Origin of the sequence: Lebetimonas sp. JS138 (genome assembly GCF_000523335.1) — a bacterium.
Classification (GTDB): Bacteria; Campylobacterota; Campylobacteria; order Campylobacterales; family Nautiliaceae; genus Lebetimonas.
Genome location: NZ_ATHT01000001.1, coordinates 665,001 through 720,910 on the forward strand (window position 1 = coordinate 665,001; position 55,910 = coordinate 720,910).

Sequence of the window (55,910 nt, forward strand, 5' to 3'; positions counted from 1 at the left end):
AAAGCAAAAGAGTTTGCAGAAAAAGCAAAAATCGCTATTAGAAACGTAAGACGCGAAGCCAATGATAAAATCAAAAAAATGTTTAAAGACAAAGAAATAACAGAAGATGAAGAAAGAAAAGGACTCGATAAAGTTCAGGAAATAACCGATAGTTTTGTTAATAAAGTTGATGAAACAGTAAATAAAAAAATTGATGAAGTAATGAAAGTATAATTTAATGGAAAATGGGAAATAAAAAAATGAATGTAAAAGATATTTATGAAAAACACGCCGCTTTATTAAAAGGCCATTTTCTTTTAAGCAGCGGAAAACACAGCGAATATTACCTTCAAAGCGCGAGAGTTTTGGAATATCCAGAAGTTGCCGAGACTTTGGCAAAAGAACTTGCAAAAAAAATAATTGAAGCCGGAGTTAAAGTAGATACTGTATGTTCTCCGGCTATCGGGGGGCTGCTTGCCGGATACGAACTGGCAAGGGCTCTTGATGTCAGATTTATTTTTACCGAAAGAGTTAACGGTAAAATGACTTTAAGAAGAGGATTTGAAGTAAAGGAAAATGAGAAAGTATTAATCTGTGAAGACATTATTACAACCGGCGGATCCGCAATGGAAGCGGCAAGAGAAATTGAAAAAAGAGGCGGCAGGGTAGTAGGATTTGGGGCAATTGCCAACAGAGGCGTTTGTAAAAGGGTTAATGGAAAAACCGAGAGAAAACCGGAATGTAAATTACCCCAAAACAAACCTTTTTTTGCTTTAGAAGACTTTGATTTTGAAGTTTATGAACCGGAAAACTGCCCAATGTGCAAAACAGGAAGCAAACCGGTTAAACCCGGCAGCAGAGGAAATTAGTGAACTGCCCTTTGTGTAATCCGGAAAATGAAAATATAATTTTTCAGAATACCCTTTTTAGGGTTATTTTGATTAATGAAATTCCTGGCTACATTAGAATCATTACACAAAAACATATAAAAGAATTCAGCGATTTGGAAGATAAAGAAATAATACAAATAATGCAGTCTGTCAAAAATATTGAAAAAACAATGATAAAACTGCTTAATCCTGATAAAATAAATATTGCTGAATTCGGAAATATGGTTCCCCACCTCCATTTTCACATAATGCCGAGATATATAAATGACCCATGGTGGCCGGCAAGCACTTTTTGTAAAAAAGTAAGAAATTTTACATATCCAGAGTTTGATAAAAACAGATATAAAAAAGCAATAAAAGCGTGCTTAGAGAATTTATAGCCCTTAGTTTATATTATTTCCTCTTTTTTGCATTAATCGGTGATTATGTAATTTTTATGCCAAAAATGTATTCAGCTTATTTTACACCGGCTCAAATAGGAATTCTTTTTTCCATGCTTCCAATTGCCAGATTTTTAACTCCTTTTTTGTTTTTTAAACTTACAATAAATAAAAAAATATTTTTATCGGCGCTTACATTTTCAATATTTGCTTCATTTTTACTTATCAATAAAAATTTTTATTTAATTTCTTTCGCTTTTTTTCTGATAGGGGCATGCTTTAGTATAATATTTCCTTATATTGAAACAATTGCAGTTGAAAAATTAAAAGAAAATTACGGCAGAGCGAGAGTGTATGGAAGTCTGGGATTTATGCTGTTTGGGATTATATTTTCATATTTTAAAATAAATTTCATTTATATTTTTATTATTTTGATGATATTTACCAATATTACAGCTTTATATTTTTTGGAAGACAAATATGTAAAAAAAGAAAACAAACCGATAAATTTTTTTATTGCATGGAAATTCTGGTTTGCTTTAATATTAATGCAGATTAGTTTCGGGGGATTTTATAACTTTTTTACAATTTATAATTTAAATCATAACATTTCAAAAGAGATAAACGGGTGGCTTTGGGCTATAGGGGTAATTGCTGAAATTTTAATTTTTCTAATTCAACATAAATTTATCAAAAAACACTCCCCTCTCTTTTGGATTAAAATTTCAATATTTTTAACATCAATTAGATGGCTGATGCTATATTTGTTTGCCGGCAATATAATGTTAATAGCTCTTTCGCAGCTGCTTCATGCTTTTTCTTTTGCTATATTCCATACATCTGCCATGTTGTATCTTTTTGGAATTTATAAAAACAAAACACTTGCCCAGCAGTTTTATGCAGGAATCGGTTACGGGTTTGCCGCATTTTTAGGAAGTGTCATATCAGGAATTTTATACGGGGAAAATCTTTATTTATACGAAAGCCTGATAGCAATGGCTGGATTTTTAATTATGCTATAATTAAGCAAAAAGGTTTTTATGTTTCCCAAAAAAATATATGACAGAAAAATAAAATTAAATTATGAAAATACATTAATTACCGGCCCTAAAGGGGTGGGAAAAACATTTTTAATTTTTAATTTTTTAAAAAAATTTAAAGGCAGCTGGGAATATTATGATTTTTCTGATTACAGGGAAAAAAACTTTGAATTAACATCTGATTTAATTATTTTTGAAAATTTCGATTTTTCTGTGAAAATCCCTGCTAATAAAACAGTTTTTATAACAAGCTCTGAAAATATTGAAATTGAAAATTTTAAAAAAATAGAATTAAAACCGCTTGATTTTGAAGAATTTTTCGCTTTCGAAAAATCAAATTCCCCAACAAACACATTTGATAAATTTTTAAAACACGGAAATTTTGCAAAAAACGCTTTTGTGGAAGATTATTTTAAAGAAGAATATTTAAAAGATGTGTTTGACCTACTGCCTTTTAATAAAGAAATTTTAAAATTCTTTTTTGCCCATATCGGAGAAAAACTGACTCTTTATCAAATATTTCAGATTTTAAAAAAAAGAATAAAAATAAGTAAAGACAGTTTTTATAAAACAACAAACGAATTAATTAAAAACAGGGTTATTTATGAAGTTGAAAAATATAAGGCACCGAAATCTCCTAAAAAATTTTTTGCTTATAATTTTGCCTTCAGAAATATTTTAACTAATAAAAAAAATTTTTTTCATAAATTTGAAAATATGGTTTTTCTTGAATTAAATGAAAAAGAAATTTATTATAAAGATACCCTTAATTTTTATTTGCCTCAAAAAGAGATGGGAATACTTGTAATGCCGTTTGCAGATGAAAACACAATTTTGGAAAAACTCAATAAAGTAAATGATGTAAAAAAAATTGAAATCATTACAATTTCAAACGAACTTGAAATAAAACATAAAAATTTTGAAGTGGAGGTAAAGCCGTTTTGGCAATGGAGATTTGCGGAATAGACGAGGCTGGACGCGGACCTATTGCAGGGCCTTTAGTTGTGGCTGGATGCTTAATAAGTGAAAAATGTAAAGTAAAAAGTGAAAAATGGTATAAAGAGTTAACAGATTCAAAAAAATTAACCTCTAAAAAAAGAGATGAACTATTTGAAATAATAAAAGAAACCAGTATCTATCATATTGTATGGATTGACAATAAAACAATAGATAAAAAAGGGCTTTCTTTTGCCATCAATTTTGCATTAAAAGTAATAAAAGAAAAAATTAAAGCGGACAAATACCTGTTTGACGGAAACAGTAATTTTGGTGTTAAACAAATAGAAACTATAATAAAAGGGGATTTGAAAATTAAAGAAATAGGCGCAGCAAGTATTTTGGCAAAAGTAAGCAGAGACAGATATATGATAAAAATTGCCGGTAAATATCCCGAATATAATTTCGCCAAACATAAAGGATATATAACGAAGGAGCATATTGAAGAAATTAAAAAATTCGGATTTAGCGATATTCACAGAATCAGCTATAAATTAAAAGCATTAGAACCAACACTTTTTTAGGAGTACAATGAAAAAAATTATTTCACTTTTAATTTTTAATTTTTCACTTTTCACTGTTTTAAACGCAGCTTTCCCGGACTGGTATTATAATATCAGAAATATTAACGAACAAAAAAAAGCATTTGTGGAAATAATGCTGCCTTTAATTCAAACAGAAAACAAAAATATATTAAATTTAAGAAAAAAAATTATAAAAATATTTAACGACCCGGCCTTTTTATTAAAACCGGAAAAAATTGCTTTTTTGGCTAAAAAGGCCAAAAAATACAAAATAAAAAATATACTGAACAGAGATGAATTTTTAAAAAAAATAGACACAATACCCCCTTCACTCGCCCTGGCCCAGGCTGCAATAGAAAGCGGATGGGGAAAAAGCAGATTTGTTAAGTTAGCTAACAACCTCTTTGGACACTGGGAATATTCTAATAATGGCCTTTCTCCAAAAGACAGATATAGTAGCATTGATATAAACTATTCATTAAAAATTTTTCCAAGCATCGAAGATTCCATAAAAGCCTATATGCTGAATCTAAACAGAAACCCGGCTTATAAAGAATTTAGAAATGTAAGATATTTTTATAAATTAAAAAATAAAAAATTTACCGGTCTCATAGCTGCAACTACAATGGAATTATATTCCCAAAAAAGAGATGAATATGTGAAACTTCTTCAAAAAATGATAATCCAAAATCACTGGGAAAAATTTGACAAATAAATTTTGTCATTTAAATATCATTTAAATTTGTTAAAATGCTATTAAATCCTAAAAAGGAGATAAAATGGATAAATATATTAATTTGACAATGCAGTGGGGAATCAAAATCATCGGAGCCATTGCCATTTATATCATCGGTAAATGGATTGCGAAAATTATTACAAATATTGTGAAAAAACTTCTGGAAAAATCAAAAGTAGATATTACACTGGTAAAATTTTTAGGAAATTTAACATATATCGGTCTGCTTATTTTAGTAATTATTACGGCTCTTGGAACATTAGGGGTTGATACCACCTCGTTTGCAGCAATAATTGCGGGTGCAGGTTTAGCTGTAGGTATGGCACTTAAAGATAATATATCAAATTTCGGTGCGGGAGTATTGATTTTATTCCTTAGGCCGTTTAAAATCGGGGATTTTGTTGAAGCGGCCGGAACTTCTGGCGTTGTTGATGAAATAGGTATTTTCAACACTATTATGAAAACAGGGGATAACAGAGTAATTATAATTCCTAACAACAATATAATCGGAAATAATATAATAAATTATTCAAGAGAAAAAATCAGAAGAATTGATTTGGTGATAGGCGTGGGATATGAAGATGATTTAAAACTGACTAAATCTACACTAGAAGAAATTTTAAATTCTAATCCTAAAATATTAAAAGAACCGAAACCGACAGTGGCTCTTGCAGAATTGGCTGATAGCAGTGTTAACTTTAATGTAAGACCTTGGGTTAAGAGTGACGATTATTGGGGGGTAAGAAGCGAACTGCTCGAAACGATAAAACAAACATTTGATGAAAAAGGCATTAATATCCCGTATCCTCAAATGGATGTACACATAGAAAAAACGGCTTAATCCCCGCTTTTTATAAATTTTTCTATATTTTTATAAATTCCTTCCATCAATTTTTCCCTCGCTTCAATGCTGCTCCAGGCCATATGCGGGGTTAATAAAACTTTTTTATTTTTTAAAAGCGGATTATCAATATTTACAGGTTCTTTTTCAAATACATCCAGACCGACAAAAATATTTTTTTCTTTTAAAATTTTTACCAAATCATCTTCATTTATTATTCCACCTCTTCCCACATTTACTAAAATACTTCCTTCTTGCATGAGCGAAAGTTTTTCATAATTTAAAAGATTTTTGGTATTTTTATTTAAAGGCGCATGGATTGTTATTATTCCTGAAGTTTTAAGAAGCTCTTCAAGTCCAACTCTTTTAAATTCTTTTGAACTGTTTTTCCCGCTTGTTGAATAATACACAACCTTGGCCCCGAAACATTCAGCCGCTCTTGCAACATTTTTTCCTATTTCACCAAGTCCTATGATTCCCCATTTTTTTCCTTTTATTTCAAACCAGTTTTGAATATGAGTAAATATTTTTGAATTTGGATATTCTTTCCTTACATATTTATCAAAATAACAAATTTTGTTTATTGAAGCCAAAACCATGGAAAATGTATGCTGAACAACCGCATTTGTGGAATATCCCGCTACATTCTTTACAATTATCCCCTTAGCTTTGGCATATTCTAAATCTACATTATTCATACCCGTTGCCGCAATTTGAATAAATTTTAATCTTTTTGCATTATCTAAAACACTTTTATCGATTACAACTTTATTAGTTACAACTATATCAGCATTTTTAATCCTATCTATTGTTTCATCTTTATCTGTAGTCTGATAAATTTCAACCTCACCGAATTCTTTAAACCTTTCAAAATCTACACTCCCAAGAGTTAATGCATCTAAAAATACTATTTTCAATTTCTTCCTTTGATATAATTTCTAAAAAAGGCAAATTATGAAATATATTTTACTATGTTTTTTATTCTTTTCATTATACTCTAAAACACTAACTGCCACATACGAGGCAAAATACGGCTGGTTCGGTACAATTGCAGCAGCCCAGGGTTTTTTTGAAAAGAATCAAACAAACTATAAAATTCAGACAATAGTAAAAACAAAAGGGCTCGCAGCCGTACTTTCGCATCATATGATACAAAAATACACAAGCATAGGAATAATTAAAAATAATAAACTGATTCCTTTTGAATATATCACATACAGAAAAAGGGGGGATAAAGAATATAAAAGAATATATCTGTTTGACCATAAAAAGAAAACAATTACAAGGATAAAATACTTTAATAACAAATTTGACGGAAAGGAAAAATTCGATTATTATGCGCCTCAGGATATTTTAAGCCTTTATTTTAATTTGCCGTTATATCTCAAAGACAAAAATAAAATTTATACATTTTATGCGTTAGGGGCAAGAAAGCGTGACGGAAGGGTTGATGTAAATTTTTGTAAACAAAATATTTTTGGGAGTAAAGGCGTTTGTATAAAAGCAAATTTATATAATAAAGTTTTTTCAGGGGATAAAGGAATTTTATATTTACTTATAAACCAAAAAAACTGGGTCACTTTAAAAGGAATTGTAAAAAATGTATTAAAAATCGGGGACTTGAAAGGAAAACTTGTTGATTTTAAACAAGTCCCTTAGTTTCTAAATATTTAGTATCATAGTTATTATTTAGAAAATCTTCATTTTCAAGCATTTTTAAATGAAAAGGTATTGTAGTTTTTATACCGCTTATTTGAAATTCCCTCAGAGCCTCTTTCATAATTTCAATTGCTTCATTTCTGTCTTTTCCCAAAACAATTACTTTTGCAATTAAACTGTCATAATATTGTGGAATAATATAACCTGCATATATATGTGTATCAACCCTTACATCTTTTCCTCCCGGGATATAAAGCTTTTGAATTTTTCCGGGATTTGGAATAAATTTATCAGGATCTTCGGCCAAAATTCTGCATTCAAGGGAATGCCCTTTTATATTTATATCTTTTTGTTCAGGTATTTTTTCACCTTCTTCTACTCTTATCATCCATTCAACCAGATCAATTCCGCTTACCATTTCACTTACCGGATGTTCTACCTGAAGCCTTGTATTCATTTCCATAAAATAAAAATTTAAATTTTTATCTACTAAAAATTCAATTGTTCCGGCTGAATAATATCCTATAGCTTTAGCGGCTTTTACAGCCGTTTCATGTAATTTATTCCTGGTTTTTTCATCTAAAATAACTGCCGGGGATTCTTCTATAAGTTTTTGGTGTCTTCTTTGAAGAGAACAGTCCCGCTCACCCAAATGAATAACATTTCCGTGTTTGTCGCCTAAAATCTGAACTTCAACATGGCGCGGTTTTTCAATATATTTTTCCATATAAATAGTTGGGTCTCCAAAAGCACTCTGGGCTTCACTTGAAGCTGCCAAAAAAGCATTTTCTATATAACTTTCATTTTCAACAACCCTCATTCCTCTTCCGCCTCCGCCACTTGCCGCTTTGAGAATAACAGGATATCCTATTTCAGCAGCCGCTTTTTTAGCAGCTTCAACATCTTTTACAGCCCCGGCACTGCCAGGAATTACGGGAACACCGGATTTTTTCATAACTTCTTTGGCTTTTGATTTATCGGCCATAAGCTCCATAACTTCAAGACTCGGACCTATAAAAGCAACATTATGGGCTTTGCATATTTCTACAAACGTCTGGTTTTCACTCAAAAATCCGTATCCGGGGAAAATTGCGTCACATTCGGTAATTTCTGCCGCACTTATTATAGAGGGTATGTTTAAATAACTCTCATTGCTTCTTGGACCACCCACACAAACGCCCCCGTCGGCAAAATTAAGATAAACTGCATCTCTATCGGCCGTAGAATAAATTGAGACAGCTTCTTTTTTTAATTTATGTATAGCCCTGATAGCCCTTAAGGCAATTTCCCCTCTGTTTGCTATTAAAATTCTTTTCATAATTTTTTAACCTTAAAAAGGGGAGTGTCAAATTCAACAGGTTGGCCGTCTTCCACTAAAATATCGAGTATTTCACAATCAAATTCGGCTTCCAATTCATTCATTATTTTCATAGCTTCTATAATGCAAAGCGTATCTCCCTTTTTTATTTTATCGCCCACTCTTACATAAGGAGGGGAATCCGGGCTTGGAGCCTGATAAAAAGTCCCGACCATCGGAGAAGTAATAAGCTCCCCTTCCACTTCACACTTAGGTTTTGCTTCTACTTTTTGAACAGCCTTAGGAGTTTCTTCCAAAGCCAATGCCGGTGCCGGTGTCTGGGCAGGAGCGGCTTTTACAGATTTATCAAGAAAAATCCTAAATTTTTCATTTTCAAGTTCCAAAACATTGGCTTTTGAATTATCAAATATTTTTACAATTTCTTTTAATGTTTTAATATCCATAATATTAACTCCTTAATCCTTTTTAAAATGATATCATAAATTTGATATAATTTTAAATATTCAAAAAAGGATGCCAATGGGTGTAAAATCTGATAAATGGATTAGGACAATGGCCAAAGAATTTGGCATGATAAATCCTTTTGAAGAAAAACAGGTTCGCACAAACACTATAAGCTACGGAGTTTCTTCATACGGATATGATATAAGAGTAAGCGATGAATTTATGGTTTTTACAAATATAAATTCCACTATAGTTGACCCTAAAAATTTTGATGAAAACAATGTAGTTAATATTAAAGGCGATTGCATTATTCCTCCAAATTCATTTGCACTTTGCAGGAGTGTGGAATATTTTAAAATGCCAAGAGACGTACTTGCAGTATGTGTTGGAAAATCAACTTATGCAAGATGTGGGATTATTGTAAATGTAACACCGATTGAACCTGAATGGGAAGGGCATATTACTATAGAAATAAGCAACACCACACCTCTTCCGGCAAAAATTTATGCAAATGAGGGAATTGCACAGTTAATTTTTCATAGTGCTGATGATGAAATGTGTGAAATCAGCTACGCCGATAAAAAAGGAAAATATCACGGGCAAAAAGGAATTACCCTTCCTAAGGTGGATAAATAAAATGAAACTCTGTATTGCTTTAGATTTATCGAGTAAAGAAGAAAATTTAAAATTAGCTAAAGAAATTGGCGAATATGCAAATGATATTTGGCTTAAAGTCGGTTTTAGAAGCTATATAAGAGACGGAAACGAATTTATATTTAAATTAAAAAACTTAGGCTATAATATTTTTTTAGATTTAAAATTGTATGATATTCCAAATACAATGGCTGATGCAGCAGAAGAAATCACAAAACTTGGAATTGATATGTTCAATATTCATGCAAGTGCAGGTGAAAAAGCAATGAAAGAAGTAATGAAAAGAATTTCTAAATTCGAAAAAAGACCGTTAGTTTTGGCGGTAACGGCACTGACCAGTTTTTCAAACGATGAATTTAAAAAAATATACGGAAACGATATCGATATTAAAGCCAAAGAATTCGCAAAAACAGTTTTTCATTCCGGGCTTGATGGAGTTGTATGCAGTGTTTGGGAAAGCAAGGAAATTAAAAACATCACTTCAAATAATTTTATTACACTTACGCCTGGAATAAGACCGTTTGGAGAAGATGCAGGAGACCAAAAAAGAGTTGCTGATATAAAAGCGGCAAAAGAAAATAAAGTTAATTTTATAGTTGTGGGAAGACCTGTTTATCAGGATAAAAATCCAAAACAAAAAGTTGAAAAAATATTAAAAAAGCTCAAGGAGAATTAATGAAAAAAGTATTTTTAAGTTTAAGTGTAACAATAAGTCTATTTGCAAGCGATAAACTGTTACCTCAAAAAGAATTAAATTCCGTTTTAAAATCAAGTATTTTATATCCAAGACTCGCTCAGGATATTAAAAAAGGCCTTATCAAAGTCAGAGGTGTAAAAAAAGACGGATTTTATATAATAAACATTCAAACAAAAAGAGGAGCCGGAAACATTTATATAACAGCCGATAAAAAATATACTGTTATAGGAAGAATATTAAACAATAAAAACGGAAGCACATTAAGCGCAAATTTTCCGGTAAATAAAAAAATAGTAAATGAGGGAATCTCTTTCAGTTTCGGAAAAGGTAAAAAAGATTTGTATGTTGTTACAGACCCTGAGTGTCCGTTTTGCAGAATGATGGAACAGAAAACAAAAAATAACCTGGCAAAAAATTACAGAGTTCATGTAATTTTGTTCCCTTTGCCGTTTCATAAAGACGCAAGGGCAATGAGCTGTTATATTTTAGCAGGAAGAACAAATAAAGAAAGACAAAAAAGATTTAAAGAAACTTTGCTTGGCGGAAATGAATGGAAAAATTATAAACCTTCAAAAACAGAACTCAACAAATGTTACAGCGAGCTTGAAAAATCAAAAAGAGCGGCAATTGAACTTCAGGCAAAAGGCACACCAAGCGTATATGATGAAAATTTTAATTCTATTGAATGGCCGAGTTTAGTTAAAGGTAAAAAATGAGTTTTATCGATGCTACTTTATGCGCAAGTTTAAAAATCATAAGGGCCCTTCACGAAGAAGAAGGTATTTTTGAAGCCAAAGGAATAGGATACGGAGGGGACAGAAGTTTAAAAATAGACCTTTTGGCAGAAGAAATGTTTATAAAGGCATTAAGCCACTATGGAAATATTTTTTCAGAGGAAAGAGGGTTTATAGACAACGGGAAAGATAAAAGAATTATAATTGACCCGATTGACGGAAGTTACAATGTCTCAAACCATATCCCCTATTTTGGAAGCAGTGTTTATCTTGAAGATGAAGCAGCTGTTATTGTAAATTTAAGTAACGGTGATTATTTTGTTAAAGACAAAAACGGCAAAAGATTTGAAAATTTATTTAGAAAACCGTTTCAGTCAAATTACAGACACGATGTCGTTTTATTTGAAAAGGCATACAAAAATCCGGAAATTGTCGCAAAATTAAATAAACATAATTTAAAATTCAGAGCACCTGGTGCACTCAGTTTATCCCTGTGTTACGGAGAATTTTCAAAAGCAGTAATATACAAAGGGGAAATAAGGGAATTCGATATTGCCGCCGCAAAATTTTATAACAGCGAATATTTCTGGTATTTTGAGGAGAGTTTGATAATAATGGCACCTAAAAAAAATGATTTGGAAGAAATTCTAAGGGTAATAAAGGAATAAAATGGGATTCAGTAATTTTTTGAAAAAATTTAAAAAACCTCAGCCTAAAAAAGAAGACACCTCTAACAACTGGATAAAATGCCCCGCCTGTGGCGCAATAAGTTTTTACAAAGAAGTTCAAAAACAAAACAACACATGTCCAAAATGCGGATATCATTTCAGAATGAGCGCAAACGACAGAATAAAATTACTTGCCGATGAAGATACTTTTACTGAATTTGATAAAAACTTAAAACCGAACGACCCTCTAAATTTTGTGGATAAAAAAAGCTACAAAAAAAGAATAGAAGAAAATTACAAAAAAACACAAAACTATTCTTCTGTAATAAGCGGAGAATGCAGAATTAATTCTATCTTAACCCAGCTTGTAGTGTTTGATTTTAACTTTATGGGAGGAAGCCTGGGAAGCGTTGAAGGTGAAAAAATAGTAAGGGCTGTAAAGAGAGCCATTGAGAAAAAATGCGGTTTGGTTATTGTATCCACCAGCGGAGGCGCCAGAATGCAGGAGAGCACATTTTCTCTTATGCAAATGGCTAAAACATCCGCAGCACTTGCAAGTTTATCTGAACATAATCTCCCGTATATTTCTGTTTTAACAGACCCGACTTTCGGGGGAGTAAGCGCAAGTTTTGCATTTTTAGGCGATTTTATTATTGCAGAACCCGGGGCAATGATTGGATTTGCAGGACCTAGGGTTATTAAACAGACAATCGGAGAAGATCTGCCGGAAGGCTTTCAAAGGGCGGAGTTTTTACTTGAGCACGGGTTAATAGATATGGTTGTAAAAAGAGACAAATTAAAACAGAGTATTGCCGATTTATTAAAATATACGCTAAAGAATGCCGGTTAATGATTTATGCCCTCTTAGACTGGGATACGCTGCAAAAATATCATTTATCCATTAAAGATTTTTGCAAAACGGCAAAAGGGCTCAAAGCAAAATTTTTACAATACAGAGACAAAAATTCCTCTCTGGAAGAAAAACTAAACAGACTCCGTGAAATTAGAAAACAGTGGAAAAAAACATTAATAATAAATGATGCAATAGAACTTCTTCCTTATGCTGACGGAATACACATAGGACAGGAAGACCTTGAAAATTTATGCAAAAGATTTAATCTATCAAAAAAAGAAGTAATATTAAATTTAAAAAATGGGAATATTAGTGGCCAAGTTCCAAGTTCCAAGTTACAAGACAACAAATTTAAAACCAAAATTGTTGGTCTTTCCACACACAATAAAAAAGAGATACTTAAAACCAATAAACTGCCGCTTGATTATATAGGGCTTGGGGCTTACAAAAAAACTTCCACAAAAGATACATCAAATATTTTGGGAAAAAAAGTAATAGAACTTATAAAATTTTCAAATCATCCTGTTGCAATTATAGGCGGAGTAAAAATTTATGATAAAATTCCAGCCATAAAAGTAATAGGAAGTGATATATGCAAATTAACGTCTATTCGATTGAAAAAAAAGAAGAATATAAAAAAGAGATTGAAGAATTTATAAAAAAATCACGCCCCTTTGCAGATGTTAAAAATATAACACTCTATTCTAAAAATCTTTCCAAAACAAATAATCCAAAAAGAGAATATTCAAACATTTTTGAAAAATATACAGCTGAGGGGTTCAATATTATATTGACACCCGAAGGGAAACTGATTGATTCAATTGAATTTTCAAAGATGTTTGAATATCCGAAAATTAACTTTTTTATAGGGGGTGCGTGGGGATTTGACGAGGAATTCAAAAAAAAAGGGATTAATGTTTCGCTGAGTCCTTTAACTATGAGTCATAAAATAGCAAAAATTGTTTTATTTGAACAAATTTATAGAGCTCTCAGTATAAAAAACAATCATCCGTATCATAAATAGTGAAAATGGTGAGTTGTGAGCTTGCCCGGCCGCTTGAAAAGCGGCGGGGTGGTGAGTTGTGAGTTATGAGTTGCTAAGAAGCCAAGTTTAATTAAGAAATAAAAAGGAGAGAGAATGACAATGAATAACAATCATATTTTTAAAGAAAAACTGCTTGAAAGAAAAAAAGAAATTATTAAAATTCTTGATGACATTACAAACGAAATAAAAGAACTTTCATGTGATGATGTATGCGACGAAGGCGATGAGGCTACAAGTGCAATGGACAGCGGAAGAAAACAGCAAATTTATTTAACACTGAAAAACGAACTTGAAGAAATAAATATTGCCCTAAAAAAAATAGAAGAAGGCACATACGGAATATGTGAAATGTGCGAAGAACCTATAAATAAAGAAAGACTTTTAATAAAACCTTATGCAAAATATTGTATAATATGTAGAGAAATAGTTGAAAAAGAAGGAAAAAACAAAAAATGAAAAAATATTCCGTTTTCAGTCTTATTTTTATTGCATTAATGACTCTTTTTGTTTATATACAGGATAATTCATCTACCGTCTTTTCAATATTTGGAATTAATATCTCTTTGCCTAATGCCGTATGGATAGCACTGTTTTTAGGAATTTTTTATATTTTATCCATTCTCTTTTTTGTTTTTATACATTTACAAACCTTCTTTTATAAAAAAAACATACAAAAAGATATAGAAATAATAATAAATAATATTAAAAACAAAATTCTTTATAAAAACAGTTTAAAAGAAGTCAAAGTTCTTAAATACTGCAACAATTTTGTAAAAAACATCAACGGGCTTAATATAGAACCAAATCCTAGTGAAAAATTTGAATTTTTAGAAGATTTGAAAAAACTTAAAAACGGCAAGGTTATAGAAATCAGCAAATATAAACTGAGTGAAAACAATCCGTGGTATATTTTAAATATAAAAAACAGACTCAAAAAAGATGGAAACTATGCAAAAGAAGTGTTGAGAAAATTTAAAAATGAAGAACTTAAAAAAGAAGCTTTTCAAATTTTTGCCCAAAAAGCCCCTATCGAAGAAATTTTAAAATATAAATATCCCCTAACAAAAGAGATAATACTTTCGCATATAAATGATAAAGATTTAAAAAAACTGCTTGAAATTGCCAAACTCTCTAAATTTGAAGAAATAAAAATAGCAAAAGCACTTTACGGCTCAAGAACGCCTGATGAGGAACTTGAAATAATATTTCCGTTTGTTTACGGAAGTGCTTATTTAGCATTAAAATATGAGCATATTGAAAAAGCAAAAGAAATTATTGAAGAGCATTCACTTAAAATTTTTGAATATATTTTAAAATTAAAAGAATGCGGAGTCAAAATAGACGTTGATGAATATCTTCAGGCAATATCCTAAATTTTTTTTGGCTCCTTTAGCAGGATATACCGACCTTCCATTCAGAAGCGTCGTTAAAAAATTCGGATGTGATTTGACATTTTCTGAAATGATAAATGTAAACGCTTTTGTATATAATAATGAAAAAACAAAAAAAATGATGCAAAAATCCCCAATTGAAACCCCTTATTTTGTACAAATTGCCGCTAATAACACTGAAAACGCAAGAAAAGCTGTAGAAATTATTAATGAAATAGATGAAATTGACGGAATTGACATAAACCTGGGATGCCCCGTAAAAAAAGCCAGAAGAAGCGGATTTGGAGGAATTTTGCTAAAAGATGAAAATAAAGAATTTTTAAAAGAAATTATAAAAGTAATTGTCAATACTTCCAAAAAACCTGTAAGTGCCAAAATAAGGCTTGGATTTGAGAGAAGCGTGGCGGTAGAGAGGGCTAAAATGCTAGAAGATCTGGGAATTAAATTTTTAACTCTTCACGGAAGATCGATCACACAAATGTACAAAGGCAAAAGTAATTATGAAGAAATCAAAAAAGTGGTGAAAGCCGTAAATATCCCGGTAATTGCAAACGGAGACATTACCGATTTCAAAAAAGCCAAATATGTTTTGGAATACACTGGTGCAAAAGGCGTCTCAATTGGAAGAGGTGCTATCGGAAAACCCTGGATTTTTCTTGAAATGAAACAAAGCGGTAATATTACACCTAAGCAGAAAAAAGAAGTAATAATTGAACATTTAAAACAGATGCATAATTTTTACAGAGATTACGGCGTTATTTTATTTAGAAAGCATGCGCACGGATATTCAAAAGGAATAGAAAAAGCAAGCGAATTTAGAAGTAAAATAAATAGTGTTACTGATTTTAATGAAGCGATGAAGCTAATTGAGGAGTATTTTTAATGTTTAACGGAGTAATAAGAGAAATAGGAAAAATAAAAAATTTCAGCAATAACAAACTAAGTATAATTTCAAAATTACAACCGCAAACAGGTGATTCAATAGCGGTAAACGGAGCATGTCTTACGGTTACCAAAATTTTTAGTGACGGATTTGAAGTAGAACTCTCTCCTGAAACCCAAAAAATAGTTGCAATTAAAAATTACCAAAGCGGAAAAAAAGTTCATTTAGAAGAGGCGTTGCGTTTTGGAGACAAAATAGACGGACATCTGATTCAGGGGCATATTGACGCAGTTGGAGAAATACTTGAAATTAAAAAAAACAGAAACTCTTATGATGTAATAATAAAAACAGACCCTAAAATAATGAAATATATTGCCCAAAAAGGCTCTATTGCAATAGACGGGGTCAGCCTTACAATAAATGATGTTTTTTCTGACAGGTTTAGACTGACTATTATTCCCCATACTTTTGAAAACACTCTATTTAGAGAATATAAAATTCATAGGAGGGTAAATATAGAAACAGATTTGTTTGCAAGATATATATATAATATGTTTAAAAAAGAAAATAATAATTTCGATGAGGTTTTGGCCTGGTGGTAATATTAAATGTTAAATGATGAATGTTAAATGTTAAATTGAATGTTAATTTTTAAGAAAAGTTTAAGAAATTTAATATTTTAACCTCTTTTTAATAAAAAAGATTTATACTTATGAAAACAAAAACTTTTAAGGAGAGGTTATGAAAAAGATTATATTAAGCTCATTTTTAGCAGCTGCCCTGTTGGCAGGAAATATCAATATAAAAAGTGACAATTCCACATTAAACAGAGTTGCGCCTAATCAAAATCAGGTTATGTCCTTTTCACCGGTAGTAAAAAAAGTAATCCCTAGCGTTGTAAACATTTCCACCACTAAAATAGTAAAAATAAAAATTCCCGATCAGTTCAGAAGATTTTTCAACGACCCGTTTTTTAAAAGATTCTTCGGACCGTTCGGAAATGTTCCAAACACTCCGAAAGAACAGAAAGAATATGCACTCGGTAGCGGCGTGATTATCTCCAAAAACGGATATATTGTTACAAATAACCATGTTGTATCGGGAGCGACTAAAATTATAGTAAAAACATTTGATGGGAAAAAATATACAGCAAAACTTATAGGAAGCGACCCGGCAACAGATATTGCAGTTATAAAAATAGAAGCAAAAAATTTACATCCTATCACTTTTACAAATTCAAACAAAGTAAAAGTGGGGGATGTTGTTTTGGCTATAGGTGAACCTTTCGGACTCGGAGAGAGTGTAACACACGGAATTATAAGCGCAAAAAACAGAACTTCGATTGGACTAAATTCCTATGAAAACTTCATTCAAACCGATGCGGCCATAAATCCCGGAAACAGCGGGGGAGCTCTCGTGGATTTAAAAGGAAGGCTTATAGGGATAAATTCCGCAATAATTACAAAAAGCGGCGGAAATAACGGAATAGGTTTTGCAATTCCAAGCAATATGGTCAAATTTGTAGCAACTTCACTTATTGAAAAAGGGAAAGTAGTAAGAGGCTACCTTGGGGTTATGATTAGCAATATAGATTCAAGCAAGGCAAAACTGTACGGAATTGACCACGGTGTACTTGTAAACAAGGTTCAAAAAAATTCCGCTGCAAGTAAAGCAGGAATAAAACCTGGGGATATTATTGTGGCTGTTGACGGTGAAAAAGTTAAAAATGCAGGCGAACTTAGAAATAAAATAGCATTTAAAGGAGCGGGGGCCGAAATTACTTTAACCGTATACAGAAACGGAAAATATATAACACTAAAGGCAAAATTAAAAGCTCTAAAAGTAAAAAAAGAAAAAATTCAAAATATTAAACTGCTTGAAGGCCTTACTTTGAAAGAAGAAAAAAATGAAGTAAAAGTAGACAATGTCAATCCAAATTCTTATCCTTCAATGGTGGGCGTTCAAAAAGGCGACATTATACTTGCGGTTAAAACTGTAAAAACGGGAAAATGGGTTGAAATACACTCAATAAATAAATTGAAAACTTTGTTAAAAGGATTGGACAGGGGTGATGCACTACTTAAATTAAAAAGAGAAAATTCAATATTCATAATTCAGTTATGAAAATTTTATTAGCCCCGAGCGAAAGAAAAACAAAGGGGAGAGATTTTTCTCCTATTAATAAAGACTCTTTTATATTCCCTGAAATATATAAAAAAAGAGTTGAAATTGTTAAAAAGTATGATGAGTTTTTGCAAAAGAATACAGATACGAAAAATTTTGGTGATGATAAATCTTCAGTTTTTACACGTCCTACAAAAAAAGCGATTTTAAGATATTCAGGGGTTGCGTTTGAACATTTAGACTATCCTTCCCTGGATAAAGAATCTCAAAATTATATAGATGACAATCTGTTTATTTTTTCCAATCTTTTTGGAGTAATTAGCGCAAAAGATTTAATACCTTTTTATACACTTAAACAGGGGGCAAAACCGGGATTTGATATTTATAAAATGCATAAGGAAATATTTACCCCTATTCTGGATGAAATAAACAAACATGAAGAATTTATAGATTTAAGAGCCAAATTTTATGAAAAAATATATAAACCGAAAAACGCAGTTACTTTTAAATTTATAAAAAACAATAAAATAGTTAGCCATTTTGCCAAGGCTTACAGAGGCAAACTTACAAGAATTATAGCTGTAAATAAACCTTCAAACATTAATGAACTTTTAAAAATAAATTTTCCTGATATTAAAATCATGGAAATAACAGAAAAAAAAGGAATTAGAGAAATAGTCTGCGAAGTTTAAACATCATCAATTCCGTCAAAATCGTCAAATCCGCTGTCAAAATCATTGTCAGGTAAATTATTTTCATAACTTTCATAATAATCATTATCCATTATATCATCACTGTTAGCTGAATTATTTTCATCCAGTTTTTGATCAATTTCATCAAGTTTATTATCAATTTCACCCAGTCTTTCATCAATATAATCAAAATTATTACCGGTTGTTTCATTTATCTCATTTGTATCCATTCCAAGAGATTCTCCAAAATTTTCGGGGGTAACGGAATGATCAAACAATAAATGATAAAGTCCCATCCCGGCCATTGAACCTGTAAGGGAGCCCAAAAAACTATTTCCAAAACCACTTAAGGAACTGCTTGAAGAATGTTTCGTCTGAGTTTGGGTTTGAGTCTGAAAATCCTTGCTTGAGAACTTTTTTTCAACGTCTCCTGATTTTTCTTCCAATTTAGAAACCCTCTTATCTAATTCATCAACCTTCCCAGCCAATTTTTCAATCACCAGGCCCATTTTTTTTAATGTATTTTCAATTTCCATTGTTACCTCCTTCAATTACATAAAAAAATTCCGGATGTAAATCATTATAAAAAAGCTTTACCTTTGCCTCCTGATAAAGTTTCTTTTGTATTATTTCAGTTATTATACCAACTTTCGCACCTTTGTAAAAAATACCGTCAAGCCCGCTTGTAACAACCTCATCCCCTACATTTATATGTTTAAATTTGGGAATATATTTTAATGTATCTGTTTTTCCGTAAAAAATACCTGGAATTTCATTTTTTCCTATATAAACGGTATATCTTGTTTTTTCATTTGAATTAAGAATAGCCAGTGAATAATTTCCTATGTTTTTAATAACCTCCCCGCAAACCAAATTATTATAAACCAATCCTTTAGGCTTAATTAATTTTTTATGATAATTTAAATAAATTTTACTGAAATCAGGCACTGAGGCATAAGAGAGGGTATAAACAAATGTCAGATTGGGTTTATTTATATATTTAAAATATTTTAAATCTCTGCAAGAGTTAATTTTAGCTTCCAGATTATTTATTTTGTTTACCAGCAGTTCATTTTTTTCAACAAGATTTTTAATTTTTTCCGCCTGATTAAAATGCTCATTTATTTGTTCATAAATTTTATTTTTTATAAAAAGAACACTGTTCCCGACATATAAAGAAGATTCAATTATAAAATCCTTAAAAAGAAAAGAAAAGAAAAAAGCTAATAATAAGCTTATAATTAAAATTAATTTTTTACTCATTGATACTTGAAAGAAGTTCTATTTCATCAAGCACTTTTCCGGTACCTTTTGCAACGGCTAAAAGAGGCTCTTCTGCCACATATACAGGAAGGTTAACCAAATCGCTTATATATGAATCAATCCCTCTGAGAAGGGCTCCGCCTCCAGTCATTACAATACCGTTCTCTACAATATCCCCTGCCAAATCAGCCGGGGTATCTTCCAAAACTTCTTTTACAGCTTCACCTATATCTTTTACCGGCTCTTTAAGAGCTTCCCTGATATCTTCGCTTGTAATTGTAATAGTCTCAAGAAGCCCGGAAATTCTGTTTTTACCCTGAATTTGCAAAGTCAATTCCTCTTCAAGTTTAACGGCACTTCCTATTGCTTTTTTAATTTCTTCCGCTGTTCTTTCACCTATAATCAGGTTATATTTTTTATTTATATAATCAACTATGGATTTATCAAACTTATCTCCTGCGACCCTGATTGATTTACTTACCACCAAACCGCCTAAAGATATCACACCTATTTCTGTCGTACCGCCGCCTATATCAATTACCATGCTTCCCTGAGGCTCTTTTACAGGAAGCCCTGCCCCGATTGCAGCAGCCATCGGCTCTTCTATTAAATAAACTTCCCTAGCCCCCGCACTCATGGCAGACTCTTTAACGGCTTTTCTTTCAACCTGGGTTAATCCGAAAGGCACGCAGATTACAATTCTTGGACGAATCAGGGTTTTTCTGTTGTGAACTTTTTGAATAAAATGTCTTATCATCTCTTCAGTTACAGTAAAATCGGCAATTACCCCGTCTTTCATAGGTCTTATTGCCACTATGTTTTTAGGAGTTTTTCCGACCATTTCTTTTGCTTTGAGACCTACAGCCAAAACCTTTCTTTTATGTTTATCATCCTGAATGGCTACAACACTCGGCTCGTTGATAATTATACCTTTTCCCTTAATGCTTACAAGCGTATTTGCAGTACCCAAATCAATTGCTAAATCACTGCTGAAAAGCCCCAATAATTTATTTAGCATTTTTATTCCTTTTTATAAGAATAGGCTCATTCTTTTTTTCTATTACATCTTTTGTAATAATTATTTCATATCCCCTGTATTCAGGCAAATTAAACATAACATCAACCATTGCTTCTTCAAGAATTGCCCTGAGCCCTCTGGCTCCTGTGCCTCTTTGAATGGCTTTTTTGGCAATTGCCCTTAAAGCGTCTTCTTCAAAAGTAAGTTTAACATTATCAAGTGCAAAAAGAGCTTGATATTGTTTAATTAGTGCATCTTTTGGTTCAGTTAAAACTCTAATTAAATCATCTTCATCAAGTTCCCTTAATGTTGCAATTACCGGAAGTCTTCCAATAAGTTCTGGAATTAAACCATATTTAACTAAATCTTCTGGCTCAACTAATGCATAAATATCATCTTTTTTCATTTTTGCTTTTGCATTTCCCAAAAATCCAACGGTTGAACCTTCAAGCCTTTTTTCTATAATATCACCCAGTCCATCAAATGCACCGCCACATATAAATAAAATATTGCTTGTGTCTATTTGTATAAACTCCTGGTTCGGATGTTTTCTTCCACCCTGAGGGGGAACGTTTACTATACTTCCTTCTATAATTTTTAAAAGCGCCTGCTGGACACCTTCTCCGGATACATCCCTCGTAATGGAGCGGTTTTCAGAAAGTCTTGAAATTTTATCAATTTCATCTATAAATACAATACCCCTTTGGGCCCTCTCAATATCCCAGTCGGCAGCCTGAATTAATTTTAATAAAACATTTTCAACATCTTCACCTACATACCCGGCTTCCGTTAAAGAAGTTGCATCTGCTATTGCCAAAGGAACATCAAGAAGCTTTGCAAGAGTTCTTGCTATTAATGTTTTACCGCTTCCTGTAGGCCCTATCATCAAAATATTTGATTTTTGAATTTCTACATCCTGATTCTCACCGTAAAGTATTCTTTTATAATGGTTATAAACAGCAACTGAAACAATTTTTTTAGCTCTTTCCTGACCAATTACATATTCATCCAAATGGGATTTTATCTCTTTTGGAGTTAATAATTTTATCTGCTCGCTTTTTTTATTTTTTTTATCCTGCTTTTCCTCGGCCCCCATTATAATTTCATAAGCGGTTATTACACAGTTTTTACAAATAAAAGCCTTATTGTCCGGTGCTGCCAAAAGAGGGTTATCTTCACTCTCAACACTTCCACAAAAACTACACTTTTCTAACATACGGTATTCCCCTTTTTGAATTTAATACAAACTCGCATAAATGTTTTACATATTTATTGTGATTATTTTCCAGTATTTTTTTTGCTACATCTTTTAACGATTTTCCGCTTTCAAACAGTTCTTTATAAGCTTTTTTAAGTTCATCTATATCGTTTCTGTTCTCAAGCTTTCTCCTAAGCCCTGTAATATTAAGACCCCTTAGTTTTGCCCTGTTTCCCTCAGCTAAACAATAAGGAGGAATATCCTGACTTAAAGCGCTCGCACCGGCTATCATGGCAAATTCTCCTATTTTTACAAATTGGTGAATCGGAGTCATGCCCCCGATTACAACATTGTTTTCTAAAACCACATGCCCGGCTAAAGTTGCCGCATTTGCCAAAATACAGTTATCTCCTATTATTACATCATGCGCCACGTGAACATATCCCATTAAAAGGTTGTTATTACCTATTTTTGTCACTCCGCCTCCGCCTTGGGTCCCTGGATTTATTAAAGTAAATTCACGGATTTTATTATTATCACCTATTACAAGATAGGTTTTTTCACCGTTATATTTTAAATCCTGAGGAATACTTCCTATAACTGCATGGGAAAATATATGATTATTATTTCCTATTTTTGTATATCCCGTAATTACGGCATATGGGTCTATTATACAGTTATCCCCTATTTCTACAAATTCATCAATTATTGCACCCTCTCCTATTTTACAGTTTTTACCAATTTTGCCTTTTATATTATTCATTATTTATCCATTATCATAGCTTTTAAATCTGCTTCGGCTACAATTTCATTATCTATATATGCTTCCCCGTGAAGCATCCAGATTTTCCCTCTTTGTTTAACAGTTGAAACCCTGTATTCCAATCTGTCCCCTGGTCTTACCGGTTTTCTGAATTTAGCATTATCTATACTCATAAAATATACAACTTTGTTTTTTAACTCTTTTTTATCCATTACAGTAAAAGGCAAAACTGCTCCGGTTTGAGCCATACCTTCAATTATTAAAACACCTGGATATATGGGATGGCCAGGAAAATGCCCCTGAAATACAGCATTTGTAATAGAAATATTAAGAAAACCTTCCACATATTCTCCTGTTTTTACACTGGTAATTCTGTCTACCAATAAAAAAGGATATCTGTGTGGAAGCATTTCCTGAATTTCATTAATATTGTAAACCATTCTTTTCCTTTTTTTAAAAATTATATCAAAATTTCCCGTGTGTCAGGATATATTTTAGCTTCTATTTTTATATCAATTGTTTTATCCGTCAGTTTATCTAAAACTATTATAGGCGATAGATTAAACGGTGTGTTTGTAATAATATTTCTAATTTTTAATTCTTCTTTTATATTTAACGGTTTTAAAAAAAGCTCTTTTACATTTTTATAATATTTATTCAAAATTTCATTTACTTTTTTAATTGGGATAAATATAATATTTACCCTGTTTGCATATCCAACTCCATTTTTAATATATTCAATTCTAACCCTTTGTTTTCTATCTAAATATGAATAAAATAAAACATAACTATAAATTATTTCACTTTTCACTTTAAATTTTACACTTTGACGAAGCAGTCTGTAATTTAAAAAGCTCTCTTTTTCAATTTTATATTCAACTCCTTTTTCTTCAAACTTCATTCTATTTTCATAAAAATTTAACCTCTCTTCTATACTTGCTGGAAGTATCTGAAATGGATATGGAGAAATAAGCTCATCAATAATTTCCTGATTTTGTTTTTGCTGCCAGATTCCGTAAATACATCCGCAGTAATCCTGACGGTAAAGCTGATTTTCTTTTGCATATAACTGCTGCTCTTGCGTACCGCCTTTTTTCCTGTAATCAACCACTAAAAAATCGACATCATATTTTCTTTTTACCGCTTTTCCGATTGATGACAGCTGCTCCTGGGATTTCATCGGAGACATAAGAAGTGAAGTTGTTATTTTATTTTCCCCTATTTTTTTGGCGAATTTAGCTGTTGCTTCAAGGGAATGGTCAAAACATATTGAACATCTAATTCCTTTTTCAGGCTCTTCTTCATACCCTTTTACAGCCTTTAACCAGCTTTCATAATCATATTTACCCTCAATATATTCAACCCCTAATTTTTCACAAATTCTTTTTGTATCCATACTTCTTAATTTAAATTCGCTGTATGGATGGATATTCGGGTCGTAAAAATAGCCTGTAATTTTTTCATCCGGATAATCCTCTTTTAGCCTTTTTATAAAATATCCGGCATCCACACTGCAGCATAAATGTACAACCATAAAAAAACCTTATTAATGTTTAATTACAAATGTCAATGTTAAATTTTTAACTAATTTTAGGACAGGAAAGTTCTACACAGATTGTAAAATTATTCCCTTCTTCATTAACAAAAAACCTGTGTTTTTTACAATAATTGGCATTCATATAATTTGCTAACTTCAGTGCTTCAAATTCCGCTTCTTTTTTATCCTTAAAAGTTTTTGGAAGTTCTAAGCTAGTGTCTTTTTTTACACATCCGCATCTTTTTTCAATATCAACTGTATACATTTTTTCTCCTTTTAAGATAATTTTTGTCTTAATATATCTAAATTTTTTTGAAATTTCAAATTTTTTTGCTATATTAAGCCAAAAAAGGATTAAAATGAGTGAAATTAAAAAAGAGATGATGGCACTTGTTGGAGCATGTGTTAGTGAGGGCACTAAGGTTTTAGCTCCAAGTGAATTTAATAATGAGTTTAAAAAAATAATAACTGCTAAATTTGATATTTTCAATGAAGACAGCGAAGAAAAATATGATCTTATAATAGAAGATACACCCACAGATTATATAAGGATATATCAAAAACTAAACGACAAAGGCATATATATTACTACAGCTGAGAGTTTAACAGATAAGGCTTTGTTTGAAAATTTAAGCAAAGTTTTTTATATAGTGCTTCCATATTATTACATTGAAGAAAATAAAATTTACCCACTTGTATTTGCAAGCAAAAAACCTCATCCTACAGCCGATATCATTAGACACAGAAGCGATTTTGTAGAAAATGCATATTATTATCATACTGACATTCATTTGGCTTCTTTTGTAATGCCAAAACATATTTTTGAAGAAATAAAAGACGTTATAAAATTATAAAATGAAAAATGAAAAATTTAAAAACGCTATTGTTTTGACAGGAGGCATAGGTACTGGCAAAAGCACCGTTGCATCTTTACTAAAACTTTACGGATATAAAATAATAGATGCAGATAAAATAAGCAGAAAAGTTTTTAACACAAAAAAAGAACAGATAAAAAAAATTTTTGGAACAGATGACAGAAAAGAGCTTAGAAAAATAGTTTTTAACGACAAAGATAAATTAAAAACACTTGAAGATATAATTTTGCCGGAAGTAAAAAAACGGGTATTAGAACTTGCCAAAAAATATGAAAAAGATGGTGTTGTTTATTTTGTAGACTTGCCACTTTTTTTTGAAAAACAAAATTATCCTGAGTTTGACAAAGTTTTAGTTGTATATACCCCAAAAGATTTTCAAATAAAAAGAGTAATAAAGAGGGATAAAGTAGATGAAAAAGGGGCTTTATCAATTATAAACAATCAAATGAATATTGAAGAAAAAAAACTTAAAGCTGATTTTGTAATAGATAACTCTAAAGATTTAAAACATTTGCAAAAAGAAATTGAAAAATTTTTAAATATGGTATAATGAATTAAAAAAGGAGAGGAATATGAAAAAAACAATACCTATAGCAGAATTTCCACTTGCACATACAAAAGAAGGGGTTATTAGCATAACTCATATAGAAGAACCTTACGGAGAAGGAAGTAAACCGGTTGTAAGTATTGGTATTTCAATTAATGGAGATAAACCTGATTGGAAAGCACACATTCCATATGAAAATATAGATGATGTAATAAGTGCTTTGAAAGCGGCAAAAGAAAAATTTAAAAAAGATTAATTTTTTCTTATTTTACAAAAGAAAAAACCGCTATAAGCATCGGTGGGAAGTATTCTTATTGCCTTTTTTACTTCTTTATTGAATTCTTTATCTTCCCATTTAGTTATGCCTTCTTGAATATTATCAATAGGTAAATTAATTTCCAAAATTTCGGCATTTGAAAATTTATTTAATAAAAAGTCTATATTTTCTTCATTTTCTTCAGGAGAAAAAGTACATGTTGCATAAATCATTTCACCACCCGGTTTTAAACAGTTAAAAGCAGAACTTAAAAGTTCTTTTTGAAGTTTTGAAAATCTTTTAACCCTTTTTAAATTCCACCATGTAACTTCTCCATCAATATGTGCTTCTGAACTGCACGGTGCATCTAAAAACACTTTATCAAACATTTTACCCGTTGCTTTATAAACAAATCTCCCGTCTTTATTATATGTTTGGATATTTTTTGCACCGTGTTCTTTAAAATTTCTTTTCATTCTAAAAAATCTTTTTTTATCAGGCTCAACCGCACTGACTTTTTTTGCAATTTCGCTAAAAATTAAACTTTTTCCACCTGGAGCTGCTGCAAGATCTAAAACCCAGTCATTTTCATTTACATCTAAACTAATCGCTGCTATAATTGATGAAAGGTTTTGAATGTAGATTTTATTTTGTGTATAAACAGAAGATTTAGTTATTTTTTTACGCTCTTCAATTGGCAGCGTAAAAACATATTTATTCCATTCAACTTTGTTAGGAGAAAATCCTTCTTTTTTAAGTTCTTCAATTACTTTTAAATCGGCTTTATGCCTGTTTATCCTAAAAGAAAATTCTTTTTTTTCTTTTAAACCTTTTAAAATTTCAGGATTTATTTTATTAATTCTTTCTTCAAATATTTTTTGCAATTTAAACCTTTGGAAGTTTTTTTAATATGCTCATATCAGCATTACTTAATTCTCTATTGTTTTCAATATCATCATACCATTTGTGAATTTGAGCTGTTGCATCAAAAAGCCACTCAATTACATCTTTTGGAATTTTTTCTTTTCCTCTTACTTTGTCTAAAATATCTTCAATTAAATGGGCATAATTTGAAATTCTTTTAAGTTTTAAATAAGCCGTGGCAGATTTTAAATTATGAAACATTCTAAAAAGATCATTTACAGCTTCCGGATTGGTGTATAACTCTTCTAATAAAAGATCCAGATTATCTTCAATAATATCATAAAGCATTAAAAATTCATCTACAATTTCGCTGTCAAATTCAGAATATAAATAATCTTTAACGCCCACTAAATTATCCTGTTATAATCCTCAAAATCCAGCTTCCAAACCTTTACACCGCAAAACCTATCACCTTCGGGACAAACAGGCCTTAAACCTTCTTTATACCTTATTGCACAAGGAGGTAAGAAATTTTTAGCAGCTTTTACTCCGGCATCTTTTAACTGTTTAACCTGATTATATACTATATCAAAAATTTCCTCCTGGGCATTATAACAAAGTCTCATTTGAGCCTTATGGGCAAATTCATTAAAATCATCATGCTCAATTATTTCAATATTATGAGCATTTAAAAGTGCGTAAGAGGCTTCAGAAAAGCCTAAAATTTCTCTTTCTTTTTCAAAAAAATCATACGCATAATTTATAGCTTCTTCATATAAATCTTTTGCAAATTTTTCTATTACCGGTGGAATATAATAATCTATTTTGTAAATATCCTCTAACTTTGGTCTAATAGCAGGCGAGCGGCGGTGTCTTTGATTTTGAGCATCGGCTGAAAGAGATAGTTTTATATATGAATTAAAGCTTCCAAGTATACTTTCATCTAAATACATACTGCTAAGCCTCATAACACCGGCATAATTTGCATTTAAATTAAAATCATAATCCACAATATCAAAAATCTTAACTTTTTCTTTTATATTATGTTTTTCTTTTATTTTCTCTATATCAATTTCTGGAAAAATTGCTTTTTCATTTTCTGCAAATTCTATTAAAGGTGCCAAATTTTCATCTATTTTTAGCATCTGCTGTTTTAACTGATTTGTAAATTCAGCTGCTTCATCTTTAGCTTCTGGGATTGCTTTTGCGGCTGTGATATACCTTAGGGCTGTTATTACATTTATTGTATGGTAAAGATGGGCATTCATACCCATTGGCAAAAGATATCTTGCAAATTCCTGTGCTTTTTTTTTAGCCGATTTTTTTTGAAATTTTGGAAGTATTTTTTCTATAACGGGAGTTAATTTTTCAATTAATTCTTCATAATAAGAAAACATTTTTTCATAATATTTTTGCCATTTTTCTTTATTGGCATTTTTTGGATATGTAAAATTATCTATTTTCATTTTTGCATATCTTTGAGAGACTTGTTCGGAATTATAAAAAGGGTGCGAATGAAGTAATCTCCAGATTAAAAGCCTGCTCATTCCCTCAATTAAAAAAGTAAAATGATAATGCATAAGCGTTGTATGATGCCCCGCTTTAAAAATGGAATTTAATAGTTCATTTTTTTTATCCCAATTAGCAGCACCTTCCGGAGTTATTATATGCTTTCCAAAATAGCAGCTTCTGGCACTCCCCACTGCGATATCTGTCGGTTTATAATTAGTTTTTAGAGCCGTTATTTTCATTGTCTGCCTTTAATAAAAACACTATTAATTTTTTATATTGTAACATTTTTTTTAAAAATTAAAAAAATTAATATAATACTTAAATCCAATATTCAAATAGCTATTCAGTAAAATCACTACCTTCTTTATCTATAGTATTAAAATTTTGATATTCTTTATAAGAAAGCTTTGTAGACATAATTAAATAATTATATATATTTGCTGATAAAAAAGAGGAAAAATAATAAAATTTTTTATTTTTCTTTATTAATTTTTTCACTGTCTATTTCAATAACGGTATGAACATTCCCCCTCGGATTAAAATCCATTGTAATTTTCATATATTTTGGTTTCAGTTTGTTATAAAGCGTGTCAAAAATTTCATTTGCACTGTCTTCATGTGAAATGTATCTGTTCATAAAAGAATTTATATAAAGCTTTAGGGCTTTAAGCTCAACCACCCATTCATCAGGAATATATTCAAGATAAACTGTTGCAAAATCGGGATATCCGCTTCTTGGACACTTACACATAAACTCTGGCAAGGTGATTTTAATTAAATAATTTTTTTTGTTTTTATTCGGCCATATTTCCATATTTTCAGGATTAAATTCAACAATCTCTTTTTCTCCGTATTTCATAAAATCTCCTCTAAAGTAATTAATTTATTAAATTTTTTATTTTTTAATCCATTAAAAAGTTTTTTATCCCCTGTTAATAAAAGCCCATTCAATTCAATTGTTAATGCTACAAAACTTATATCATTTCTGTCAATATCTTTACATAATTCATATGATTTTTTTAACGATTGTGTTGATAATGTTTCCTCATTTACCAAATAGATTTTTTTTAATACAAATGCAAAAAACTCATCTATTTCTCTTAAAGTTAAATTTGAATATTTTATTATTTTGGGTTTATATTTAAAAATCTCATACACTAAATAATTAGGGGCATAAAAATTGTTATTTAAAAATAATTTCAAATATTTTTCATTTGAAGAAAGCAAAGAAGAAAAAATAATATTTGTATCAATTATTATTTTCATAAATATTTCTTTTTTCCAATAAATCTTTTAAAAAATTTCGATAATAATTTTCATTTATTTCATTAGAAAATTTGTTAATTTCTTGTTCATCTAATTTATTAGATTTATAAAAAATTTCTTTTATTCTTAGATATTCAATAATATCTTCAATATTACCTATATCTTTATCAATTTCTATTAACAATTTTCCATTTTTATAATAAATTTGCATTTTATTCCTTACACATCCAGATTTTCAACTTCTTTTGCATTAGCCTGGATATATTCTCTTCTTGGGGCTACTTCACTTCCCATAAATAGTTCAAATTTTTTGGCCGCTTCTTCGGCATCTTCCATAGTTACCTGCACCAATACCCTGTTTTCAGGATTCATTGTAGTCTCCCAAAGCTGTTCTGGGTTCATTTCTCCTAAACCTTTATATCTTTGTATATTAGCACCTTTTCTTGCTTTGGCAACCACCTCATCCAATAATTCCAAATAATCACCTTCAATCAAATCTTTATATTCTTTTAATTTATTAAAAATTTTTTTAGCTTCTATAAACAAAGGATGATTAAGAAGTTTTTCATCAATTGTTATCTCTTCAAGTCCTCTTGTTGTTTGAATATAAAAATGGTTGTTATGACTTGAAATAATATTAAATCCTATTGATTTTAAATACTCTTCCAAACCTTCAATTGAATCATGCTCTACCAAATATCTTATGACTTCAGGAATATTAAACCTGATTGAAAGTTTTTCAAGCAGCAGTTTATAATAAGCCGCATTTTTGAGTAATTCTTTGAGTTCCGGTTTTCCCACTCCTGTGATATCTATGGAATTTATACCCTGCTCAATTAAAAATTCATTCAGTTCTTTTTCGTCTTTAAGATATTTTTCAATTTTACCTTTTTTGTATCTGTATAAAGGAGGCTGGGCTATATATAAATAATCGTTTTCGATTACTTCTCTTAAATGATTAAAGAAAAATGTCATAATAAGCGTTTGGATATGGCTTCCGTCCACATCCGCATCGGTCATTATAATAATTTTATTGTATCTGATTTTTTCTATGTCAAAATCAGCCCCTATACCTGTTCCAAGTGCGGTAATTATATTTTTAATCTCTTCAGAACTCAGAGCCTTGGCATCCGTAGATTTTTGAGTATTTAAAATTTTTCCCCTAAGAGGAAGGATTGCCTGAAAAACCCTGTCACGTCCCTGTTTTGCACTACCTCCTGCACTGTCTCCTTCAACTAGATACAATTCGGATTCACCTGCATCTTTGCTTTGGCAGTCCGCTAATTTTCCAGGAAGCGTTCCGATACCGACTTTTGCCTGTTTTCTTGTCAGATCCCTTGCTCTTTTTGCGGCAAGTCTACTTCTTGATGCTGCTATTGCTTTATCCGCTATTATTTTTGCGTCATTGGGATTTTCTTCAAAATATCTTGTTAAAAATTCATAAGTAACTTTTTGTGTAATCGGTTTTACGTAAGAACTTCCAAGTTTTCCTTTTGTCTGTCCTTCAAACTGAGGCTCGCTCATTTTAACGCTGATTATTGCATTGATTCCTTCTTTTACATCATCACCTGTAATTTTTATATTGTCTTTAAGTTTCATATTTTTATTTATATAATTAATCACCGCTTTAGAGAGCCCCGCTTTAAATCCGCTTTCATGCGTTCCTCCCTCCGGTGTTTTAATATTGTTTACAAAACTTAAAACCTTTTCATCATAACCGCTGTCATAACATAAAGCAATTTCCAAATCCAATGCTTTTTCTTCATCTTCATAACGGTCATTTGTATAAATAACATCTGTAATGCACTCTTTATTTGTAAGAGTTTTTACAAAATCTTTTATTCCGCCTTCATAATGATAAACTTCTTTAACGCCGTCATTTTCATTTTCAAAATAAATAGTTATATTCGGATTAAGATAAGCTAATTCTTTTAGTCTTTTTTTTAAAATTTCGCTTTTAAATTCAGTGGTTTCAAATATTTCATCATCAGGCCAAAATCTTATTGATGTACCTGTTCTGTTTGTATCTCCTATTATTTCTAAATCGGTTACGGGTTTGCCTCTTTCAAATTCCTGATTATATATTTTTCCGTTTCTTTTAATAGTCATTATCAGTTTTTTACTTAGGGCATTTACTACAGACACCCCTACCCCGTGAAGTCCGCCCGAAACTTTATATGTTTTATTGTCAAATTTTCCTCCGGCGTGAAGTACCGTTAAAACAACGGTGGCTGCCGGTATTTTTTCGTCCGGATGTATATCAACGGGAATTCCTCTTCCGTTGTCTTCTATTTCCGCACTGCCGTCTCTAAGAATTTTTACTTTTATCTTATTAGCATATCCTGCCATCGCTTCATCTATTGAATTATCAACCACTTCATAAACCAGATGATGAAGACCTCTTACACCGGTATCACCGATATACATTCCAGGTCTTTTTCTGACAGCTTCAAGTCCTTTTAAAACTCTTATATTTTTAGCTTTGTATTCACCCATATATAACCTTTAAAATATATTTATTTTATTAAAATTATATCATATATTAAGAGGCATTACTATTGTCAGGAAATTCTCACTGTTTAAGATAAACGGAATATTTGGTTCGTTTAACCCCAAAATAAATTCTTCCGTATCTATTACCGTTAAAAAATCTATTATATATCTGCTGTTGACGGCAAATGTGAATTCTTCTATATCACAGCTGTAATCAAAACTTGTTTTAGCCTGCATACTTTCTTCTGATATACTTTCAAATTCAATTTTGTCTTTTCTTATTGTAATTTTTACCTCTGTGGATACTATACTTATCTGTTTTAAATGGGAAAGAAATTCATTTTTATCAATTTTTAATTTATATATCAGATTTTTTGGTATAATTTTTTCATAAGTAGGAAATTTTCCATTTATCAGTTTGGTGAAAAAGAATATGTTTTTGTTTTTTAAAATTAAATAAGTCTCGTCATAAAAAATCTGCATATCATCTCTTATAATTCTTTTAATTTCTGCAATTGAACGTTTAGGTACTATTATTTTATTTTCTTTTGCTTTTGCATTTGAATAATAAACAGCAAGTCTTCTTGTATCGGTTGAAACAAAATTTGATTTTTCTTTTAAATCAAATAAAGCACCGTTTAATTCATATTTCGGATTATTTGTATCGATTACCGGATAAATTTTTTTTATTGCATCCTGAAATTCATCTATATTTATATCTATTGCTTCCAAATTATCTGTTGTCGGAAATTCAGGAAATTGATTAGGATCGAATGAAATTAACTTATATACGGAGGTGTCTTGGATTACTGTTATTTTGTCATTTTCGGAAATTATTTCAATTTCTTTGTTTTTAAGGGCTTTTACGATATCATTTATTTTTTTAGCATTTAATGTTGTTTTGCCTTTTTTTAATATTTCACATTCTGTTGATAGTTTTATTCCTATTTCTTTATCTGTAGCTTTTATCGTCAGTTCTTCGTCTGCTTCTAATAAAATATGTGATGTTATCTGGGTGTTGTCTTTTTTTTCAGTAAAACCCATTATATTTGATAATATGCTTTCCATTAACGGTTTTTCAATTTTGATATGCATTGTTTCTCCTTTTTAAATTTCTTTAATAGTAATAGTAAGCAGCGTTAATATGTGAAAAACTTTATTTTTTACCATTATATCTAATTTTTCTTGGTGAATGTGAAATTTTTTTTGTTCACATTATTCACTTTTTTTAAGTTGTATTTTACTTTTGAGCTCTTCTATTTTCATTCTGAAATCCCCGTCTTCTTTTAATTTTTTGTTAAAACTTTTTATAGCATGGCTTACCGCACTGTGATCTTTGAGACCAAAATATTTAGCAATTTTAGGAGTTGATTCCTGGGTAAATTCTCTTGCAAGGTAAATGGCGCATCTTCTTGCCTGAACAATATTTCTGTTTCTGCTTTTTGAACTTATTTCGCTTGGTTTTATATTGAATTCTTTTGCAATTAATTCTATTATATCTTCGAGTGTAATATTTTCTTTTTTATCTTTTATATGTTCTTTTAACGCCTGTTTTGCAAAATCGAGAGTAATTTCGTTTACTCCGAGAATTTTGGACATTGCATTTATTTTTGTAATCATCCCTTCAATTTCTCTGATATTTGAATCGAGTTTTGTAGCAATATATTCTATTATTTCATCAGGAAGGTAAATTCCGTTTAATTCGCATTTTTTTCTTATTATTTCTATTTTTGTTTCAAGTTCAGGAGGTTGGATATCCACTATCAGTCCGGCTTCAAATCTGCTTCTGAGTCTGTCTACTAGGTCATAAAGCTTTTTGGGAGGTCTGTCCGCTGTTAGGCAGATTTGTTTTTTTTGATTATACAGTTCATTGAATGTATGGAAAAATTCTTCCTGGGTTTGTTCTTTCCCCGCAAAAAACTGAACATCGTCGATAAGCAGCACATCACAGTTTCTGTATTTTTCATGAAATCTCTCAGGTGTCTTCATTCTTATGTTTTCTATAAATTCATTCATAAACTGTTCGCTGGTTACATACAATACATTGAGTCTGTTTTTAAGGTAATTTCCAATTGCCTGGAGCAGGTGTGTTTTTCCGAGTCCGACGCCTCCGTATATAAACAGCGGGTTGTAATTTTTTCCGGGGTTTTCAGCTACACTTTTTGCAGCTGTGTATGCAAACTGGTTTGAGGGTCCAACTATAAAACTCTCAAACGTATATTCGGGAATCAGGACACTGATTTGGGTAAGGGAAGGGGCGGCTTCAATATTTGTAATTTTAGGTTTTATTTTTCCGGTTATAATTTCAATATTGGGTTTTATTCCCGTTTCTTTTTCATAAAGCGAAATTATTTTATTTAAAAATTTTCTTTTTATATAACTTGCTATGAAAATATTTGCGGCTTTGATTATCAGATGCGATGAAGATGAATTTTCTTCATCGAGTGTTAAATTTTTTAAAAATTTATTATAATTCACAGGATTTTCACTTTTTAAGTGTTTTTTTATTTTTTCAAATAAGTTCAATTTAAACCTTTGTATAAATTTTGTGAAAATTTTTTTATTCACATGTTGAAAAATTTGTGAAAATTTATGTGAATTTAATTTTATCATAACCTAAAATAAATGTCTATATAAGTTATTCACATTGTGAAAAAGATGTGAATAAAAACTGAATTAATTGTGAAAGGAAATAATGAAAATATTGGGAATCGATCCCGGAACCATCAGATGCGGATATGCAATTATTGAAACAAAGCCAAAAATTCATCTGATAGATGCGGGAATTATAAAAATAAAAGAAAAAGAGTTACAGTATCAATTGTCCGAACTTATAGAAGGGATTGATGATATATATCAAAATGATATAGATGATGTCGCAATAGAAAATATTTTTTATGCGTTTAACCCGAAAACCGTTCTTAAACTGGCCCAGTTTAGAGGGGCTTTGAGTCTTAGGATTTTGCAAATCCATGGTAATTTTTTTGAATATACCCCACTCCAGGTTAAAAGGGCTGTAACAGGAAACGGAAAAGCCGCAAAAGAGCAGGTTGCATTTATGGTTAAAAAAATTCTGGGTATAAAAAGTGAAATCAAACCTTTTGATATTACTGATGCAATTGCTGTGGCAATTACCCACGCTCAGAGGATAAAATGTTAGAAATAGCGGATATTATAGGTATAATAGCTTTTTCAGTCAGCGGATTTATAATAGGCGTTAAAAACAGGCTTGATATGCTTGGAATAATTTTAAGCGCTTTTTTTACAGCGCTCGGGGGAGGGATTATCAGGGATTTATTGACTCACAGAAATATTTTTGCTTTTAATAATTCTTTTGCAGGGAGCATGGTTTTAATAGTTGTAATTATAGGAATTTATTTAAAATTTCATCAAAAAAATATTGAAAATAAAACCATTTTTATTTTAAGCGATGCGATAGGGCTTTCCTCTTTTTCTATTTCCGGGGCTTTAGCGGCAATAAATGCGGGGTTTAATATTTTCGGTGTTGTTTTTTTGGCTTTAATAACAGCTGTGGGCGGCGGGATGATAAGAGATATTATGATAAATGAGGTTCCCTTTATATTAAAAGAAAAATTTTACGGAAGCGTCAGCATTATTATCGGTTTTATAATTTATTTTTTTAATTATAATTTTTTGATACCGTTTATTTTTATTTTTGGAATAATTTTAAGAATTTTTGCATATGTTTATGATTGGCATTTGCCAAAAATTTAAGTATAATTTAAAAAAAAAGGAGTAATATGAAAGTAGGAGATTTAGTTATAGTTGCAGGACTTGGAGAAATTAAAGCATATATTGCCTCTCCAAGAACACCGGAAGCCGAAGCCGGTTTAAAACCTGAAGAAATCAAACTTGATTTTGTAAGAGGTATAGATGTGGTCGAATCACATAAAAAACTTCAGGATTTAATTACAGACACAACCGGAACAACATATAAGACCGGATTTTTAGACAGAGCCACAAGCGGGGAAAAACACACCCTAAAACAGGAAATTATCAATGAAGCCGTAAAAGATGTGGCAGAAGATATTGATTTAATAATAAATGAACTTGGAGAAAAAAAAGTATTTTTATCACTTCCTAAAATTTATGCTAAAGATATTTTGGAAAAACTTAAAAATAAAGATAAAATTTTCAGAGTAGTTGAAAAAGATCTCTTAAAAACAGATAAAAATAAATTACCTGAAGAATTTAAGCCAGAGATTTTAAAATAATCTCTTTCTCTTTTGCCACTTTATCCAAGATGCCGTTAATGAAACCTTTTGATTTGTCTTCTGAGAAGTTTTTGGCTATTTTAATCGCTTCGTTTATAACTATCTGATAAGGTGTGTCGGTAAAAAGTATTTCATAAACGCCAAGTCTTAAAATCTGTTTGTCAACTTTATCAAGTCTCTCAAAATCCCAGTCTATTAAATGATTTTTTATTATTTCATCTATTTTGTCTAAATTTTCGGTTATTCCTTTTAATAATTTTTTGGCAAATCCTGCTTTTACATCTTTTACTTTTTTATCCTTTAATATTTCTTCAAATTGGTTAAAAGCATCGTCATTTCCCATTTCTTTTGCATATAATGTTTGAATGACGGCTTCTCTTGCATGTGTGATTGTGGCCATTTATTCTCCTAAATTTTTATATAAATTTATCATTTCAATAAGTCCTGTCATTGCTTCAAAACCTTTGTTTCCGGCTTTTGTCCCTGCCCTTTCTATGGCCTGTTCTATTGTATCTGTGGTTAAGAGGCCAAATGTCACAGGTGTGTTTGAATGTAAGGTGGTATTTGCTATTCCTTTTGTGGCTTCCGCCGCCACATAATCAAAATGAGGGGTTGCCCCCCTGATCACCGCCCCCACACAGACAATTCCGTCAAATTTATTTAATTTTAGCGCTCTTTTTAGGGTAAACGGAATTTCAAATGCGCCTGGAACCAAGATAAGGCTCAAATTTTCTTCCTTTCCCCCGTTTCTTAAAAATGCATCTTTTGCCCCTTCTACTAATCTGTCCGTAATTAAATGATTGAATCTGCTTGCTATTATTGCAATTTTTTCGCTACCTTTTAATTGTAAATTTCCTTCAATTACTTTCATGCTGTTCCTTTCTCTTAATTTTCCATTATTAATTTATTTGCATTTCTTTATACAATCAATGTCTTTTAAAATATTTTCTAATATTTCAGGTGTTATCATATTAGGTCCGTCGCTTAAAGCCTCATCCGGATTGTAATGTGTTTCAAAGAAAAATCCGTCAACCCCAACCGCTGCGGCAGCTTTACTTAAATATGGAACAAATTCCCTTTTACCGCTGCTTTTTCCCCCGGCGCCGCCCGGCATCTGAACGCTGTGTGTTGCATCAAAAACAACAGGTGCGTAATTTCTCATAATAACCAGACTTCTCATATCAACAACTAAATTTCCATATCCGAATGTGGTGCCTCTTTCAGTTAACCATACACCGTATTTTTTTGAATTTTCGTATGTGGCTTCTTTTATCCCCCTTGTTTCAAGCACTTTTAAAACAGAATATTTCATATCGGCCGGATTCATAAACTGGCCTTTTTTAATATTAACTATTTTATCTGTTTTTGCGGCTTCAATTAACAAATCCGTCTGTCTGCAAAGAAATGCCGGAATTTGAAGAACATCCACAACCTCAGCCGCTTTTTGAACCTGCCATGTTTCATGAACATCAGTTAAAAGTTTGTATCCGAATTTTTCTTTTACTGCATTTAATATCTCAAGCCCCTTGTCAATTCCGGGGCCTCTATAGGAATTTAATGAAGTTCTGTTGGCTTTATCAAAGCTTGCTTTAAAATAAAAATCGTATTTTTCTTTGTATGGTTTTAGATATTTTGCAATTTTAAAAATCTGTTCTTTGCTTTCTATTACGCAGGGTCCTGAAATTAATATCATAAACTGCCTTTTTTTGGTATGATTATAACATAATAAAAAGGAGCTGAATGACCAAAAAAGTTAAAAAAATATCTTTGCAGATTTTTTTATTGCCTATTTTAATGACACTATTTGCGGTTTTTGTTTCTTATGTTTCTGTTTTTATCATGCTTGATGGTTATTTTAAAAAACAGCAGATTCAAACTCAAAAAGAATTTTTCAAAGACCTTAAAACAACTACCAAAATTAGGGTTGATATAGCTTATAATATTTTAGTAACAATATATAATGAAGAAATTCAAAAATGTAATGAACAGCATATTCCAAAAAATATTTGTAAACAGAAAATTTTAAAAAAAATAGTAAAAATTTTTGATAATTTCAGATGGCCCAACAAAGGTTATATTTTTATTTTGGATTTTTACGGAAACACATTATATCATCCCGACCATGGTTTAATGAAAATAAACAGATGGAATTTAACAAGAAACGGAATAAAAGTGTTTCAGCTTTTGGTAAATGAAGCCAAAAAACATCCAGAGGGTACTTATGTAAGATATTTGGGATACAATTTTAACAAGAAGCCTGTATGGAAAGTTTCTTATGTTAAAGTTTTTAAACCGTTTGACGCATTGGTGGGAAGCGGGGTATATATTAATTTTTTGAATGAAAGATTGGTGGCACTTCAAAAAAAACAGCAGCAGTTATTTAAAGAAATGAGTAAAAAATTAAAAATTTTCAGTTTTTTAATTTTATTTGTTTCTTTGATTATTTCATATATTCTGGCAAAAATAGTTCAAAAAATGTTTTTGGATTATGAAAAAGAAATTGAAAAAGAACAGCTAAAAATAAGAGAAAAAAGCATTACAGACAATTTAACGGGGCTTTTTAACAGAAATTATTTAAAATATGTATTTGGAATCTTACAGGCAAAAATTAAAAGGGAAAATAAAAAACTGGCTGTTTTGTTTATAGATTTGGATTACTTTAAAGAAGTTAATGACACTTTGGGACATAAATACGGAGATATCTTATTAAAGGTAATCTCAAAAAGATTAAAAAATGTTTTAAGAAAAGACGATATTTTAATCAGATTCGGCGGGGATGAGTTTCTTGTTTTTATTCCTTATAATAAAATTGATGAGGTTTTAATTGTTATTGATAGGCTTAAAAAGGCTATAAAAGAAAAAATTTTAATAAACACTAAAGAAATTAATATAGATTCGAGCATAGGTGTTTCTGTTTATCCGGTTGACAGCGAAGATTTGAATGATTTGATTAAATATGCCGATATGGCAATGTATGAAGCAAAAAGAAAAGGTAAAGGAAATTTTGAATTTTATAAAAAAGAGTTGGGTGAAAAAATTAAAGAAAAAACCGAATTAAAAAGGGATTTAATAAAAGCAATAGAAAATGAAGAGTTTGATATTTATTTTCAGCCGAAAGTTTCAAAAGATGAACACTTGTACGGAAGTGAAGTGCTAATAAGATGGAATCATCCTAAAAAAGGTCTGTTAACTCCCGATAAATTTTTGCAAATCGCATATGAAAAAAAATTAATCAAAAATATTGATTTAATTGTGCTGAAAAAAGCTGTTAATCAATATATAAAATGGCAGGAAGAGGGATATAATCCCGGGAAAATCAGCTGCAATATTACTATGATAGATTTGCAGGACAATAATTTTATAAATCAAATAGAAGCTGTTTTAAACGATAATGATTTTGATTCTAAAAATTTGATTTTAGAAGTTACAGAAGAGAGTATAATGAAAAATCCACAAAAAAGTGTTGGTTGTTTAAACAGGCTGAGAAATTTGGGAATAGGAATTTCCATTGACGATTTTGGGACAGGTTATTCATCTTTATCATACCTTAAAAAATTTCCGTTAACAGAGTTGAAGATAGACAAAACTTTTGTAAAAGATATAGGTATAGACAGGGATGACGAAGAAATAGTGAGAATTATTATTTTACTTGGAAGAGTCCTTAATTTATCAATTGTCGCAGAAGGGGTTGAAACAAACAGACAAAAGGAATTTTTATTATTGGAAGGTGTTGACATTATTCAGGGATATTTGTATTCTCCGCCTATTTCGGCAAGCGAATTTGAAGAAAAATTTCTAAAAGGATTTTAATGGTTGTAAATAAATATAATGCAAGTGGAAACGATTTTGTAATTTTTCACACATTTAAAAAAATAAACAGAAGTAATTTGGCAAAAGCTTTATGTGACAGATTTAAAGGGATGGGAGCGGACGGTCTTATTGTAATTTTACCTCATGACAAATATGATTTTGAATGGCAGTTTTATAATTCAGACGGAAGTGAGGCTGAAATGTGTGGGAACGGGAGCAGGGCGGCCGCTCATTATGCGTATTATAATAATCTCGCAGACAATAAAATGCGGTTTTTAACCCTTGCAGGAGTTATAGAGGCGCAGGTAGAAGGAAATATTGTAAAAACACAGTTAAGTCCTTATAAATTTATTGAAAGATATGAAGATTTTGGAAAAAAATTTACAATATATGATACAGGGGTTCCTCATATTGTGATTTTGGAAAACATAAATAATTTTGATAAAAACTTAGCCAGAAAACTTAGGGAAAAATATAATGCAAATGTAAACTGGGCCGAGGTTAGGGATAATAAACTTTTTGTAAGAACTTATGAAAGAGGTGTTGAAGATGAAACGCTTGCATGTGGTACGGGTATGTGTGCAAGCTTTTTGGTTGCAAGAGATAATAATTTAATAAAGGATAGTATAAAGGTTTATCCAAAAAGCAGGGAAGAGCTTGAAATTATTATAAATAATGACAGACTTTATTTAAAAGGAAAAGTAAGGCATACATATACATCAATATTGGAGGGAAAAAATGAAAGGGATTTTATGTGATATAGGAGGGGTTTTATACGAAGGAAATAAAGTAATTGACGGGGCAATAGAGACAATAGATTATTTGAAAAGCAGGTATAAAATCAGATTTTTGTCCAATTCTTCAAGAAACACACCTGAAAAAATTTATGAAAAACTTAAAAATTTTGGATTCAATATTGAAAAAAAAGAAATTTTTACAGCCCTTTACGCAGTTAAGAAATATTTAATTAACCATGGCAAAAAAGCCTTTATAATAGCAACGGACGAGGCGGAAGAATATTTAAAAGAGTTAAAAGGTGAGGGCAGTGTGGTAATAGCGGACGCATATAAAAATTTTTCTTATGACAATTTGAATATTGCTTTTAGAAAAATAATGGACGGTGCCGAATTTCTGGCAACGAATAAAAACAGATATTTTAAAGACAACGGCGGGTTGTCACTTGATGCAGGGGCATTTGTAAATGCATTGGAATATTCAAGTGAAAAAAAAGCTAAAATTTTGGGAAAACCGAGCTGTGAATTTTTTAATGAAGCAATAGATGATATGGAATTAAATAAAAACGAGGTAATAATGATAGGAGATGATATCGAAAGCGATATAACAGGTGCTAAAAAATGCGGGATTAAAACAGTTTTGGTAAAAACAGGCAAATTTAAAAAAAACGATTTGAAAAAAGCAAAACCGGACTTTTTAATTGAATCAATAAAAGAAATAGTAAGTGTTTTATAAATTTTTTTGTTTTTGATACAATTCTAAGTAAATTGACGAAGGAAAATTATGCATTTTAATATAGAAAATTCTATAGCTCTTAAATTATCCAATACACTCAATTCTTTAAGAAAAGCTTTTAACAAAGAAATTAAAGATTTTGGTATATCAAGTGAGCAATATGCATTTCTTAAATTGATAAGCATTAAAAATTTAACGCCTTCTGAAATTGCGGATATTTTAAATAAAGATAAAGCAGCCATAACAAGATTTATTATTGCGTTGGAAAAAAAAGATTTAATAAAAAAGGAAAATATAGATAAACGTTCTTATAAATTAATATTAAAAGAAAAAGGCAGAAAAATTTTAAATAAAGTTGATAAAAAAGCTTTGGAATTTAGAAAAAAAATAGAACAGAATATACCGGAAGAAAAAATCGAGTGTTTGTTTGAAACATTGGAAAAAATAGAAAAAATAATGAAGGAATGAAATGAAAAAATATTTATTAATCGCATTGTTGATTATGGGTCTAAATGCCAAAACAGTTGATAAAGTTATTGCCAATGTGGAGGGTGAGCCCATTACTTCATATGAGTTAAACAGTTTTGCCAAAAACAGTAATCTCTCTAAAGAAAAGGCTTTGTCTGTTTTGATTGATCAAAAATTAATCGAAAGTGAAATAAAAAAAAGAGGAATAAATGTAGACGATTTTGAAATAGAAAATGAAATGGAGAAAATTGCAAAACAAAACGGTATGGATTTGTTTCAGTTTAAAAATATATTAACCCAAAAAGGTGAACTAAATAAATTAAGAAAACAGATAAAAAACAATCTTTTGAAAAGAAAATTGTTTGAGCAGATTATTCAGACCAAACTTAGAATCGCACCAAGCGAAATAACGGATTATTATAAAAATCATAAAAAAGATTTTACTATTTTTGATTCCATTCAGGTTATAAAATATTCCGCCAATAATCCTGAACTTTTAAAAAAGATAAAAGAAAATCCGTTAATAAACAATCCCTTGATAAGTACCATAAATTTGGTTTTAAATTCTGATAATATGCCTTTATCGCTTATTTTTATTTTAAAAGATATAAAAGAAGGCGGATATTCCCCGATTTTTAACGACGGGGCAAATTACTCAATGTTTTATGTTGTGAAAAAAGAAGGTGAAAAAACAATGCCTTTGGAAAAAGTAAAAAATTTAATTTATTCAAAATTGGCCCAGCAAAAACAGGAAGTTATCTTAAAAACATATTTTGACAGGCTTAAAAACAGGGCGGATATAGAAATATTTAACTAACCCTGCAGCTTTTAGCTTCTATATTTCCTTCTATTTTTACAGGCTTTTTATTCTCATATTTATAAATTTCATAATTTATATCTCTGTTTTTTAAAATATTTTTTATTTTTTCTTTTTCTTTTGTTAGAATTGCCACCCCGCAATCTTTAAAAATATCATTTGGGACAGGAATTGATTTTATATTTTCTTTTTGTAAAATTTTTTCAGCTTTTAACCCTGATTCAATTGAATCAAAATGAAAATAATAATACTCATTAAGATTATCATGTGTTAATTTATAATAAAATTCTTTTAAATGAAGTCTTATTCCATCTGCTAAATATTTAAGCTCAGCCATTTTTTTCCTTTAATTTTTTTTCTCTCAGTTGACCGCAGGCAGCTGAAATATCCATTCCCTTACTTTTTCTTATTGTGCACATAATCCCTTTATTTATCAGATAATCTTGGAACTTTTTCATACTTTCTTCGTCAGGCCTTTTAAAATCTGTTCCGGGATAGGGGTTAAAATAAATCAAATTAACCTTACTTGGAATTCCGTTTAATAATTTTACCAATTTTTTAGCGGCATTGATGTCATCATTTACATTTTTTATAACTAAATATTCAAACATTACTTTTTTTCTTTTGTCTATTGGAAATTCTTTAATGGCGTCTATTACGCTTTTGATGTTATATGCTTTATTCATTGGAATTAGTTTTTCTCTTGTTTCATCATCTACTGCATGAAGTGAAATTGCCAAATTAACCCCTAAATTTTCTTCACCTAATTTTTTTATTTTAGGTGCAATACCGGAAGTTGAAACAGTTTGTCTTCTTGTTGAAATATTCATACCGTCTGGATGTGAAATAATTTTAATTGCTTTTATTAAATTATTATAATTATCAAGAGGTTCGCCCATACCCATATAAACAACATTTAGTGCTTTGTTTTCATCAAAATTTTTAAATTTTTTCATCCACCAGACTTGTCCGACAATTTCCCCTGCACTTAAATTTCTGACAAATCCCCCTTTTGCAGTCAAACAAAAAGCACAGCCTACTTTGCATCCCACCTGAGTTGAAACACATACTGTATATTTGTTCTCTTTCATTTTAATTAGAACTGTTTCCACCGTTCTTCCGTCAATTAACTTAAATAAAAATTTTTCTGTCTCATCACTTGAAATTTCATGGTTTATAAGTTCAAACGGATTTATCATAAATTCTTTTGAAAGTTTTTCTCTTAAAAGTTTTGGAATATTTTGCATTTTTTCAAATTCATCTGTATATTTTCTGTATATCCACTGGTATAATTGTTTTATTCTGAATTTTGGCTTAATTCCCATTTCTAGCAATTCTTCAGGTAAATAATCCATAAACTGTTTTTTAAGCATTAATATCCTTTATTATTTTTTCATCAGTTAGATATTCAATTAATTTTTCTTTTGCTTTTTTTACATTTTGGCTGTATTCTTTATGTGCATTTTTAAAACAGTAATTTGTAATTACAAAAATGCCGATTGCGGGAATATTAAATTCTTTTGCCACTTTGAGTACAGAAAAAAATTCCATATTTTCAGCATCAATATTCATTGAAAGATATTTTTTTGAAATTTTTTTACTTGTTGTTATATAATTTGATGAATTTATAATTGTTTCACGTGAAACAGAAAGAGAAATTACATTTTCAATAGGTGTGTAACATTTTTGATTTAAAAAACAGTGTTCTATATTTGAAGCGGTTTTTGTTTTTATTATTTCAAAAGGTTTTATCTTTCCATAACTTCCGGCACTGCCTATGAATATTAGAATATCAGGTTTGTCAAAAAGACACAATCTTGTCAAATTTACAGCGCTTTCTATCAGTCCTATACCAATAGGATAAGCAAAATTAAAAACTTCCTGATTTCCGGCTGAAATAATCACTGATCTTTTATTTTTCATTTTTTATTTTCCAATTATTATAGATAGTTTCACGTGAAACATTTATTTACAATCCAATGTAATTTTATATCTTAATTTTATTTCTGTCGGTTTTAAAACAATTTTTTCCTCGTCCGGATTTAAAAGAATAATAGTTTCTATTTTACATGATTTATAAATGTTTGACAGTTTTTTAATAATTTGATACTGAAATTGGTCCATATCAACAACAGCAATTTTAATGTATTTAAATTTTGCGTCTTTCGGGGCGTAAAATTTATTATTCAGGTAATTTTCAACTTCTCTGGTATCTTTTATAATATAACCGTTTTTTGTTCTGTAAAATGTAAAAGGAAATATTAAATTTTCTTTTGTCTGAATTAAAACGGCATCTTCATTTGGAATAATAAATTTTTTTTCTATTTTTATAAATTTAACGTTAAACGCATTTAAAATTAAAGGTAACAATAAAATTATTTTCCATTTTCCATCATGGCCGCTTTTTAAGCGGCCAGATGAGCAAAGCTCATTTTTCATTTTTCATTCTCCATTTAAAGTCTAACACTAATACTATTTTCTTTTAAATATTTTTTTAGTTCTATTATATCAATTTCTCTAAAATGAAAAATACTTGCCGCTAACGCAGCGTCTGCCGAGTGTTCAAAAACTTCTTTGAAATGCTCCATTTTTCCTGCACCTCCGCTGGCAATAACAGGTACGTTGAGCATTTTTGAAATAATTTCCGTTATTTGAATATCAAATCCTGCTTTTGTCCCGTCTGTATCCATTGATGTTAAAAGTATTTCCCCCGCACCTCTGTCTACTACCTCCTTTGCCCAGTTAATAGCATCAAGTCCTGTGTCTTCGCGGCCTCCTTTTATAAAAACATTCCATTTTTGAGGCGCTACTTTTTTTACATCAATTGCAACTACTATACACTGGCTTCCGAATCTTTTTGCCCCTTCATTTATAAAATCCGGATTTTTTACAGCGGCTGAATTTACTGAAACCTTATCGCATCCCACGTTTAATAAATTATAAATATCATCAAGTTCGCTTATACCCCCTCCCACGGTTAAAGGAATAAAAACTTCTTTTGCCACGTTTTTGATAATATCAATTATAGGTTTTCTTTTTTCATGGCTTGCGTTAATATCAAGAAAAGTCAGTTCATCCGCTCCTTCATCATTATATCTTATTGCAGCTTCAACAGGGTCACCGGCATCGCGCAAGCCTACAAAATTTACCCCTTTTACAACCCTTCCTTCTTTAACATCAAGACAGGGAATTATTCTTTTTGCAAAATATTCCATAAAAAACCTTTTTTGTTATAATTTTAACATACTTTACATTATAAAAAGGATATGTTATAATCAGAGCAAAGAAAAAATTTGGTCAAAATTTTTTAAAAGATAAATATTATTTGGAAAAAATCGTCGAAGCGATGCCCAATACTCAAAATTTAATTATAGAGATTGGGCCTGGCTTAGGCGATTTAACGGAAAAGTTGCTGGAAAAAAGAAGAGTGACAGCAATAGAAATTGATAAAGATTTGTGTGAAATTTTAAAAGATAAATTTCCGAACTTAAATCTAATTTGTGGTGATGTTCTTGAATTTTGGAAAAAGGGTTTTTTAGCTGAAGAAAATTATGATTTGATTGCAAATTTACCATATTATATAGCAACAAATATAATTTTAAAAGCCCTTAAAGATAAAAACGCAAAAAATATTTTGGTTTTAATTCAAAAGGAAGTGGCAGATAAATTCAGTGCGAAAACAGGCAATAGAAATTATTCTTCTTTGGCTGTTTTGGCAAGCAGTGTTGCAAAAGTAAAAAAATTGTTTGATATACCTCCCGGGGCGTTTGTTCCTGCTCCGAAGGTGACAAGCAGTGTAATTTTATTTGAAAAATTTAAAAAAAACTATGATGAAGAGTTTGCTAAATTTTTAAAAATTGCATTTAGTAATCCCAGAAAAACACTCAGTAAGAATTTATCTGCAACAGGGCTGAATTTGAAAGATTTTGAACTTGATCCGAAATTAAGACCTCACCAGGTAGACGGCTTAACTTTTTTCCGGCTCTTTTCCGCGCTAAAGGAAAGGAGTAAGAATGGAAGAAAACAAAAACCAAAATCTCAGTAAACAGAATAATAAAAACAGCAATCAAAAACAAAATTTAAAATCTGCACAAAAAAAAGCAGATCCAAAAAATTTTGTATGGTTTAAAGATTTGAACAAAGCTTTTAATGAAAATGAAAAAATTCACCAATCAAGGCTTAATACATTTAATAAAATAAATGAAAATACAAAAAGATGGATTAAGTTTACCCCGCTTGGCGGACTTGATGAAATAGGGGGAAACTGTGCAGTACTTGAAACAGAACACAGTGCAATTATAATTGACTGCGGGATGAGTTTTCCGAGCGAGGATATGCACGGAGTTGATATTTTAATTCCAGATTTTACATATTTAAGGGAAATTAGGCATAAAATAAAAGGGCTTATAATAACACACGGTCACGAAGACCATATAGGGGCCGTGCCATATCTTTTTAAAGAAATGCAGTTTCCAATTTATGGAACAAGTTTGCCTCTTGCCATGATAGAAAACAAATTTAAAGAACATAAAATTCTGCAATACAAAAGTTATTTCAGAAGCGTAAAAAAAAGGCATCCTATTCAAATAGGGGATTTTAAAGTAGAGTGGATTCATATGACACATTCTATTATTGATTCATCTTCGCTTGCCATACAGACCCCGGCGGGGACAGTAATACATACCGGGGATTTTAAAATCGACCATACACCGATTGACGGATACGCCCCTGATTTAAACAGGATTGCATATTACGGTGAAAAAGGGGTGCTTGCACTTTTCAGCGATTCCACAAATTCATATAAACCGGGTGTTACCCCGAGTGAAAGCATAGTTGGAAACACATTTGACGATCTGTTTTTGAAAAGCAAGGGCAGGGTTATAATGTCCACATTTTCTTCCAATATACACAGGGTTTACCAGGCAATTGAAAGAGGTATAAAACACGGAAGAAAAGTTTGTATTATCGGAAGAAGTATGGAACAGAACTTAAACGTGGCAATGGATTTGGGTTATATCAAACTTCCAAGGGATATATTTATAGACCCTTATGAAATAGGGAAATATCAGGACAATGAAATTTTAATTGTCACTACCGGAAGCCAGGGGGAAAGCATGAGCGCATTATACAGAATGGCTATAGACGAGCACAGACACGTTAAAATAAAAGAAGGTGATCAGATAGTGCTCAGTGCAAGGGCCATACCCGGAAATGAGCCGAGTGTTTCCCAACTGATAAACTTTTTAATGAAAAAAGGCGCAAAAGTCGCTTATCAACAATTCAGTGAAATTCATGTAAGCGGACATGCAAGCCAGGAAGAACAGAAACTGATGATAAGGCTAGTTAAGCCTAAATATTTTTTCCCTGTTCACGGAGAATACAACCACAGGATGAAACACAGGGAAACTGCTCTTACAACAGGATTGGATGAAAATAATATCTTTATAATGGAAGACGGCGAACAATGGGAAATAACTCCAAAAAGGGTCAGAAAGGTAAAATCTGTAAAAACAGGAAAAATATATATTGACAACCAGATAAACGAACAGATTGAAACAGATATTGTTTTGGACAGGCAAAAACTGGCAAATGAGGGGATTATTATGGTTGTTGCCCAAATAGATAGGCAAAATAAAAAACTTATAGGAAGGCCGAGAGTTACAACATACGGAATTATCGCGGACAGACAGGATAAAGCATTTGCCAAAGAAATGGAAGATATTTTGGTAAATTATATTGATCATGCGAAAGATTATGTATATGAAAAAAACAGAATTTTTGAAAATGAACTCAGAAATGTGATAAGAAAACATGTTTTCAGAAAAACCAAAAAATACCCTACAATAGTGCCTGTTGTCTATTTTATGTAAACAACCCTGTTTCTTCCTTTTTCTTTTGCCTTATAAAGAGCTTTGTCGGCTCTGTTTACTATTGAAATATTATCGTCATTTTCTTTTAATTCAGATATACCGAAAGATATGGTAACATTTAAACCGTCAAAATTATGCTCTTGTATAATTTTTCTTAATTTTTCAGAAATTTTAACCGCTTCTTTTGCTTTGGTGGAAGGTAATATGATTAAAAACTCTTCACCTCCCCACCTTCCAAATATATCTGTTTTTCTAATATTTTCTTTTATAAGTTTTGAAATTTCTTTTAAAACGAAATCCCCTTTTTCATGTCCGTATGTGTCATTGATTTTTTTGAAATAGTCTATATCAAAATAAATGATAGATAACGGTGTTTTATATCTTTTTGCTCTTTCAATTTCCTCAATTAATCTTTTGTTCATTTCCAGTCTGTTATAAATTTCTGTAATAAGTTTGTCATGAGTTGCAATTATTTCCAATTTGTTTTTTATTTTTTTTATTTTAAAAAACAAAATTACCAATAAAACCAGTATTAACGATAAGCTTGCTATTATAACAGCACCTATTAAATATCTTTTTTTTACTTTTTCGTATGGTATTCCTTCATAAATGTTTACCGAAACATATTTATTTAATATATTTACTTTTTCTTTTGCTGGAATATCGTTTATAACTTTATTTAAAATATTTTTTAATGTGTTGTAATCATTTCTTATCATAAATTTCAGAGGGAAAGAAAAAGGTGTTATTCCTTTTATAGAAATATTTAAATATTTATGTTTGGATATATAATATGCCAGTGTGGGGAAAATATCAATAACTCCGAAAATTTCCCCTTTTTCCAAAAGTTTTAAACCTTCTTCGGAATCTTTTACAGGAACAATTTTGATTTTTGGATAATATTTTTTAATTAATTCATATGCCGTATAATTTTTTCCTACGGCAATTTTTTTGTTATATAAATCTTCCATATTTAAAATAACATTTACATTGTTTTTTGTAGCTATCACAATGGGATAACTTACATATGCCTTTGTAAAAATAGCGTATTTTTTTCTTTCCGGGGTATCGGTTGTATTTGGAATAACATCTGCTTCTTTGTTTTTTACTTTATTTAATTCAGTCGTAAAATCAGGTGCAATTTCACAAAATTTTTTTAGATAGATTTTATTACTGATATTTTTCCAAAAATCTATAGATATTCCCGTTAATTCATTATTTTGTAAAAAATTAAAAGGCGGCCAGGTTGAAGTGGATATACAATGAATGAGGTTGTTTTCTATAAAGGTTTTTTCTGTTTTCTCTGTGATATAAGGGGAATATACAAAATCAAAAAAATCAAAATCGTTTTTTATATTAAAAATTAACTGGTATAATAGTTTAAGCTGATTTATTTTGTCTCTGTTAAAAAGATAATTTTCCGATAAAAACGGGATAGTTTTATATGCTTCATTTTTTAATTTTTTATAAGTGAAATGCTGTGTATTGTATTTTCTGAGAATTGTTTTTACAGTTTCATCTATATGGGTTTTTGTATACTCCCACCCTTTTTTGGTGGCTTTTACAAAATTTTTAACTGTTTTGGGATTATTTTTTAAATAACTTTCGGATGTAAACAATACATCACCATAAGCATCGATGCCTTCATTTAAAGGCGAAAAGAGTTTGTATGGAATTTTGTTTTTTTCAAGCCAATATAATTGGTCGGTTATGTAAATAATATAAACACCCTTTTTTTTTAAATCTGTTTCGCTAAAAATCTTATTGGTAATTTTAATTTTTTTAAAGTCTATACCGGCTTTTTTTAACATTCCGATGATAGCGATGTTATAAAATGCCATTTTAGGGGTATGTATTATTTTTCTTTTTAAATCTTTAAGTGTTTTTACTTTAGGGTCGGTTGAAACAATTGCAATAGGGGTATTCTCAAAAACAGGCATAAGGGCAACTACATGTTTTCCTTTTAGTTTATAATAAATTAAAGAGGAATTTGCAATTCCAAACTGAGCTTTGTTATTTAAAACATCGCTTATAGGATTATTATCACTAAGTTCTTTAAAAGTTACATTTAAATCATATTTTTTGTAAAATCCTTTTTCTTTGGCCATATAAAAACCGGCAAACTGAAAAGCGTTTTTCCATTTTAAATCCAGTGTAATATTTTCGGCGCTAAGAATTGAAAGTAATATAAACAAGATTATTACAGGCATCTCTCCCCTTTATGATATAATTATATAATAAATTAATATAAAATTAAAGGAGTAATATGGAAAAAAAGATAGAATATCCGAGAATATGGGGATATACTATTATTGGAGAAGATAAAGAAAAAATGAAAAAAGCCGTAAAAGAGTGTATAAACAACCAGGAATGTGAAATTAAAGATTCAAAATCGCACGGAAAATACCACTCACAAAAATTTGAGGTTTATGTTACATGTGAGGAAGAAAGAAATGAATTTTTTAAGCGTCTCAATAAACATAAAGATATAAAATTTGTTTTGTAAAGGTATATAATGATTAGAGAAATTGTAAAGCCAGATAAAGAAAAATTAATTATTCATATACCAAAAGAATATATTGGAAAAGAAATTGAAATTTTAATTTTTCCAAAGAATGAAAATAAAAATGATTTAGAAGAATTTAAACAAATTACTAAAAAAAGAGTTAAACCCAAAGTTTCATATTATAAAGGTATGGAAAATGAGGTAAATAATGATTTATTTTGATACTAATGTTTTAATTTATAATACGCTAAATCAAGATGAAGAAAAATATTTATTGGCTGAAAAATTGATAAAAGATGCCTTAGAACACGATGAGTTTGTAATTTCTTCTCTTGTAATAAGTGAATATATTTTTACTTTATCAAAACTAAAAATTATTAATGAATGTAGGGAACATATTGATTTTTATTCTAAATTTTGTCAATTTACTTTTAATAAACATGATGTTTTAAATGCTTATCAAAAATGTATAAAATTAAATAAATGTAGAAATATTAATGATTTTATTCATTTAGAAACGGCAAATAAGTTTTGTAAAAAGATTATTACATTTGATTTTGATTTTAAAAATTTAGAAAAATTTTATAATATAGAAATTGAAATTGTAAAATAAAGGATAATAATGATTTTAAATACTCCGATTGATATGCATTTGCATTTAAGAGAGGGCAAAATATTAAAAGATGTTTTACCTTACACTGAAAGTCAGTTTGCAGCGGCAGTTGTTATGCCGAATTTAGTACCGCCCGTTGATAATAAGGAAAGACTTCTTTCATATAAAGAGAAAATTTTAAGCAGTTCCAAAGATTTTACTCCTTTAATGAATGTTTTTATGAGAGAATATTCAGAAAAAGAATTAAAAGAATTAAAAGAGTTTATTTTTGCTGTAAAACTTTATCCCGCCGGAATTACAACTAACAGTGAAGGCGGTGTCAGGGGAATTGAAACGGTTTATCCGGTACTTGAAATGATGCAGGAACTTGGAATTCCTCTCAGTATTCATGGTGAAACCCACGGATTTGTAATGGAGAGGGAAAGAGAATTTATTCCAGTTTATGAAAAACTGGCCCGTGATTTTCCAAAATTAAAAATTATAATGGAGCATGTCGGAACTGCAGAAATATTAGATTTACTTGATAAATATGAGAATTTATATGCGACTATTACGCTCCATCATCTTCTTTTAACGCTTGATGAGGTTGCAGGTGGAATGCTAAATCCCCATTATTTTTGCAAACCTGTTGTCAAAACTCCAAAAGACAGGAATGCAATCCAAAAATTTGTAAAATCCGGGCATAAAAAAGTAATGTTTGGAAGCGATTCGGCTCCTCATCCGATAAAAAACAAATTAAAAGGTGCAGCGGGAATTTTCAGCGCCCCTCTAATACTTCCGGCACTTGCCGAATTTTTTGAAGAAGATATAGAAACATTTCAAAAATTTGTAAGCAACAATGCAAGAGAAAATTTCAATATTGATGTACCGGAGAAAAAAGTAAAATTAATAAAAGAGGAATGGACAGCTCCATATATTGTGGGTGAAATTAAACCGATGTTTGCCGGAAAAATTTTTAAATATAAAGTGGTTTCTTAAGCCCCAATATAGGGGATGAATGATTGTTTAGGACAAAAAGAGTCCGGTAATCCCGGGCTTTTTTAAGCTTTTATTAAGTTTATGGATGTATAATTTTAAAAACTTCAAGGGCTGAAAAATGAAAAGAGTAATAAAAAGAGACGGAAGTTATCAAAACTATTTCCCCTATAAAATAGAAGAAGCGATAATTAAGGCTTTTGATGCCACAAATGTCAAATATGACCCTCATGTGTTTAATGAAGTAATTGAACAGATTAAAGAAATAGAGACTCCTGAAGTTGAATATATTCAGGATTTAATAGAAAAATCTCTTTATAAACACGGATATTTTGATGTAATGAAAAATTTTATGCTTTATCGGCATTTGCATAAACTTCAAAGAGAAAATTTATTAAATAAAGATGCTACATATATAAACTGCAATACAACAATCGAAGAGTATATTAATAAACAGGACTGGAGAATAAACGCCAATTCCAATACGGGTTATTCACATGCAGGACTTATTAATAATACCGCAGGAAAAGTTATTGCTAATTTCTGGCTTGATAAGGTATATTCTCCCGAAGAGGGAAGGGCCCACAGAGACGGGGATTATCATATACATGATTTGGACTGTCTGAGCGGATACTGTGCGGGTTGGAGTTTAAGGAATCTTTTAAATGAAGGGTTTAACGGAGTAAGGGGAAGGGTGGAAAGCAAGGCGCCCTCTCATTTCAGAAGTGCTCTTGGACAGATGGCGAATTTTCTTGGAATACTTCAGAGTGAATGGGCCGGAGCTCAGGCATTCAGCAGTTTTGATACATATCTGGCCCCTTATGTGTTTAAAGATAAACTGAAATTTAATGAAATTAAAGAGGCGGTTGAGAGTTTTGTATATAATCTTAATGTTCCTGCAAGGTGGGGACAGAGTCCTTTTACAAACATTACCATAGATTTTACGGTTCCGGATGATTTGAAAGACCAGATACCGACAAGAAACAATAAACATTTGCTTGAAGGTATGGAAGATGAAGAATTATTGAAAAAATTACAAAAAAGGAACCCCAATATCAAAAAACTGACAGATGCCACATATAAAGATTTCGAGCCCGAAATGCAGGAAATTATAAAAGCTTATTATGAGGTAATGACAGAAGGTGATGCAATAGGCCAGCCTTTTACTTTTCCTATCCCTACGGTAAACATTACCGAAGATTTTGACTGGGATTCACCTGCTGCTAAGGCTCTTTGGGAAAACACCGCAAAAATAGGAAGTAGTTATTTTCAAAATTTTATAGGTAGTCAGTATATTACAGATGAAAACGGAAACAGGGTGAGAAATCCAAATGCTTATGAGCCCGGAGCGGTCAGAAGTATGTGCTGCAGGCTTCAGCTCGATTTGAGAGAACTTAAAAGAAGAGGCGGCGGGCTTTTCGGAAGTGCCGAAATGACAGGAAGTATAGGTGTTGTAACTATCAATATGGCAAGACTTGGGTATCTGTTTAAAGGCGATAAGGAAGCGTTACTTGAAAGATTGGAATATTTAATGGATTTGGCTAAATCAACCTTGGAAAAGAAAAGAAAATTTGTAGAGGAAATGTATGACAGGGGGCTTTATCCTTATACAAAAAGATATTTGCCGGGATTTAACAACCATTTTTCCACAATCGGCGTAAACGGTATAAATGAAATGATAAGAAATTTTACAAGTGATAGGGAAAATATAGCAACTGTTTGGGGAGTGGAATTTGCAAAAGAAGTGCTTGAATTTATGAGAAATAAGCTTATAAAATATCAGGAAATTACAGGAAATTTATATAACCTTGAAGCGACTCCGGCAGAGGGGACAACATACAGGTTTGCAAAAGAAGATAAAAAAAGATTTCCAAATATTATTCAGGCGGGGTATGAAGATGCGCCTTATTATACGAATTCATCCCAGCTTCCTGCAAATTATACAGACGATCCTTTTGAAGCCCTAAGTCTGCAGGATGATTTGCAAACTTTGTATACGGGGGGAACGGTATTGCATTTATATATGAGTGAAAAATTAAGCTCACCCGAAGCTGCTAAAAAGCTGGTTAGAAAGGCAATTTCTAATTTTAGAATGCCTTATATTTCAATAACGCCTGTGTTTAGTGTATGTCCAAAACACGGATATATAGCGGGTGAACATGAATACTGTCCTTATTGTGATGAAGAGCTTTTAAGGGAAATTGAAGAAGGAAAATATAAAATCGATGACTAATCTAAAAAAGGAGAGAATATGAAAGTAAAAGAATTATCTAAAGAAGAAATTTTGGAAAAATTAAAAGAAAAAAGACAAAAATGTATGGTTTATACAAGGGTTATGGGATATCACAGACCTGTTGAGAGTTTCAATATAGGTAAAAAGGCGGAGCACAGAGAAAGAAAATATTTTAAAGAAAGTTAATGAACGGAATTTATTCCATTCAAAAATTTTCATCCCTTGATTTTCCCGGAAGGCTTTGTGCCATATTGTGGTTTAGCGGATGTAATATGAGATGCCCTTATTGTTACAATAAAGATGTTGTGTTCGGTAAAAAGAGAATTGAAGAAGATGAAATAATCGGATTTTTAAAAACAAGAACAGGGTTGCTTGACGGAGTGACATTTACCGGGGGATGCCCCACGCTTTATCCAAATTTAATAAATTTTGCTAAAAAAATAAAAGATATGGGCTTTGAAATCAAACTCGATACAAACGGTATTAATACAGAAATAATTAAAGAAATGGTTGAAAATAATTTAGTGGATTACATAGCACTTGATTTTAAAGCCCCTCCTGAAAAATTTGAACAGATTACCAAAAACAGATATTATGATAAATTTGAAAAAACACTTGAAATGTTAATAAAAAGCAATATTGACTTTGAAGTAAGAACTACCGTGCATACTGATTTACTGAATGAAAAAGATATAAACAAAATTATTGATGTTTTGTATGATTTGGGATATAAAAAAACGTATTATCTTCAGAATTTTTTTGAAAGTGAAAAA

Annotated in this window: 68 protein-coding genes and 2 pseudogenes (2 of these 70 cut by a window edge); 41 read left to right on the forward strand and 29 right to left on the reverse strand. The window is 30.6% G+C overall.

All coding sequences use genetic code 11. The annotated features are described in order from the left end of the window. From frr to DZ67_RS0103715, 8 genes are all read left to right on the forward strand, one after another. Positions 1–213, forward strand: partial view of a ribosome recycling factor gene (frr, locus tag DZ67_RS0103680; protein WP_035907071.1) — the 3' end only. Its footprint begins 342 nt before the window's first position; 213 of the gene's 555 nt are visible here — the last part of the coding sequence; its start codon lies beyond the left edge, outside the window; it ends in the stop codon at positions 211–213. Positions 214–239: 26 nt separating this feature from the next. Next, positions 240–848 (forward strand): orotate phosphoribosyltransferase, encoded by a 609-nt coding sequence (gene pyrE / locus DZ67_RS0103685; RefSeq protein WP_024787316.1) that lies wholly within the window; start codon positions 240–242, stop codon positions 846–848. Then, complete coding sequence (locus DZ67_RS0103690) at positions 848–1,249, forward strand: HIT family protein (RefSeq protein WP_024787317.1); 402 nt, start codon at positions 848–850, stop codon at positions 1,247–1,249. Before pyrE ends, DZ67_RS0103690 begins: the two co-directional genes overlap by 1 nt. After that, positions 1,231–2,271: an MFS transporter gene (locus tag DZ67_RS0103695; RefSeq protein WP_024787318.1), complete on the forward strand. Its 1,041-nt coding sequence runs from the start codon at positions 1,231–1,233 to the stop codon at positions 2,269–2,271. Before DZ67_RS0103690 ends, DZ67_RS0103695 begins: the two co-directional genes overlap by 19 nt. An 18-nt stretch (positions 2,272–2,289) precedes the next feature. Continuing rightward, on the forward strand, positions 2,290–3,255 hold the full coding sequence (locus DZ67_RS0103700) for an ATP-binding protein (RefSeq protein ID WP_024790734.1): 966 nt from the start codon (positions 2,290–2,292) through the stop codon (positions 3,253–3,255). After that, on the forward strand, positions 3,237–3,809 hold the full coding sequence (locus DZ67_RS0103705; protein ID WP_024787319.1) for a ribonuclease HII: 573 nt from the start codon (positions 3,237–3,239) through the stop codon (positions 3,807–3,809). The genes DZ67_RS0103700 and DZ67_RS0103705 overlap by 19 nt, the downstream gene beginning before the upstream one ends. A gap of 7 nt (positions 3,810–3,816) precedes the next feature. Continuing rightward, positions 3,817–4,524 (forward strand): glucosaminidase domain-containing protein, encoded by a 708-nt coding sequence (locus DZ67_RS0103710; RefSeq protein ID WP_024787320.1) that lies wholly within the window; start codon positions 3,817–3,819, stop codon positions 4,522–4,524. A 64-nt stretch (positions 4,525–4,588) separates the two neighbouring features. Then, positions 4,589–5,386, forward strand: a complete 798-nt coding sequence (locus DZ67_RS0103715; RefSeq protein ID WP_024787321.1) for a mechanosensitive ion channel family protein — start codon at positions 4,589–4,591, stop codon at positions 5,384–5,386. Here DZ67_RS0103715 and DZ67_RS0103720 read toward each other — a convergent pair. Further along, positions 5,383–6,303 (reverse strand): D-2-hydroxyacid dehydrogenase, encoded by a 921-nt coding sequence (locus DZ67_RS0103720; protein WP_024787322.1) that lies wholly within the window; start codon positions 6,301–6,303, stop codon positions 5,383–5,385. The two genes, DZ67_RS0103715 and DZ67_RS0103720, sit on opposite strands and share 4 nt — an antisense overlap. Positions 6,304–6,340: 37 nt before the next feature. On the opposite strand from DZ67_RS0103720, the gene DZ67_RS0103725 reads away from it, so the two are divergent. Continuing rightward, a complete protein-coding gene (locus DZ67_RS0103725; protein WP_024787323.1) occupies positions 6,341–7,045 on the forward strand; it encodes a DUF3108 domain-containing protein in 705 nt (234 codons plus the stop codon). On the opposite strand, the gene DZ67_RS0103730 is transcribed toward DZ67_RS0103725, so the two are convergent. Both DZ67_RS0103730 and accB read right to left on the reverse strand, forming a co-directional pair. Beyond that, positions 7,029–8,363 (reverse strand): acetyl-CoA carboxylase biotin carboxylase subunit, encoded by a 1,335-nt coding sequence (locus tag DZ67_RS0103730; protein ID WP_024787324.1) that lies wholly within the window; start codon positions 8,361–8,363, stop codon positions 7,029–7,031. The genes DZ67_RS0103725 and DZ67_RS0103730 overlap by 17 nt on opposite strands. Further along, positions 8,360–8,806: an acetyl-CoA carboxylase biotin carboxyl carrier protein gene (gene accB / locus DZ67_RS0103735; protein WP_024787325.1), complete on the reverse strand. Its 447-nt coding sequence runs from the start codon at positions 8,804–8,806 to the stop codon at positions 8,360–8,362. Before accB ends, DZ67_RS0103730 begins: the two co-directional genes overlap by 4 nt. Before the next feature lie 76 nt (positions 8,807–8,882). On the opposite strand from accB, the gene dcd reads away from it, so the two are divergent. The 13 genes from dcd to DZ67_RS0103800 all read left to right on the forward strand — a co-directional run bounded on the left by dcd (position 8,883) and on the right by DZ67_RS0103800 (position 18,548). Further along, positions 8,883–9,443, forward strand: coding sequence for a dCTP deaminase (dcd, locus tag DZ67_RS0103740; RefSeq protein WP_024787326.1), 561 nt, complete (start codon positions 8,883–8,885; stop codon positions 9,441–9,443). A gap of 1 nt (position 9,444) precedes the next feature. Next, positions 9,445–10,137 (forward strand): orotidine-5'-phosphate decarboxylase, encoded by a 693-nt coding sequence (pyrF, locus tag DZ67_RS0103745; protein ID WP_024787327.1) that lies wholly within the window; start codon positions 9,445–9,447, stop codon positions 10,135–10,137. Next, positions 10,137–10,874, forward strand: a complete 738-nt coding sequence (locus tag DZ67_RS0103750) for a thioredoxin fold domain-containing protein (protein WP_024790735.1) — start codon at positions 10,137–10,139, stop codon at positions 10,872–10,874. Before pyrF ends, DZ67_RS0103750 begins: the two co-directional genes overlap by 1 nt. Continuing rightward, the gene (locus DZ67_RS0103755; protein ID WP_024787329.1) at positions 10,871–11,560 is read left to right on the forward strand and encodes a suhb; all 690 of its coding nucleotides are present in this window, start codon (positions 10,871–10,873) and stop codon (positions 11,558–11,560) included. The genes DZ67_RS0103750 and DZ67_RS0103755 overlap by 4 nt, the downstream gene beginning before the upstream one ends. A 1-nt stretch (position 11,561) precedes the next feature. Beyond that, positions 11,562–12,410, forward strand: coding sequence for an acetyl-CoA carboxylase, carboxyltransferase subunit beta (accD, locus tag DZ67_RS0103760; protein WP_024787330.1), 849 nt, complete (start codon positions 11,562–11,564; stop codon positions 12,408–12,410). Next, complete coding sequence (locus DZ67_RS0103765; RefSeq protein WP_024787331.1) at positions 12,410–13,072, forward strand: thiamine phosphate synthase; 663 nt, start codon at positions 12,410–12,412, stop codon at positions 13,070–13,072. Before accD ends, DZ67_RS0103765 begins: the two co-directional genes overlap by 1 nt. After that, a complete protein-coding gene (locus DZ67_RS0103770) occupies positions 13,006–13,437 on the forward strand; it encodes a 23S rRNA (pseudouridine(1915)-N(3))-methyltransferase RlmH (RefSeq protein WP_024787332.1) in 432 nt (143 codons plus the stop codon). Before DZ67_RS0103765 ends, DZ67_RS0103770 begins: the two co-directional genes overlap by 67 nt. Before the next feature lie 114 nt (positions 13,438–13,551). Further along, a complete protein-coding gene (gene dksA / locus DZ67_RS0103775; RefSeq protein ID WP_024787333.1) occupies positions 13,552–13,914 on the forward strand; it encodes an RNA polymerase-binding protein DksA in 363 nt (120 codons plus the stop codon). Beyond that, a complete protein-coding gene (locus tag DZ67_RS0103780) occupies positions 13,911–14,831 on the forward strand; it encodes a hypothetical protein (protein WP_024787334.1) in 921 nt (306 codons plus the stop codon). Before dksA ends, DZ67_RS0103780 begins: the two co-directional genes overlap by 4 nt. Beyond that, the gene (locus tag DZ67_RS0103785; RefSeq protein ID WP_024787335.1) at positions 14,806–15,732 is read left to right on the forward strand and encodes a tRNA dihydrouridine synthase; all 927 of its coding nucleotides are present in this window, start codon (positions 14,806–14,808) and stop codon (positions 15,730–15,732) included. The genes DZ67_RS0103780 and DZ67_RS0103785 overlap by 26 nt, the downstream gene beginning before the upstream one ends. Then, positions 15,732–16,334 carry a riboflavin synthase gene (gene ribE, locus DZ67_RS0103790; RefSeq protein WP_024787336.1) on the forward strand — a complete coding sequence of 201 codons (603 nt, stop codon included), beginning with the start codon at positions 15,732–15,734 and terminating at the stop codon, positions 16,332–16,334. Before DZ67_RS0103785 ends, ribE begins: the two co-directional genes overlap by 1 nt. 139 nt (positions 16,335–16,473) lie before the next feature. Next, positions 16,474–17,856: a Do family serine endopeptidase gene (locus DZ67_RS0103795; RefSeq protein ID WP_024791771.1), complete on the forward strand. Its 1,383-nt coding sequence runs from the start codon at positions 16,474–16,476 to the stop codon at positions 17,854–17,856. Continuing rightward, entirely contained in the window at positions 17,853–18,548 is a 696-nt protein-coding gene (locus DZ67_RS0103800) for a YaaA family protein (protein ID WP_024787338.1), read from the forward strand. The genes DZ67_RS0103795 and DZ67_RS0103800 overlap by 4 nt, the downstream gene beginning before the upstream one ends. On the opposite strand, the gene DZ67_RS0103805 is transcribed toward DZ67_RS0103800, so the two are convergent. From DZ67_RS0103805 to DZ67_RS0103840, 8 genes are read right to left on the reverse strand one after another with little or no spacing between them, the layout of a single operon-like run. After that, positions 18,545–19,084: a hypothetical protein gene (locus DZ67_RS0103805; protein WP_024787339.1), complete on the reverse strand. Its 540-nt coding sequence runs from the start codon at positions 19,082–19,084 to the stop codon at positions 18,545–18,547. The genes DZ67_RS0103800 and DZ67_RS0103805 overlap by 4 nt on opposite strands. After that, positions 19,074–19,811, reverse strand: coding sequence for a rod shape-determining protein MreC (gene mreC, locus DZ67_RS0103810; RefSeq protein ID WP_024790736.1), 738 nt, complete (start codon positions 19,809–19,811; stop codon positions 19,074–19,076). The genes DZ67_RS0103805 and mreC overlap by 11 nt, the downstream gene beginning before the upstream one ends. Next, a complete protein-coding gene (locus DZ67_RS0103815; protein WP_024787342.1) occupies positions 19,804–20,829 on the reverse strand; it encodes a rod shape-determining protein in 1,026 nt (341 codons plus the stop codon). Before DZ67_RS0103815 ends, mreC begins: the two co-directional genes overlap by 8 nt. Then, entirely contained in the window at positions 20,819–22,045 is a 1,227-nt protein-coding gene (clpX, locus tag DZ67_RS0103820) for an ATP-dependent Clp protease ATP-binding subunit ClpX (RefSeq protein ID WP_024787343.1), read from the reverse strand. Before clpX ends, DZ67_RS0103815 begins: the two co-directional genes overlap by 11 nt. After that, positions 22,029–22,790 (reverse strand): acyl-ACP--UDP-N-acetylglucosamine O-acyltransferase, encoded by a 762-nt coding sequence (gene lpxA / locus DZ67_RS0103825; RefSeq protein ID WP_024787344.1) that lies wholly within the window; start codon positions 22,788–22,790, stop codon positions 22,029–22,031. The genes clpX and lpxA overlap by 17 nt, the downstream gene beginning before the upstream one ends. After that, positions 22,790–23,230: a 3-hydroxyacyl-ACP dehydratase FabZ gene (fabZ, locus tag DZ67_RS0103830; protein ID WP_024787345.1), complete on the reverse strand. Its 441-nt coding sequence runs from the start codon at positions 23,228–23,230 to the stop codon at positions 22,790–22,792. The genes lpxA and fabZ overlap by 1 nt, the downstream gene beginning before the upstream one ends. A 20-nt stretch (positions 23,231–23,250) precedes the next feature. After that, on the reverse strand, positions 23,251–24,324 hold the full coding sequence (locus DZ67_RS0103835; RefSeq protein ID WP_024787346.1) for an epoxyqueuosine reductase QueH: 1,074 nt from the start codon (positions 24,322–24,324) through the stop codon (positions 23,251–23,253). Positions 24,325–24,370: 46 nt separating this feature from the next. After that, positions 24,371–24,592 carry a hypothetical protein gene (locus DZ67_RS0103840; protein WP_024787347.1) on the reverse strand — a complete coding sequence of 74 codons (222 nt, stop codon included), beginning with the start codon at positions 24,590–24,592 and terminating at the stop codon, positions 24,371–24,373. Between the two features lie 94 nt (positions 24,593–24,686). Between DZ67_RS0103840 and DZ67_RS0103845 the strand changes: the two genes are divergently transcribed. From DZ67_RS0103845 to DZ67_RS0103855, 3 genes are read left to right on the forward strand one after another with little or no spacing between them, the layout of a single operon-like run. Continuing rightward, a complete protein-coding gene (locus DZ67_RS0103845; protein ID WP_024787348.1) occupies positions 24,687–25,181 on the forward strand; it encodes a spermidine synthase in 495 nt (164 codons plus the stop codon). 1 nt (position 25,182) lies between these two features. Further along, positions 25,183–25,752 (forward strand): dephospho-CoA kinase, encoded by a 570-nt coding sequence (coaE, locus tag DZ67_RS0103850; protein ID WP_024790737.1) that lies wholly within the window; start codon positions 25,183–25,185, stop codon positions 25,750–25,752. A gap of 22 nt (positions 25,753–25,774) precedes the next feature. Next, positions 25,775–26,005, forward strand: coding sequence for a hypothetical protein (locus tag DZ67_RS0103855; protein ID WP_024787350.1), 231 nt, complete (start codon positions 25,775–25,777; stop codon positions 26,003–26,005). Here the strand turns inward: DZ67_RS0103855 and DZ67_RS0103860 are convergent. The 9 genes from DZ67_RS0103860 to dnaA form a co-directional block, all read right to left on the reverse strand. Then, positions 26,002–26,889, reverse strand: a complete 888-nt coding sequence (locus tag DZ67_RS0103860) for an RsmB/NOP family class I SAM-dependent RNA methyltransferase (RefSeq protein ID WP_024791772.1) — start codon at positions 26,887–26,889, stop codon at positions 26,002–26,004. The two genes, DZ67_RS0103855 and DZ67_RS0103860, sit on opposite strands and share 4 nt — an antisense overlap. A gap of 1 nt (position 26,890) precedes the next feature. Beyond that, positions 26,891–27,277 carry an Hpt domain-containing protein gene (locus DZ67_RS0103865; RefSeq protein WP_024787352.1) on the reverse strand — a complete coding sequence of 129 codons (387 nt, stop codon included), beginning with the start codon at positions 27,275–27,277 and terminating at the stop codon, positions 26,891–26,893. Beyond that, a complete protein-coding gene (locus tag DZ67_RS0103870; protein WP_024787353.1) occupies positions 27,277–28,620 on the reverse strand; it encodes an FAD-dependent thymidylate synthase in 1,344 nt (447 codons plus the stop codon). Before DZ67_RS0103870 ends, DZ67_RS0103865 begins: the two co-directional genes overlap by 1 nt. Before the next feature lie 233 nt (positions 28,621–28,853). Then, on the reverse strand, positions 28,854–29,240 hold the full coding sequence (gene queF / locus DZ67_RS0103880; RefSeq protein ID WP_024787354.1) for a preQ(1) synthase: 387 nt from the start codon (positions 29,238–29,240) through the stop codon (positions 28,854–28,856). Then, positions 29,237–29,647, reverse strand: a complete 411-nt coding sequence (locus DZ67_RS0103885; protein ID WP_024787355.1) for a PIN domain-containing protein — start codon at positions 29,645–29,647, stop codon at positions 29,237–29,239. The genes queF and DZ67_RS0103885 overlap by 4 nt, the downstream gene beginning before the upstream one ends. Further along, entirely contained in the window at positions 29,631–29,858 is a 228-nt protein-coding gene (locus DZ67_RS0103890) for a hypothetical protein (protein WP_024790738.1), read from the reverse strand. The genes DZ67_RS0103885 and DZ67_RS0103890 overlap by 17 nt, the downstream gene beginning before the upstream one ends. A gap of 8 nt (positions 29,859–29,866) precedes the next feature. Next, on the reverse strand, positions 29,867–32,143 hold the full coding sequence (gene gyrB / locus DZ67_RS0103895) for a DNA topoisomerase (ATP-hydrolyzing) subunit B (protein WP_024787356.1): 2,277 nt from the start codon (positions 32,141–32,143) through the stop codon (positions 29,867–29,869). A 39-nt stretch (positions 32,144–32,182) separates the two neighbouring features. Beyond that, positions 32,183–33,235 (reverse strand): DNA polymerase III subunit beta, encoded by a 1,053-nt coding sequence (dnaN, locus tag DZ67_RS0103900; protein WP_024787357.1) that lies wholly within the window; start codon positions 33,233–33,235, stop codon positions 32,183–32,185. Between the two features lie 120 nt (positions 33,236–33,355). Further along, on the reverse strand, positions 33,356–34,666 hold the full coding sequence (gene dnaA / locus DZ67_RS0103905; RefSeq protein ID WP_024787358.1) for a chromosomal replication initiator protein DnaA: 1,311 nt from the start codon (positions 34,664–34,666) through the stop codon (positions 33,356–33,358). A 169-nt stretch (positions 34,667–34,835) separates the two neighbouring features. Here dnaA and ruvC point away from each other — a divergent pair, with 169 nt between their 5' ends. From ruvC to DZ67_RS0103920, 3 genes are read left to right on the forward strand one after another with little or no spacing between them, the layout of a single operon-like run. Beyond that, positions 34,836–35,300 carry a crossover junction endodeoxyribonuclease RuvC gene (gene ruvC / locus DZ67_RS0103910; protein ID WP_024787359.1) on the forward strand — a complete coding sequence of 155 codons (465 nt, stop codon included), beginning with the start codon at positions 34,836–34,838 and terminating at the stop codon, positions 35,298–35,300. Next, positions 35,294–35,875 carry a trimeric intracellular cation channel family protein gene (locus DZ67_RS0103915; protein WP_024787360.1) on the forward strand — a complete coding sequence of 194 codons (582 nt, stop codon included), beginning with the start codon at positions 35,294–35,296 and terminating at the stop codon, positions 35,873–35,875. The genes ruvC and DZ67_RS0103915 overlap by 7 nt, the downstream gene beginning before the upstream one ends. A 26-nt stretch (positions 35,876–35,901) precedes the next feature. Next, positions 35,902–36,375, forward strand: coding sequence for a host attachment protein (locus DZ67_RS0103920; RefSeq protein WP_024787361.1), 474 nt, complete (start codon positions 35,902–35,904; stop codon positions 36,373–36,375). On the opposite strand, the gene nusB is transcribed toward DZ67_RS0103920, so the two are convergent. From nusB to kdsA, 3 genes and pseudogenes are all read right to left on the reverse strand, one after another. Next, entirely contained in the window at positions 36,353–36,775 is a 423-nt protein-coding gene (nusB, locus tag DZ67_RS0103925) for a transcription antitermination factor NusB (RefSeq protein WP_024787362.1), read from the reverse strand. The two genes, DZ67_RS0103920 and nusB, sit on opposite strands and share 23 nt — an antisense overlap. Continuing rightward, a complete protein-coding gene (ribH, locus tag DZ67_RS0103930) occupies positions 36,776–37,246 on the reverse strand; it encodes a 6,7-dimethyl-8-ribityllumazine synthase (RefSeq protein WP_024787363.1) in 471 nt (156 codons plus the stop codon). Between the two features lie 33 nt (positions 37,247–37,279). Beyond that, positions 37,280–38,077 (reverse strand): annotated as a pseudogene (kdsA, locus tag DZ67_RS0103935) (3-deoxy-8-phosphooctulonate synthase); the annotation flags it as partial. A 38-nt stretch (positions 38,078–38,115) separates the two neighbouring features. On the opposite strand from kdsA, the gene DZ67_RS10220 reads away from it, so the two are divergent. The 5 genes from DZ67_RS10220 to DZ67_RS0103960 are packed head-to-tail and all read left to right on the forward strand — an operon-like array spanning position 38,116 to position 42,940. Next, positions 38,116–40,185 carry an EAL domain-containing protein gene (locus DZ67_RS10220; RefSeq protein ID WP_024787365.1) on the forward strand — a complete coding sequence of 690 codons (2,070 nt, stop codon included), beginning with the start codon at positions 38,116–38,118 and terminating at the stop codon, positions 40,183–40,185. Beyond that, positions 40,185–40,943, forward strand: a complete 759-nt coding sequence (gene dapF / locus DZ67_RS0103945) for a diaminopimelate epimerase (protein WP_024791773.1) — start codon at positions 40,185–40,187, stop codon at positions 40,941–40,943. The genes DZ67_RS10220 and dapF overlap by 1 nt, the downstream gene beginning before the upstream one ends. Then, on the forward strand, positions 40,924–41,655 hold the full coding sequence (locus DZ67_RS0103950) for a TIGR01458 family HAD-type hydrolase (RefSeq protein WP_024787367.1): 732 nt from the start codon (positions 40,924–40,926) through the stop codon (positions 41,653–41,655). The genes dapF and DZ67_RS0103950 overlap by 20 nt, the downstream gene beginning before the upstream one ends. Positions 41,656–41,703: 48 nt before the next feature. Beyond that, positions 41,704–42,123, forward strand: coding sequence for a MarR family winged helix-turn-helix transcriptional regulator (locus DZ67_RS0103955; RefSeq protein WP_024787368.1), 420 nt, complete (start codon positions 41,704–41,706; stop codon positions 42,121–42,123). Between the two features lies 1 nt (position 42,124). Then, positions 42,125–42,940: a hypothetical protein gene (locus DZ67_RS0103960; protein ID WP_024787369.1), complete on the forward strand. Its 816-nt coding sequence runs from the start codon at positions 42,125–42,127 to the stop codon at positions 42,938–42,940. Here DZ67_RS0103960 and DZ67_RS0103965 read toward each other — a convergent pair. Genes DZ67_RS0103965 through hisF form a run of 5 tightly spaced genes read right to left on the reverse strand, consistent with a single transcriptional unit; the run spans position 42,933 to position 46,155 of the window. Beyond that, positions 42,933–43,277 carry a DUF3343 domain-containing protein gene (locus DZ67_RS0103965; protein ID WP_024787370.1) on the reverse strand — a complete coding sequence of 115 codons (345 nt, stop codon included), beginning with the start codon at positions 43,275–43,277 and terminating at the stop codon, positions 42,933–42,935. The genes DZ67_RS0103960 and DZ67_RS0103965 overlap by 8 nt on opposite strands. Beyond that, positions 43,270–44,313: a 23S rRNA (adenine(2503)-C(2))-methyltransferase RlmN gene (gene rlmN, locus DZ67_RS09795; protein WP_035907080.1), complete on the reverse strand. Its 1,044-nt coding sequence runs from the start codon at positions 44,311–44,313 to the stop codon at positions 43,270–43,272. Before rlmN ends, DZ67_RS0103965 begins: the two co-directional genes overlap by 8 nt. Then, positions 44,306–44,845: a phosphorylase family protein gene (locus DZ67_RS0103975; RefSeq protein WP_024791774.1), complete on the reverse strand. Its 540-nt coding sequence runs from the start codon at positions 44,843–44,845 to the stop codon at positions 44,306–44,308. The genes rlmN and DZ67_RS0103975 overlap by 8 nt, the downstream gene beginning before the upstream one ends. 60 nt (positions 44,846–44,905) lie before the next feature. Further along, a complete protein-coding gene (locus DZ67_RS0103980; protein ID WP_024791775.1) occupies positions 44,906–45,379 on the reverse strand; it encodes a hypothetical protein in 474 nt (157 codons plus the stop codon). A gap of 14 nt (positions 45,380–45,393) precedes the next feature. After that, positions 45,394–46,155 carry an imidazole glycerol phosphate synthase subunit HisF gene (hisF, locus tag DZ67_RS0103985; RefSeq protein ID WP_024791776.1) on the reverse strand — a complete coding sequence of 254 codons (762 nt, stop codon included), beginning with the start codon at positions 46,153–46,155 and terminating at the stop codon, positions 45,394–45,396. A gap of 110 nt (positions 46,156–46,265) precedes the next feature. On the opposite strand from hisF, the gene rsmA reads away from it, so the two are divergent. Beyond that, positions 46,266–46,985 carry a 16S rRNA (adenine(1518)-N(6)/adenine(1519)-N(6))-dimethyltransferase RsmA gene (rsmA, locus tag DZ67_RS0103990; protein ID WP_236617344.1) on the forward strand — a complete coding sequence of 240 codons (720 nt, stop codon included), beginning with the start codon at positions 46,266–46,268 and terminating at the stop codon, positions 46,983–46,985. Next, complete coding sequence (locus DZ67_RS0103995; protein ID WP_024787376.1) at positions 46,954–48,810, forward strand: ribonuclease J; 1,857 nt, start codon at positions 46,954–46,956, stop codon at positions 48,808–48,810. The genes rsmA and DZ67_RS0103995 overlap by 32 nt, the downstream gene beginning before the upstream one ends. Here the strand turns inward: DZ67_RS0103995 and DZ67_RS0104000 are convergent. Further along, positions 48,798–51,020, reverse strand: coding sequence for a diguanylate cyclase (locus DZ67_RS0104000; protein ID WP_024787377.1), 2,223 nt, complete (start codon positions 51,018–51,020; stop codon positions 48,798–48,800). The genes DZ67_RS0103995 and DZ67_RS0104000 overlap by 13 nt on opposite strands. A gap of 56 nt (positions 51,021–51,076) precedes the next feature. Here DZ67_RS0104000 and DZ67_RS0104005 point away from each other — a divergent pair, with 56 nt between their 5' ends. The 6 genes and pseudogenes from DZ67_RS0104005 to DZ67_RS0104035 all read left to right on the forward strand — a co-directional run. Next, positions 51,077–51,316 carry an HP0495 family protein gene (locus tag DZ67_RS0104005; protein ID WP_024787378.1) on the forward strand — a complete coding sequence of 80 codons (240 nt, stop codon included), beginning with the start codon at positions 51,077–51,079 and terminating at the stop codon, positions 51,314–51,316. Between the two features lie 9 nt (positions 51,317–51,325). Continuing rightward, on the forward strand, positions 51,326–51,538 hold the full coding sequence (locus DZ67_RS0104010) for a hypothetical protein (RefSeq protein WP_024787379.1): 213 nt from the start codon (positions 51,326–51,328) through the stop codon (positions 51,536–51,538). Further along, entirely contained in the window at positions 51,525–51,929 is a 405-nt protein-coding gene (locus DZ67_RS0104015) for a type II toxin-antitoxin system VapC family toxin (protein WP_024787380.1), read from the forward strand. The genes DZ67_RS0104010 and DZ67_RS0104015 overlap by 14 nt, the downstream gene beginning before the upstream one ends. A 9-nt stretch (positions 51,930–51,938) precedes the next feature. Next, positions 51,939–52,907 carry a dihydroorotase gene (gene pyrC, locus DZ67_RS0104020; RefSeq protein WP_162147222.1) on the forward strand — a complete coding sequence of 323 codons (969 nt, stop codon included), beginning with the start codon at positions 51,939–51,941 and terminating at the stop codon, positions 52,905–52,907. 118 nt (positions 52,908–53,025) lie between these two features. Continuing rightward, positions 53,026–55,323: pseudogene (locus DZ67_RS0104025) on the forward strand (ribonucleoside triphosphate reductase). Further along, positions 55,323–55,910 carry the 5' portion of an anaerobic ribonucleoside-triphosphate reductase activating protein gene (locus DZ67_RS0104035; RefSeq protein ID WP_024787384.1) on the forward strand. Its footprint extends 90 nt past the window's final position, so the window shows 588 of its 678 coding nt (coding positions 1–588); the start codon lies at positions 55,323–55,325; its stop codon lies off the right edge, out of view. The pseudogene DZ67_RS0104025 and the gene DZ67_RS0104035 overlap by 1 nt, the downstream one beginning before the upstream one ends.

Coding starts and splice junctions, on each gene's coding strand:
- pyrE (WP_024787316.1), top strand. CDS start 240: ATGAATGTAAAAGATATTTATGAAAAACACGCCGCTTTATTAAAAGGC.
- DZ67_RS0103700 (WP_024790734.1), top strand. CDS start 2,290: ATGTTTCCCAAAAAAATATATGACAGAAAAATAAAATTAAATTATGAA.
- DZ67_RS0103705 (WP_024787319.1), top strand. CDS start 3,237: ATGGAGATTTGCGGAATAGACGAGGCTGGACGCGGACCTATTGCAGGG.
- DZ67_RS0103710 (WP_024787320.1), top strand. CDS start 3,817: ATGAAAAAAATTATTTCACTTTTAATTTTTAATTTTTCACTTTTCACT.
- DZ67_RS0103715 (WP_024787321.1), top strand. CDS start 4,589: ATGGATAAATATATTAATTTGACAATGCAGTGGGGAATCAAAATCATC.
- DZ67_RS0103725 (WP_024787323.1), top strand. CDS start 6,341: ATGAAATATATTTTACTATGTTTTTTATTCTTTTCATTATACTCTAAA.
- DZ67_RS0103730 (WP_024787324.1), bottom strand. CDS start 8,363: ATGAAAAGAATTTTAATAGCAAACAGAGGGGAAATTGCCTTAAGGGCT.
- accB (WP_024787325.1), bottom strand. CDS start 8,806: ATGGATATTAAAACATTAAAAGAAATTGTAAAAATATTTGATAATTCA.
- dcd (WP_024787326.1), top strand. CDS start 8,883: ATGGGTGTAAAATCTGATAAATGGATTAGGACAATGGCCAAAGAATTT.
- pyrF (WP_024787327.1), top strand. CDS start 9,445: ATGAAACTCTGTATTGCTTTAGATTTATCGAGTAAAGAAGAAAATTTA.
- DZ67_RS0103750 (WP_024790735.1), top strand. CDS start 10,137: ATGAAAAAAGTATTTTTAAGTTTAAGTGTAACAATAAGTCTATTTGCA.
- DZ67_RS0103755 (WP_024787329.1), top strand. CDS start 10,871: ATGAGTTTTATCGATGCTACTTTATGCGCAAGTTTAAAAATCATAAGG.
- accD (WP_024787330.1), top strand. CDS start 11,562: ATGGGATTCAGTAATTTTTTGAAAAAATTTAAAAAACCTCAGCCTAAA.
- DZ67_RS0103765 (WP_024787331.1), top strand. CDS start 12,410: ATGATTTATGCCCTCTTAGACTGGGATACGCTGCAAAAATATCATTTA.
- DZ67_RS0103770 (WP_024787332.1), top strand. CDS start 13,006: ATGCAAATTAACGTCTATTCGATTGAAAAAAAAGAAGAATATAAAAAA.
- dksA (WP_024787333.1), top strand. CDS start 13,552: ATGACAATGAATAACAATCATATTTTTAAAGAAAAACTGCTTGAAAGA.
- DZ67_RS0103780 (WP_024787334.1), top strand. CDS start 13,911: ATGAAAAAATATTCCGTTTTCAGTCTTATTTTTATTGCATTAATGACT.
- DZ67_RS0103785 (WP_024787335.1), top strand. CDS start 14,806: ATGAATATCTTCAGGCAATATCCTAAATTTTTTTTGGCTCCTTTAGCA.
- ribE (WP_024787336.1), top strand. CDS start 15,732: ATGTTTAACGGAGTAATAAGAGAAATAGGAAAAATAAAAAATTTCAGC.
- DZ67_RS0103795 (WP_024791771.1), top strand. CDS start 16,474: ATGAAAAAGATTATATTAAGCTCATTTTTAGCAGCTGCCCTGTTGGCA.
- DZ67_RS0103800 (WP_024787338.1), top strand. CDS start 17,853: ATGAAAATTTTATTAGCCCCGAGCGAAAGAAAAACAAAGGGGAGAGAT.
- DZ67_RS0103805 (WP_024787339.1), bottom strand. CDS start 19,084: ATGGAAATTGAAAATACATTAAAAAAAATGGGCCTGGTGATTGAAAAA.
- mreC (WP_024790736.1), bottom strand. CDS start 19,811: ATGAGTAAAAAATTAATTTTAATTATAAGCTTATTATTAGCTTTTTTC.
- DZ67_RS0103815 (WP_024787342.1), bottom strand. CDS start 20,829: ATGCTAAATAAATTATTGGGGCTTTTCAGCAGTGATTTAGCAATTGAT.
- clpX (WP_024787343.1), bottom strand. CDS start 22,045: ATGTTAGAAAAGTGTAGTTTTTGTGGAAGTGTTGAGAGTGAAGATAAC.
- lpxA (WP_024787344.1), bottom strand. CDS start 22,790: ATGAATAATATAAAAGGCAAAATTGGTAAAAACTGTAAAATAGGAGAG.
- fabZ (WP_024787345.1), bottom strand. CDS start 23,230: ATGGTTTACAATATTAATGAAATTCAGGAAATGCTTCCACACAGATAT.
- DZ67_RS0103835 (WP_024787346.1), bottom strand. CDS start 24,324: ATGGTTGTACATTTATGCTGCAGTGTGGATGCCGGATATTTTATAAAA.
- DZ67_RS0103840 (WP_024787347.1), bottom strand. CDS start 24,592: ATGTATACAGTTGATATTGAAAAAAGATGCGGATGTGTAAAAAAAGAC.
- DZ67_RS0103845 (WP_024787348.1), top strand. CDS start 24,687: ATGAGTGAAATTAAAAAAGAGATGATGGCACTTGTTGGAGCATGTGTT.
- coaE (WP_024790737.1), top strand. CDS start 25,183: ATGAAAAATGAAAAATTTAAAAACGCTATTGTTTTGACAGGAGGCATA.
- DZ67_RS0103855 (WP_024787350.1), top strand. CDS start 25,775: ATGAAAAAAACAATACCTATAGCAGAATTTCCACTTGCACATACAAAA.
- DZ67_RS0103870 (WP_024787353.1), bottom strand. CDS start 28,620: ATGAAAATAACGGCTCTAAAAACTAATTATAAACCGACAGATATCGCA.
- queF (WP_024787354.1), bottom strand. CDS start 29,240: ATGAAATACGGAGAAAAAGAGATTGTTGAATTTAATCCTGAAAATATG.
- DZ67_RS0103885 (WP_024787355.1), bottom strand. CDS start 29,647: ATGAAAATAATAATTGATACAAATATTATTTTTTCTTCTTTGCTTTCT.
- DZ67_RS0103890 (WP_024790738.1), bottom strand. CDS start 29,858: ATGCAAATTTATTATAAAAATGGAAAATTGTTAATAGAAATTGATAAA.
- gyrB (WP_024787356.1), bottom strand. CDS start 32,143: ATGGGTGAATACAAAGCTAAAAATATAAGAGTTTTAAAAGGACTTGAA.
- dnaN (WP_024787357.1), bottom strand. CDS start 33,235: ATGCATATCAAAATTGAAAAACCGTTAATGGAAAGCATATTATCAAAT.
- ruvC (WP_024787359.1), top strand. CDS start 34,836: ATGAAAATATTGGGAATCGATCCCGGAACCATCAGATGCGGATATGCA.
- DZ67_RS0103915 (WP_024787360.1), top strand. CDS start 35,294: ATGTTAGAAATAGCGGATATTATAGGTATAATAGCTTTTTCAGTCAGC.
- DZ67_RS0103920 (WP_024787361.1), top strand. CDS start 35,902: ATGAAAGTAGGAGATTTAGTTATAGTTGCAGGACTTGGAGAAATTAAA.
- nusB (WP_024787362.1), bottom strand. CDS start 36,775: ATGGCCACAATCACACATGCAAGAGAAGCCGTCATTCAAACATTATAT.
- ribH (WP_024787363.1), bottom strand. CDS start 37,246: ATGAAAGTAATTGAAGGAAATTTACAATTAAAAGGTAGCGAAAAAATT.
- DZ67_RS10220 (WP_024787365.1), top strand. CDS start 38,116: ATGACCAAAAAAGTTAAAAAAATATCTTTGCAGATTTTTTTATTGCCT.
- dapF (WP_024791773.1), top strand. CDS start 40,185: ATGGTTGTAAATAAATATAATGCAAGTGGAAACGATTTTGTAATTTTT.
- DZ67_RS0103950 (WP_024787367.1), top strand. CDS start 40,924: ATGAAAGGGATTTTATGTGATATAGGAGGGGTTTTATACGAAGGAAAT.
- DZ67_RS0103955 (WP_024787368.1), top strand. CDS start 41,704: ATGCATTTTAATATAGAAAATTCTATAGCTCTTAAATTATCCAATACA.
- DZ67_RS0103960 (WP_024787369.1), top strand. CDS start 42,125: ATGAAAAAATATTTATTAATCGCATTGTTGATTATGGGTCTAAATGCC.
- DZ67_RS0103965 (WP_024787370.1), bottom strand. CDS start 43,277: ATGGCTGAGCTTAAATATTTAGCAGATGGAATAAGACTTCATTTAAAA.
- rlmN (WP_035907080.1), bottom strand. CDS start 44,313: ATGCTTAAAAAACAGTTTATGGATTATTTACCTGAAGAATTGCTAGAA.
- DZ67_RS0103980 (WP_024791775.1), bottom strand. CDS start 45,379: ATGAAAAATGAGCTTTGCTCATCTGGCCGCTTAAAAAGCGGCCATGAT.
- hisF (WP_024791776.1), bottom strand. CDS start 46,155: ATGGAATATTTTGCAAAAAGAATAATTCCCTGTCTTGATGTTAAAGAA.
- DZ67_RS0103995 (WP_024787376.1), top strand. CDS start 46,954: ATGGAAGAAAACAAAAACCAAAATCTCAGTAAACAGAATAATAAAAAC.
- DZ67_RS0104000 (WP_024787377.1), bottom strand. CDS start 51,020: ATGCCTGTAATAATCTTGTTTATATTACTTTCAATTCTTAGCGCCGAA.
- DZ67_RS0104005 (WP_024787378.1), top strand. CDS start 51,077: ATGGAAAAAAAGATAGAATATCCGAGAATATGGGGATATACTATTATT.
- DZ67_RS0104010 (WP_024787379.1), top strand. CDS start 51,326: ATGATTAGAGAAATTGTAAAGCCAGATAAAGAAAAATTAATTATTCAT.
- DZ67_RS0104015 (WP_024787380.1), top strand. CDS start 51,525: ATGATTTATTTTGATACTAATGTTTTAATTTATAATACGCTAAATCAA.
- pyrC (WP_162147222.1), top strand. CDS start 51,939: ATGATTTTAAATACTCCGATTGATATGCATTTGCATTTAAGAGAGGGC.